Here is a 56,062-nt window from a genome sequence, read left to right as displayed (position 1 = left end):
CTGACGAAGTCAGTAACCATACATACGGCAAGGCGACGCTGACGTGGTTTGAAGAGATTTTCGAAGAGACTTAGCCTTCCATATAGTCTTTCAAAGCCTGTCCTTTTAGTCCGGCATTGAGGGCAATGAGGAGTTTCAAGCGGGCTTTTTGGGCGTTAAGTTCTTTAACAAAGAAAACGCCTGATTTTTGCAACTGCACGCCCCCACCTTGGTAGGCATAAACAGGCTCAGCGATACCGTTAAAGCATCGTGAAACCAGGGCGACTGGGATTCCTTTTTGCAGAAGGCTTTCTAATTTTTGAGCCGTTTCTTTGGGAATATTACCAGCTCCGAAGGCTTGGATAATCAAACCGTCCAATTGTTCCAAATCCAGCATATCAATCAGCTCATCTGTCATACCAGCATAAGCAGAGATGATAGGGACTAAGCCTTGTATGTGATCAAGGTCAAAGCGGACACGAGGCTCAGCTGTTTTAAAGTAGAGGATTTCGTGTTTCATGATCAGACCAAGTGGTCCGTGTGTTGGAGTCTGGAAGGTGTTGACGTTGGTTGTATGCGTTTTGGTAACATACTTGGCAGCGTGGATTTCATCGTTCATAACGACCAAAACTCCTTTATCAGCAGCCCTGTCATCGCTAGCCACCCTTAAAGCACTCAGATAATTATAAACACCATCACTGCCGAGTTCATTGGAGCTGCGCATTGCCCCTGTTAGAACGATAGGCATATGGGGAACTTCCATGGTATCAAGGAAATAGGCTGTTTCCTCTAAAGTATCGGTTCCGTGTGTGATCACCACTCCATCGTAGTTATCTGCTTCCTCTTTAATTTTCTGGTAGAGAGCCAGCATATGCTTGGGTTTGATATGGGGGCTTGGCAGGTTAAAAAAGTCTAAGGCGTGGACTTGGATTCCTTCAAGTGGGTTGGACACATGATTCATGGGATTATCTGAACTCGTCACAACAGCGCCAGAAGCATCGGCCTGCATGGAAATAGTCCCACCTGTATGTAAAACAAGGATTTTCTTAGGCATGATTTACTCACTCTTTCTGAAATGTGGTATAATCATTGTATCACAAAAGGGGAGATTGGGATAGGATGGAAGTCAAAGCTGTTTTTTTTGATATCGATGGAACCTTGGTCAACGATCGCAAGAGTGTTTTGAAATCCACTAAGGACGCGATTAAGATTGTCAAAGAGCAAGGGGTACTAGTTGGCGTAGCGACAGGGCGAGGACCTTTTTTTGTTAAGGAATTGATGGACGATTTGGATCTGGACTTTGCGGTAACCTATAATGGCCAGTATATCTTTACTAAAGACAGAGTCTTGTTCACGAGCCCTATTTCCAAGTTACATTTGCGCCATCTAATTAGCTATGCTAAAAAAGAGAGCAAGGAGATTGCCTTAGGGACTAAGGATGCCATGTTAGGTTCCAAAATCATGTCTTTTGGTCTGGGAACTTTTTCCCAACGAATCAGTCGCTTCGTTCCTTCTGTTTTAACTCGGACAGTGAGTCAGTCTTTTAATCGAATGGTCAGCAAGGTTGTTCCCCAAAAGGAAGAAGACATGCTTCATCTGATGAATCAGCCTATCTACCAAGTTTTGATGCTGATGACGCCAGAAGAATCTGAGAAGGCGGCAGCTGATTTTGAAGACTTGAAATTGACACGTAGCAATCCATTTGCAGCGGATGTCATCAATCAAGGAAACTCTAAATTGGAAGGCATACGCCGAGTCGGAAAAGAATACGGCTTTGACCTCAACCAAGTCATGGCCTTTGGTGACTCAGATAACGACCTAGAAATGCTGGCAGGTGTCGGTATGTCGGTCGCTATGGGAAATGGTAGTAGCAGTGTCAAGGAAGTTGCCAAGCACATCACCACTAGCAATCAGCAAGACGGAATCCACAAGGCCTTGGAACATTTTGGTGTTCTGGCCTCAGAAAAAGTCTTTGTCAGCCGTGACTATCATTTCAATAAGGTCAAGACCTTCCACCACATGATGGATGAACGAACCCAAGAAGAACCTCGAGCTTGGGATTTAGAAGGTGCAACCCACAGGGCTGGCTTTAAAATAGAAGAATTGGTGGAGTTTGTTCGAGCTGCCAGCCCTTCTGAAGAGGACTTTGGTCAAGCTCTATCGCAACTTCATCAAGCTCTTGATAAGGCGGCAGATAAGGTAGCCAAGAAGACGCCTGCCCAGCAAGATTTGATAGGGCAGGTGGATGCCTTGATTGACACACTTTACTTCACCTATGGCAGTTTTGTCTTGATGGGAGTGGACCCAGAACGTATTTTTGATATTGTTCATCAGGCCAATATGGGGAAAATTTTTCCAGATGGCAAGGCTCATTTTGATCCAGTGACCCACAAAATCTTAAAACCAGATGATTGGGAAGAAAAATATGCTCCAGAACCTGCTATTAAAAAGGAACTGCAGCGCCAGCTTAAGGCTTATGAACGTCATAAAGAGAGAAATAATACTCAATGAAAATCAAAGAGCAAACTAGGAAACTAGCTGCAGGTTGCTCAAAGCACTTGTTTTGAGGTTGCAGATGAAACTGACGAAGTCAGTAACATACCTACGGCAAGGCGACGTTGACGTGGTTTGAAGAGATTTTCGAAGAGTATAAATAGTAAACAAAAAGGAGCGCTGAGCTCCTTTTCTTTGTAATTATAAGGTTTTTTCTTGTTCTCTCACAACCAGCAAATCGACCTTAGCATGGCGGAGAATGTATTCAGATGAAGAGCCGACCAAGAGGCGTTCAAAGGCGTTGAGACCAGTTGCGCCAACTAGAATGAGGTCCACTTCCTCAGCATCTGGAATAGTACGTGCTAGTAGGGTCTTTGGATTTCCCATTTCAATGACGATATGAACATCTGCCACACCAGCATCTTTAGCACGTTTTTCGTACTCTTTCATCAGACTTTCAGCGTCAACTTGGAGTTGTTCGTAAACTTCAGCATCAAAGGTGGATACGCTTTGGAGAGCGCGTGTGTCAATGACATGGGCGATGGTGAGTTTAGCGTCGTTTCGTAGAGCAGAATGAACTCCTTTGATAAAAGCCAAGTCCGCTTCCTTAGAACCATCGATTGCGACCATAATATTTTGGTAACGTTGTGCCATAATGAAACCTCCTGAAATTTTCTTACTATCATTGTAAACCTTTTCACTATAGAAGTAAAGCAAAAAAAGTATTTTTCAAAAGAATGTTAGTGCTTAAAATCTATATAAATATATGATAAAATAAAAGAAAGGATAGCAGGAAAGAAGTGAAGGGAGGGAGAATGATGAAAAACTCTTTTCAAACATCAAATTTCCTTTATTATGGAATCATCCTAGTTTCAGTCTTGGTAGAAGTTGTCATGATCTGGCAATTAGAGAGTCTGGTACCGTTTCTTTATCCAGGGTTTATCGGATTTTTAGTCTTTCATGTACTCTACCATCTAATCTTATTCCTGGTTGCAAAACGAAGTGGGCGTTGGGATTACTTGATGATATGGGGGCTTTTCCTCATGTTCAATCTTCTCTATGACTCCTTTTTAGGCTTACTTTTTCTAGGTTTATCTTTTGGTATGTGATATGTCTTTCGCAAAATACCTGCTATCTCCCCTGTCTTGACCTCGCTTTTAGCGAGGCTTTTCTTCTGTAGGATTTTAGTAACACATTTCAGCAAACTTGTCGCATTGTCTTTCTAGTGGTATAATGTTACTATCTCGATGAATTGAGGAAACAAGATGAAAGAATATAACAAGTCTAGTAAGTTAGAGCATGTTGCTTATGATATCCGTGGCCCTGTTTTGGAAGAAGCCATGCGGATGCGAGCAAATGGAGAAAAGATTTTACGTCTGAATACAGGAAATCCAGCAGAATTTGGCTTTACAGCGCCAGATGAGGTCATTCATGACTTGATTATGAATGCGCGTGATAGTGAAGGATATTCTGACTCCAAAGGGATTTTTTCAGCCCGTAAGGCCATCATGCAGTATTGCCAATTGAAGAAATTCCCAAACGTAGATATTGATGATATCTACCTTGGAAATGGTGTCAGTGAGCTGATTGTCATGTCCATGCAGGGGCTTTTGGACAATGGAGACGAGGTCTTGGTGCCAATGCCAGATTATCCTCTCTGGACAGCAGCTGTCAGCCTAGCTGGAGGAAATGCCGTTCACTATATCTGTGATGAAGCTGCAGAATGGTATCCAGATATTGACGATATCAAGTCAAAAATCACTTCCAATACCAAGGCGATCGTCCTTATCAATCCAAATAATCCAACTGGAGCCCTTTATCCTAAGGAACTCTTGTTGGAGATTATTGAGATTGCCCGTCAAAACGATTTGATTATCTTTGCGGATGAAATTTATGACCGTATGGTAATGGATGGACATGTGCATACGCCTGTGGCTAGCTTGGCACCAGATGTCTTCTGTGTCAGCATGAATGGTCTATCAAAATCCCATCGTATCGCTGGTTTCCGTGTGGGTTGGATGGTCTTGTCTGGACCTAAGACTCATGTCAAGGGCTATATCGAAGGGCTCAATATGCTATCCAATATGCGCCTTTGCTCTAACGTTTTGGCCCAACAAGTCGTACAAACTTCCTTGGGTGGTCACCAGTCGGTCGATGAATTGCTCCTTCCTGGTGGACGAATTTATGAGCAAAGAAATTTCATTTACAATGCCATTCAAGAGATTCCAGGTTTGTCTGCGGTTAAACCCAAGGCTGGGCTCTATATCTTCCCTAAAATCGACCGCAATATGTACCGTATCGATGATGATGAGCAGTTTGTTCTTGATTTCTTGAAGCAGGAAAAGGTTCTCTTGGTGCATGGTCGTGGCTTTAACTGGAAAGAACCAGACCACTTCCGTATCGTTTACCTTCCTCGTGTTGATGAGTTAGCCCAAATCCAAGAAAAGATGACTCGTTTCTTGAAACAGTATCGTAGATAGGACTTACATTCGAAAAAGCTGGAAACATTTGCCTAGAGCTATTGACAAAAGTGAAAGAATCAGATAGAATAGTAAAGTATGTTTAGTAACTGATCACTTTATAGCCGGCTAAACGAATACAAAATCTATGAGGAGGTATTCATCGTGAAACGTACTTATCAACCAAGTAAACTTCGTCGTGCGCGCAAACACGGATTCCGTAACCGTATGTCAACTAAAAACGGTCGTCGCGTATTGGCAGCTCGTCGTCGTAAAGGACGCAAAGTTTTGGCTGCATAATCCAAACGAACCATAACAAAAATCAGTAGGAACTCGAGTCTACTGATTTTTATTTTTGTAAAAAAGTTCAAAAAGGCTTTATATTTTCCCTCAAATGGTGTATAATATTTCACATACTGTAAAAAATGGAGAATAATCATGAAGAAATCAAAAGTTATGCTTTTTGGAGCTATGGCTTTGACAGCAGGTCTAGCTTTAGCAGCGTGTGGGTCTTCCCAATCTAGTAATGCTGAGAAAATCTACTCTTATGTATTTACTAGTAATCCTGATACCTTGGACTACATTACGTCAACACGTGGTTCCACTTCTAGTATCACGACTAACCTGATTGATGGCTTGTTAGAAAATGATAAGTATGGTAATCTCATTCCATCTATGGCTGAGTCATGGACGGTGTCAAAAGATGGTTTGACCTACACTTATAAGATCCGTCAGGGGGCGAAATGGTACACTTCAGAGGGCGAAGAGTATGCGGATGTAACGGCTCATGACTTTGTGACAGGTCTCAAGTATGCAGCTGATAAAAAGGCTGAAAACTTGTACTTGGTCCAAGACTCTATCAAGGGCCTCGCAGACTACGTTGAGGGGGAAACATCTGACTTTGAAACTGTTGGTGTTAAGGCAGTGGATGACTATACTCTTCAATATACTTTGAATAAGCCGGAATCTTACTGGAATTCTAAGACTACTGGGGGCATTTTGAGTCCTGTAAATGAAGCTTTTTTGAAATCTAAGGGAGATGATTTTGGAAGTGTAACACCATCCAGTATCTTGTCAAATGGTCCTTACTTGTTTAAATCTTTCTCATCAAAATCTTTGATTGAATTTGATAAAAACCCTAATTACTGGGATAAGGACAATGTGAAAATTGAGAAAGTGAAGCTCTCTTTCTTTGACGGTTCTGACCAAGATAGTTTGGCGAGAGGATTTTTGGAAGGGAACTACTCGGACGGTCGTATCTTCCCGACAAGCTCAGTGTTTGATCAGTTGAAAAAAGGGAATGAGGACAAGATTACCTATACACCGCAGAACTCAGTTACCTTCTATTATCTCTTTAATGTTAATCGTCAAAGTTACAAGCAGACCATGAAACAGTCTGATAAAGAAAAGACAGATTCACTTGCGGCCATGCAAAATAAGGATTTTCGTCAGGCTGTCAACTTTGCCTTTGACCGTCATGCTTATGCAGCGCAGACAAATGGTGAAGATGGAGCAGACCGTATCTTGCGTAACACGCTTATCCCAAGTGATTTTGTCCAAATCGGTGGTAAAAACTTTGGAGATGTTGTCAATGAAAAGATCATTAACTATGGTACAGAGTGGTCGAATATCAATTTGAATGATGCGCAACCTGCCTTTTTGAATGCTGAAAAAGCCAAGGCAGCATTTGCTAAAGCTAAAGAAACCTTGCAAGCAGAAGGCGTGACTTTCCCAATCCATTTGGATATGCCGGTTGACCAGACGGCCAAGTTAGATGTGCAACAAGCAAGTTCCTTTAAGCAGACAGTGGAAGAAACCCTTGGGGCGGACAACGTTGTGATTGACGTGATTCAACTTTCTCCAGACGAGAAGGATCAAGCTACATTCTTTGCAGATACAGCTGAACAAAAGGACTATGACATTGATATTTCAGGTTGGAGCGGAGATTACTCAGATCCGAAAACTTATCTTGATCTCTTGGATCCAGAGTCAGGTTCTCAGCTTAACAATATTGGTTTGACTGCTGGAAAAGATAATGAAGTAAAAGAAAAAATTGGACTTTCTGCTTACAAAAAGTTACTAGATGAAGCAGATAGCGAAGTTGAAAATACTCAGGCTCGTTATGAAAAATTTGCTGAAGTACAAGCTTGGTTGACTGACAGTGCCCTCTTCCTACCAGTTCAAAGTGGCGGAGCCAACCCAATCTTCCGTAAGACTGTACCGTTCACAGGAGCCTTCTCGTTCGTTGGTCATAAGGGAGATGCTGATAACTACAAATATGTTGAACTGCAAAAAGAGCCGGTAACTGCTAAACAGTACCAGGAACTCTATGATAAATGGCTGAAAGAAAAAGCTGAGTCAAATAAAAAAGCTCAGGAAGATTTGGCTAACCATATTCAATAATATTGCTAGTCATGCTTTTTAGTTAAGTATAGTGACTATATTCAGAGAAAAACCTTACCAGACGCTTTTGATTCTGGTAGGGTTTTTGCTTTATTTTTTATTTTTGATGAAGTAAGTGGAGGGGATAGGGCTTCAGATACCTAGAATGACTTATTTTATGTTTTTGAATGAGAATCGATTAAAATTTATAAATCTGTATAAGGTATTAGTGACAAAACGATAGCAAATAGGGTAAATTTCTATATATTTTAATTAAAGTAAAAATGAGGCTAAAAGTGGACGGGGGGGGGGGACTTTATGATATAATGTACGTGTATTCTTATTGCCTAAAGTAGATATATTATAATAAAATTGTATTATAGTGTATTAGTTTTTGAATAAGAAGAAATAAAAATAAAAAATGGAGATCAAAGAATGAAGTATAAGAGAACGCAGAAACGCTCCAAGCAAATGTGGCAGCGTGTGGAAAAGTTTTCGATTAGAAAGTTTAGCTTTGGAGCGGCGTCGTGTTTGATAGGGGCATCTTTAGTTGGGGTGGCTATGAACCCAAATATCGTAGATGCGGCCTTGTATTATTCAAGAGATACACAAGATGGAAACGTCACGACTTTATATACAAATGTAGGAGATACTCCTTTTGAAGCGACTGGAAGTGGAGTTCATGAAACTGTCAATGTAGATAAAGAAATTGATATAAATGTGGATTGGTCACAATATAGCAAAACAAATCCTTATGTAACAGTAACTTATAAATATAACGGTGGTTTTGAAGGTGTTAACAACCACGATGTACACTACGGAGGAGGCCGTCCTGATTTTTGGTTTACAACGCCAATTGGTTTGAGTGAGCCAGTAGAGATTCAATTAAAAACGACTAGTACAAATAGGGTCATGACTAGTTGGAAACAAGATTCTCCTTGGGTTTCTGTTTCTAATAAGGTAGCATCTCGTTATCAAAATAAGCAAGATGCCCAAAGCATGGGAGCTGGACAGACTGATAAATGGGAACGATATAATGATGTCACTGGAGAGGAGGATAGTTCAGGTGTCATTTATCGCGATACTTTTGATAGTATGTTTGAGCATAGAGTAGGGACACCTGTAGAAGGAACACCGACCGATCAGGGGATTTTTGATGCTTTCAAACGAAATACAAAGAGTATTTATTCTGACTGGGAAAGAGCGACTAATCAGTTTGCTACGATGGTTGTAAAGTATCGAGTGATAGACCCTACTTTGAAAAATGATCGATATACATTAGATTTTGGAGCTGGGGTTAGAATTGGACACTTAGGTTCAGAACGTCAACGTTTTAAAGTATTGACAGTGACAGTTCCAGTACTATATCAAGACAAAGAATTATTTGAACCTAAACTTCCTAAACGTATAGGGGTAGAGAACGAAAAGAAATTATCAGATAAAGAAAAAGCTGAACTGAAAAATAAAATTTGGGAAGCAAACCAAGACACTAAAAGTGAGGCTATTCCAGAGAACTCTCATAATAAATTCATAGAAAATGTAAAGAAAGATGAAGGAGGTAATGCAACGGAGGATAGCAGTATTAGTATTTCTGATAACGGTACAGCAACAATTACATACCTAGACGGCTCACAAGATACTATTCCAGGGACATCACTTGTGTATGAGAAATCAGATCCAAGTACAACAGGGGTAGCGGGACCGGAAGATTATAAATATCAGTATAAGCCATATGAGGTGGATAATTATAATAGATTGACGGATGAAGATATTGCAGGAGCAAAAAAACGTTTTTACGATACGAACGGTATGACTCATGTTGAAGAAGAGGGAGAATGGAAAATTACGGATGTAGGAGAGGAAAAGACCTCAAAAGACTTCATAGGTAAAAATATTCAAATTAGTAAACAAGATGGTAAAGGATATTTATATCAAGGGGAACAACCAAATGGTTTTGCAATTCCCAAAGATCATTTATTCAAACAAAAACCAGCAACACCTGTAAAAGTTTTCAATCCAGATGAAGCGATTGCAAAAGGAAAACAAGCAATTGAAAATCTGTCATATTTATCAACAAAAGAAAAAGAATATTTCAAAAATCAATTGGACGGGAAAACAACTCAAGAAGCTATTAATAGTGTTGTAGATGTGGCTATTGCTAGAAATTCAGATAATGAAGCTGGATTTGAAGCTAAAAAACGTGAAATAAAAGAAAAAATTAATGGACTAAAATATCTAACGAAAGAACAAAAAGAAGGTTTTGTTAAACAAGTTAATGATCAAAAAATTACAGATCCAGAAGACGGTAATGATGGGACAGGAACTAAAGCGTTAGAATACACCAAAGGTTTATTAGATAAAATTTTAACAACGGCTTCAGGAGATAACTTAACGGAAGCTAAGAAAACAGCAAGCTCTCAAATTGAAAAGATTAAAGATAGTTTAAAAAAACCAACAGCTGATGACTATAAAAAGCGAATTGAAGATGCTAAAACTATTAAGGATATAGAAAAGATTCTAGAAGAGGCCGAGAAACAAAAGGCTACCAATGAATCCCAAAAAGCTAAAGATGTAGCTGATAAATTAAAAGACGAATATAAGAAAAAAATAGATCAAATTCCTGGTTTGTCAGATGCTGATAGAGAGAAATATAAAACAGCGATTGATAGTGCAACTTCAAAAGGTCAATTGGACAATATTATCAAAGATGCAGAATCGAAAGCAAAAGTCCAGGCAATTCGTGATGAAGCGATTAAATCGATTGATGAATTAACTCATTTGAATAAAATACAAAAAACAAACTTTGTAGACTTAGTCAAAGAAGCAACTGAAAAAGAGTTGATTGAAGATATCGTAGCAAGAGCTAAAGATTTAGATAAACGTATGGAGATTTTACAAGGATTAGTGGATAAAGCTAATGAAGTTGAGAAATCTGATAAATATACTGGAGCTAATGTAGATGTCGTTAAGAAAAAAGCTTTTGACCAAGTGAAAAAGGCTGCTGAGAGAGTAGCCGATAAAAATGCTGAAAAAGATGAAGCAGCAGCTGATGTGCCAGAAGTAACACGATTGATTGATGAGTTAAGAAAGGCAATCGAAGGGTTAGGAGAAAAAGCACCTGAAACAGTGACTAAAGATGCTTTGAAAGTAGAAATCAATAAAGCTGATGACGTTAAAAAATCACCAGCTTATGCTAAAGAAACAGATGTCGTTAAGAAAAAAGCTTATGATGATGCTTTAGCAAAAGCTAAAGAGGTGTATGACAAACAAGATGCTACTCAACCAGAGGTGGATGATGTTCTTGATAAATTACAACAAGCACGTTTAGCTTTATCAGGTAAAGCGGAAGACTTTACTTTAGCGGTGAAAGATGGAGCAGCAAAAATATCTGTTGTACCTAAAGCTGGAGACTCATTACCTGAAAAAGATCAGCCGACTGTTAAAGCGAAACTAACTGCAAACGGTAAAACGTTAGACAATACTTATGTTGTAGAATATGGAGCTATTGCGGATGAGAACGGTAAGAAAGTAGTACCAGTAACAGTAATTCATGATGGTATTACAAGAACAGTTAATGTCCCAGTAGAAGGCAATACAGCAGCGACAACAACACCAACAGCAGACACAGCGAAACTAAGCGAAACACCTGTCAAAGATTCGCAAGTAACAAAAGACGAAGATGTACAAAAAGTTAAAGATGCTGTAAAAGTACCAGAAGGAACTAAAGTAACAGAAAAAACATTACTTGACGGTGGAAAAGTAGTAGCAGATGAAACTGGCAAATTAGTAGTCAAAGTAGAAGTAAAATATGAAGACGGAAGCAAAGACGTAGTTAATGTCCCAGTAGAAGGGACTGATGCTGCAAAAGCAACTCCAAATGTAAAAGATTCAGTAACTGAAGCAGGAGGAGTTCCAGTAAGTGTAGACCCATCTAATGCTCCTAAAGTAGCAGAAGCAGATAAAAAAGCTATTACAGATGCTGTAGAAGTACCAAAAGACCAACCACAACCGACAGACAAACAAGTCAAAAATGACGGAGAAATTGTGGAAGGAACAGGTGCAAATGAAGGTAAGAAAGTAGTTGTAGTAGAAGTTACTTATGGTGACGGATCAAAAGACGAAATCGAAGTACCTGTAAGAAAAGCAACTGACAAGGACAAAGCAAAAGCCGACCTAACAAAAGCAGCAGATGCTGAAAAGGCAGAAATTGATGAAGACAATGCATTATCTAAAAAAGAAAAAGAAGCATTGAAGAAACAAGTTGATGACCTTAAAGCAACACACGAAGAAAACATCAACAATGCAACTTCACCAGAAGATATAGCATCAGCAACAGAAAAAGGTAGACAAGAAATTGCTGCTGTTCATACTCCACAAGATATTACAGAAACAGCTAAGAGAAAGTTAACTCCACCAAAAGAAAAGGTTAAGGTTACAGATATCAATCATTTAACAGATGAAGAGAAAGAAGCTGTTAAAAAAGCGATTGTGGCGACTAACCCTTCATTAGAAGAATCTGAAGTCTATGTGAGTGATAAGGGAGATGTAGCTTCTCCTAAAGGTTACTTGGAAGCAGAAAAAGTTGTTGTTCAAGCATTAAACAAACCAGCGACACCAGTCGTAGTAGCTGATCCAAATCATTTAACAAATGATGAAAAGGAAAAAGTGAAAGAAGCTGTAGCCAACGCAAATCCTGGTCTAAACAAAGATGATATTACAGTCGATGACAAAGGTAATGTAACAACTAAGAATGGCGATAAATTACTTGCAAAAGATGTTGTAACTCCAGCCTTGAAGAAACCAGCAACACCAGTTGTAGTTGGAAATCCTAATGACTTAACAACTAAAGAAAAAGAAGACATTAAGGATGCTGTCGTAGCAGCAAATCCAGGCTTAAACAAAGGTGATGTTACAGTAGATAACCAAGGAAATGTTAAAACTCCAAAAGGAAATCTACCAAAAGAAGATGTTGTCACAACAGTTTTAAATAAACCAAATAAACTTGTTGAAGTAGAAAATCCAAATAGCCTAACAGTTAAAGAAAAAGAAGCGGTTAAGAAAGCTATTGTAGAGGCAAATCCAGGTTTAACTGAGGATAAAGTCAAAGTCGATGATCAAGGAAATGTCACAACACCACAAGGTAACTTACCAGCAAAAGATGTTGTAACTTCTACCTTGAAGAAACCAACAACCCCAGTTGAAGTTGTCAACCCATCTAAACTGACAGAACCAGAGAAATCTAAGATTGTAGAAGAGATTATTAAAAATAATCCAGGTTTAACAGATAAAGATATCAAAGTCGATGACCAAGGAAATGTTGAAACACCAAAAGGCAACTTACCAGCAGAGGATGTAGTGACACCAGCCTTGAAGAAACCGACAAAACTTGTCCCTGTTAAAGATGTCCATAGCTTAACAGAAGCAGAAAAAGACGCTGTTAAGGATGCTGTTGTAGCTGCAAATCCAGGCTTAAACAAGGACGATGTCAAGGTTGATGATCAAGGCAATGTTGAAACGCCAAGAGGTAATTTACTAGCAGGAGAAGTTGTAACACCAGCCTTGAAGAAACCTGTTACACCTGTAGAAGTTAAAGATCCTAAAAACTTAACAGAAGCAGAAAAAGACGCTGTTAAGGATGCTATCGTGGCTGCAAATCCAGGCTTAAACAAGGATGATGTTAAGGTTGATGGTCAAGGTAATGTTGAAACACCACAAGGTAATTTACCAGCAAAAGATGTAGTAACATCAGCTTTGAAGAAACCTGTCACACCTGTAGGAGTTAAAGATTCGAATAACTTAACAGACAAAGAAAAAGAAGATGTTAAGAAAGCTATTGTTGAAGCAAATCCAGGCTTAAACAAGGACGATGTCAAGGTTGATGATCAAGGAAATGTTGAGACTCCAAACGGAAATCTACCAAAAGAAGATGTAGTAGTACAAACTGCCAAAGGGCAATCAACAAGTATCTTTAAGCCAGAGTTAGACCTACAAACTGCTTTAGTATCCGGAAAAGTAACTGTAGAAAAAGGTAAAGACTTAACTGACGAAGAAATCCTAAAACAATTAGCACTAGCTGATGGACTAACAGCGAAAATCACTTTTAAACCAACTACAACAGAATCGGGAACTAAAGAAGCAGAAGTGGAAGTAACCCTAGCTGATGGTACTAAAGTAACTGTAAAAGTACCGGTTGAAGTAGTTGATTCCTTAGGCACAGCTGATAAAGATAATGATCTTGCTAAGGCGAAAGAAGATGCTAAAAAACAAGTAGAAGATGCTGCTAAGAAAAAACTTGATGAAATCAAGAAGGAAACAGGCTTAACTGAAGAGCAAAAACAAAAAGCTGAAGAAGCAATCAAGAAAGTTAAAGAAGATGCTAACAAAGCTATTGACGGAGCATCATCAGCAGGAACAGCTAAACAAATCGCAGATCAAGCTAAAGAAAATATTGAAAAATATAATCCAAAAGCTGATGCAGAAGTTAAGAAACCAGATGTGACAAATCTTGATGAAGAAAAAGCGAAAGCAAAAGCTGAAATACTAGAAGAAGCTCAAAAACGCATTAACGAAATCAAGAACAATAAAGATTTATCAGACGAAGCGAAACAAAAAGCTATCGAAGAAATCAATAAGGCCAAAGACAAAGCGATTGAAGACATCAACAAAGCTCAATCTAAAGATGAAATCAACGCGGCGAAAGAAGCTGGTATTCATAAGATAAATGAAGTTCAACCTGATGGCTCTATTGCATCTAAATTCGATCCGAAAGTTCCTGAAAACAAAGTGGAAGTGGAAAATCCAGCAAAACTTTCAGATGAAGAAAGAGAACAAGTTCGTCAAAACATCGAAGGTGCTAATGCATTCCCAGACGAAACTAGGGTAGAAGTAAAACCAGATGGAACAGCTGTTATCACATATAAAGATGGTTCAAGCGATACGATTTCTAAAGATAAATTAGTAACTCCAGCTAATAAAGAAACAGGAACAATCGCGTCAAGAACTGAGCCAGTTATCCCAGGAAAAACACAAGTAGGAAATACTACTAAGTTAACACCGGCAGAACAAGCTACGGTTAAAAAAGCGGTGGAAGAAGCGAACAACTTCCCAGCAGGAACAACAGTAGAAGTAAGACCTGATGGAACAGTAGTCATCACCTATCCAGATAAATCTGTAGACACAATAACAGGGGATAAACTTGTTGAAAAAGGAAGTAAACAAGAAACTCCAAAAGTTCAGACAGATGCAGAGAAGAACCCGGCGCAAGTTCCAGGAAACTTTGTACCTGTTGAAAATACTCACAACTTGACACAGGCAGAGCAAGATACTGTAGCAGCTAAGGTTCAAGAAGCAAATCCAGCGGCGACAGATGTTAAGGTATCTAAAGATGGAACAGCAACGCTAACATATGGAGATGGTTCAGTAAACACAATTCCAGGAACCAGTCTAGTAGTAGCCAAAGATACTGACAATGAAGTTGCAACACAAGCTGCGCAAAACCCAGCTGTGGTGCCAGTAACTACAGAAGTTGGAAATGCTCATAGCTTAACACCTGAGGAACAAGCTGCAGTAACAGCTAAAGTACAAGCAGCCAACCCAGCGGCGACAGATGTTAAGGTATCTAAAGATGGCACAGCGACATTGACATACTCAGATGGTTCAGTCAATACAATTCCAGGAACCAGTCTAGTAGTTCAAAAAGAGGAAACTTCAACACAAGAGCAACCAACAATCGCAGAGAAGACAAAAGTAATCATTCCAGCTACCCCTACAAAAGTAGCAGAAGCTACAAGATTAACAGATGCAGAAAAAGAAGCTGTTAAAAAAGCTGTAGTAGATGCAAATGGATTCGGAAGCGATGTTAAAGTTGAAGTAGCTGGAGATGGCACAGCGACAATCGTCTTTAAAGATGGTTCAGCTATTACAATTCCAGGAAATCAATTGGTAGCACAAGATCCAAAAGCACAAGATAGCACTAAACCGACTGCTGAAAAATCAACTGTTAAAGCGCCTGCTCAAAGAGTAGATGTAAAAGATATAACTCATTTAACAGATGGAGAAAAAGAAAAAGTTAAGGTTGCTATTTTACAAGCAAATGGTTCAGCATTAGACGGAGCGACAATCACTGTAGCTGGAGATGGTACAGCAACAATCACATTCCCAGATGGTTCAGTAGTGACAATTCTAGGAAAAGATACAGTTCAACAATCTGCCAAAGGTGAATCTGTAACTCAAGAAGCTACACCAGAGTATAAGCCAGAAACTACACCAGGTGGAGATAATGGAGGCAATACTGGAAGCTCAGATGCGAATGCAGGCGGTGGTAGCCAGGCAGGCGGACAAGCTCACACAGGTTCACAAAACCCAGCTCAATCACAAGCTTCTAAGCAATTAGCTACTGAAAAAGAATCAGCTAAAAATGCCATTGAGAAAGCTGCCAAGGACAAGCAGGATGAAATCAAAGGCGCACCGCTTTCTGATAAAGAAAAAGCAGAACTTTTAGCAAGAGTGGAAGCAGAAAAACAAGCAGCTCTCAAAGAGATTGAAAATGCGAAAACTGTGGAAGATGTGAAGGAAGCAGAAACGATTGGAGTGCAAGCCATTGCCATGGTTACAGTTCCTAAGAGACCAGTGGCTCCTAATGCTGCTCCTCAGGCAACAAGTGCACCGCAAGCAACTGCAGGAACAATGCAAGATGTTACCTACCAGTCACCTGCTGGTAAACAATTACCTAACACAGGTTCAGCATCAAGTGCAGCACTTGCTAGTCTTGGTCTAGTGGCGGCAACCAGTGGTTTTGCTTTGCTAGGAAGAAAGGCTAGACGTAGAAAATAGGACAGCTAGAAAATTCTATTCTCTACTTAAAGTTAGATTATAAGGGGGATTTTGAGAAATCATCAATCCTAGTGATGGGTGAGAGAAGTGAGAACCCAAGATAATCACACACTTTAGCTGAAAAGGGATATCCTATCAATATAACCAGTCTCTTTCGTCTCTAACTGTGGGACAGGAGATGGGCAATATCTAGTAGAAAAGCTAGCAGAATAGCTCTCTATTAAAGAGAGGAGGGAAACCGAAAAATTGGGGGTCCCTCCTCTTTTTTGGTATAATAGAAGATAGAAAACGAGGTTAGAAGAGATGATTTTTGATACACATACACACTTGAATGTAGAAGAATTTGCAGGTCGTGAGGCAGAAGAAATTGCCTTGGCTGCTGAGATGGGTGTGACACAGATGAATATTGTGGGTTTTGATAAACCGACGATTGAGCGTGCCTTGGAGTTGGTAGATGAGTATGACCAACTCTATGCGACAATCGGTTGGCATCCGACAGAAGCTGGAACCTACACAGAGGAGGTTGAAGCCTACTTGCTTGACAAGCTCAAGCACCCAAAGGTAGTTGCCTTGGGTGAGATTGGCTTAGACTACCACTGGATGACAGCGCCAAAAGAGGTGCAGGAACAGGTTTTTCGCAGTCAGATCCAGCTATCTAAGGACTTGAATTTACCTTTTGTTGTCCATACCCGTGATGCGCTGGAAGATACCTATGAGATTATCAAAAGTGAGGGCGTTGGTCCTTGTGGTGGTATCATGCATTCATTTTCAGGGACGCTTGAGTGGGCAGAGAAGTTTGTGGACCTTGGTATGACCATTTCCTTCTCAGGAGTGGTGACTTTCAAGAAAGCAACTGACATCCAAGAAGCAGCTAAAGAGTTACCTTTGGACAAGATGTTGGTGGAAACGGATGCACCTTACTTAGCACCTGTACCCAAGCGTGGTCGTGAAAACAAAACAGCCTATACTCGCTATGTAGTGGACTTTATCGCTGACTTGCGTGGGATGACGACAGAAGAGCTGGCGGTAGCAACGACTGCAAATGCAGAACGAATTTTTGGATTGGACAGCAAGTAATGAAAGAAAAAATTTCTCAAGTCATCGTGGTTGAAGGTCGCGATGATACAGCCAATCTCAAACGTTACTTCGATGTAGAGACCTATGAGACACGAGGTTCTGCCATCAATGAGCAAGATATTGCACGTATTCAGCGTCTACATGAGCTTCATGGAGTCATTGTCTTTACAGACCCAGATTTTAATGGGGAGCGGATTCGCCGCATGATTATGACGGCCATCCCAACAGTTCAGCATGCCTTCCTCAAACGAGATGAAGCTATTCCTAAGTCCAAAACCAAGAGCCGTTCCCTGGGAATTGAGCATGCCAGTTATGAAGACCTGAAAATGGCTCTAGCTCAGGTGACAGAACAATTTGAACATGAGAGTCAGTTTGACATTAGTCGTAGCGACTTGATTCGCCTTGGTTTTCTAGCAGGGGCAGACAGCCGTAAGCGTAGAGAATATCTGGGAGAGGCTCTCCGAATCGGCTATTCTAACGGCAAGCAACTCCTCAAGCGCTTAGAGTTGTTTGGGGTCACCTTGGCAGAAGTGGAAGAAGCTATGAAATCTTATGAGTAGGAAAGATGTGACTGTTACAATTTTTTAAGTTCACAGTATTTTTCGAAGCAGGTAGAAGAGGAGGCGTCTGATGTTAATTGGTCAAAAAATTAAAGAGATTCGGATAGAAAAAGGAATTAGTCGTCCAGATTTTTGTGGAGATGAGCAAGAACTGACGGTTCGTCAACTGTCGCGAATTGAAAGTGGAGCTTCGCAACCAAGTTTGCCCAAGTTAGACTATATTGCTCGCCGGCTAGGAGTTCCAGCTTATAGCCTTATGCCGGATTTTTCTGCTCTTCCTCCTGCTTATTTGGAATTGAAATACCAGATTTTACGTGAACCAATCTATGGTAAAGAAGAGGAGTACGATAAGAAAGAAGCGTGTTTGGAAGAGATTTATAAAACATACTTTGATAATCTTCCTAAAGAAGAACAATTAGCATGTGAAGTATTGCAGGCGTGTTTAGATACTTCTAGAACTAGAAGGCCTGAATATGCAGAGTTAATACTTGAGGAACATATGCCTCAGATTATAGAAAAAGAAGCTTATTCAATAAATGATATGTTGTTGATTCGTTTGTTTTTTTATCAAATGCTTATTAGAAAAGATCTTGCCAAATTTATAAATCAAATCGAAAAGCTAATGCTCTTTCTTTTGGAACAGAAGAAGGTAACTCAAATAGAGAATTACTTTATAATTAGAGATACTCTTATTTCAGGAATGTGTTGTCTTGAAAAGGTAGGAGTAACTGATTGTTTTAATGATTATCTATCGTGTTTACAAGAAATTATGGATAAAACTCAAGATTATCAAAAGAAACCTCTTGTATTTATGTTTTTGTGGAAGCAAGCATTAAGAGAAGAAAGAGATTTTAGTTTAGCTGAATCATTTTATCAGTCTTCTAAAACATTTGCGCAGCTAATTGGAGATGGATTTCTAGTAAAGAAATTGACAGAGGAATGGCAAGAAGATTTAAAAAAATATTTATAAACATAGTGAATCAGTGACAAAAATGTCCTTGTTCTAGTATTGAAATAGTTCTAAAGTTCGTCTTTAGGACTGTTTTTTAGATATGAGCCAAAAATAATATGGAATAGTTAGATTTTAAGGACATTGACGTCCTTGATAGTTCTTGAAAAAACGGATATAATATATTTGAAGATGTTGCTAGTAGAAAGAACTTAATAAACTTCTTAACATCGCAGTGACTGTGGTCACCTTCTCACTAAGTGACCAAGTAACTTTTTGGAGGAAATGATGAAACGTTTATTTATTTTGATTTCAATGGTATTGGTATCGCTTTATATGGTGATAACTTCCGTTGACCATCGAGAAGAGATTTTATTTGGTAACTATCCCTCTGTTGATGTGACAGGAATGGTGATAAATCAACCAGTAGCTGGTCGCGAAGAGGTGACAGAGGCTTTGAGTCACTTGGCGGTAGAGCAAAATAGTCTCATCGCCCGTCGGATCGTTGAGCCAAATGAAGCTGGAGAAACACGCTTTACCTATGCCACTTATGGTCAGGGAAAGCTTCCAGCAGGTCTGACCATTTCCTCCAAGGAGAGTGCAGAAACGAGTGATTTATTAGGGTCTTACTTGATTGTGTCAGGAAGTTTGGATGGAGTGAGTTTACAGACCACCTTGAAAGAACTTGGTTATCAAGGCTTTGTTTCGAATGGAGAAGATCCATTTTCGATAGTCTTATTATTGGCGGCTACCCCAATGGGACTACTGAGTCTAGCTATTTTTCTGCTGACCTTTATGAGTCTGACCCTGATTTATCGGATCAAGTCCCTTCGTCAAGCAGGGATTCGCTTAATAGCTGGTGAGAGCTTGTTTGGGGTTGCTCTCAGACCGGTGTTAGAAGATGTGAGACAACTTATTTTCTCGGTACTGGTATCCAGTCTTTTGGGCTTGGGGATTCTCTGGTATCAAGGTGCCTTGTTTATGGCAACGGTGCAACTTGTCATCATTGCTCTTCTACTTTATGGATTGATCCTGGCCGGGATTTCTACCTTACTAAGTGTCGTCTATCTACTTGGTTTACAAGAAAATAGTCTGGTGGATCTATTGAAAGGGAAACTCCCTCTCAAACGTATGATGACATTGATGATGGTGGGGCAACTCTTAGCCGTACTGGTGGTCGGCTCGAGTGCAACTACTCTCCTACCTCACTACCGTGAAATGCAGGAGATGGAGAAGGCAAGCGATAAATGGAGCCAGTCCTCAGACCGTTACCGTCTATCCTTTGGTTGGTCTAGTGCATTTGCCGATGAAGAAGGAATGCGTAAGGATAATCGTGAGTGGCAGACATTTACTGAAGAACGGTTAGCCAATACAGACTCTTTTTATATTATGAGCAATGTTGACAATTTCTCAGATGGAGCAGAAGTGGACCTAGATGGCAATCGTCTCAGTGACTACACACCGTCAGGGAATGTTATCTATGTCTCACCGCGCTATCTGATAGAAGAAAAGATTACCGTTTCTTCAGAGTTTATGGATAAGATGCAAAACTTGTCTGAGGGAGAGTTTGGGCTGATTTTGCCTGAGAGCTTGCGAGAGCAGTCTGCCTACTATCAAAGATTATTTACAGATTACCTGCAAAGATTTTCATCTGAAAGTGTAGAAGTGACGAGTCAGAAACACTACCTTCCACAGTTAAGGCTAGCTTTTACAGAAACAGGACAGGAACGTTTCCTCTATAATGATGGGTACAAGACAACACGTCAGTACCTAAAAGATCCGATTATTGTAGTTCTAACGCCGCAAGCGACTGGAACAAGACCTGTTGCAGGGATGTTGTGGGGAACTACGGCTAATAGTGCCTTGAAACTAGATCGATATGGAGACAGCATCACAGCTCTAAAAGAGCAAGGTCTGTATCACAAGGTCTCTTACTTGGTAAAAAGTCAGCTATTTTTTGCCAAGGTACTAAATGACAAACGGGTGGAGTTTTACTCTCTCCTTATTGGGACTGTTTTGACTCTGTCTACGGCTATTTTGTTATTTGATTCCATGAATCTTCTCTATTTTGAGCAGTTCAGACGGGAGCTTATGATTAAACGTCTTGCTGGCATGACAATCTATGAGCTTCATGGCAAGTACTTACTGGCGCAAGGAGGAGTTCTCTTGCTTGGCCTAGTCCTATCTAGTATTTTGACAGGAGATAGCTTGATTAGCGCACTAGTTGTAGCTTTGTTTACGCTTAACGCCCTCTTGATTTTAGTAAGGCAGGATAAAAAAGAAGAAGCTGGTAGCATGGCAGTATTGAAAGGAAAATAAGATGATTGATATTCAAGGATTGGAAAAGAAGTTTAATGATCGTGCGATTTTCTCTGGTTTAAATCTCAAGCTGGAGAAGGGTAAGGTTTATGCCTTAATCGGAAAGAGTGGAAGCGGAAAGACGACTCTGCTGAATATCTTAGGAAAGCTAGAAAAGATAGATGGTGGAAGGGTTTTCTATCAGGGGAAAGATTTAAAAACCATACCCACTCGTGAGTATTTTCGAGACCAGATGGGTTATCTCTTTCAAAATTTTGGCCTTTTAGAAAACCAATCAATCAAAGAGAATTTGGATTTGGGCTTTGTCGGTCAAAAAATTTCAAAAGTCGAACGTTTGGAAAGGCAAGTGGAGGCTTTAGAAAAAGTTAATCTAGGGTATTTGGATTTAGAACAAAAAATTTATACTTTATCTGGGGGAGAGGCTCAACGAGTTGCCCTTGCGAAGACTATTTTGAAAAATCCACCCTTGATTTTGGCAGATGAACCAACAGCAGCTCTTGATCCTGAAAATTCAGAGGAGGTTATGAATTTCTTGGTGGGCTTGAAAGATGAAAATCGAATGATCATCATTGCGACCCATAATCCCCTAGTCTGGAATAAGGCCGATAAAATCATTGATATGAGGGAGCTTGCTCATGTGTGAAAAAATCCGTATTCGCAGGGTATCTGATTATCCGAGTGCCAGAGGTGGTTTAGAAGATATTCTCATCATGGAAAATATGACCAATCATCTCCTTTTGGTTCAAATCCGAGTAAATGGCTATTTGCTTGATTTTGCTAGCATTGAAGGGCAAAGGCAAAAGCATTATCGTTTGAAAAATTTACCTCAAATGGTTGAATTGACAGTGGACGATGTGGAGGAGGATGTAGATTTGACCCTACCTGAAAATCGAAGTTATCAAGAAGCTGATTTTTTCGAACGGATGTTTCGAGAGAAGCGCTAATTCCCCCTTTAAAGATTTCCAAGAGAGTCTGGGACAAAAAGATTTTAATTTTAGGAATTCTTTATTATAAATTTTAAAAATCGATAGATTAGACAAAAAAGCGAACAAGACAGAATTCTGAGTGTCAGATAACTCGTTTTGTTCGCTTTTTATATTTAAGACTAGACTTTTGTCCCAGCCTCTTTTTTGGTATGATTTTCACCCCCAAAATACAAGGGGAATGTGTTACAATAGTAGTAACAGATAATAGAAAAGAGAATAGATGAGAATTGCAGATTATAGCGTGACCAAGGCAGTGCTGGAGCGTCACGGTTTTACCTTTAAAAAGTCCTTTGGGCAAAATTTCTTGACGGATACCAATATCCTACAAAAAATCGTGGATACGGCTGAGATTGATGACCAGGTCAATGTCATTGAAATCGGGCCAGGTATTGGTGCCTTGACCGAGTTTTTGGCTGAGCGTGCAGCTCAAGTCATGGCCTTTGAGATCGACCACCGTTTAGTGCCAATTTTGGCAAATACCCTACGTGATTTTGACAATGTGACAGTGGTTAACGAGGACATTCTCAAGGTCGATTTGGCGCAACATATCCAGAATTTTAAAAATCCTGACCTGCCAATCAAGGTAGTGGCTAATTTGCCTTACTACATCACAACGCCTATTCTCATGCACTTGATTGAGAGTGGGATTCCTTTTAGTGAGTTTGTGGTCATGATGCAAAAGGAAGTGGCAGACCGTATCTCGGCTCAACCAAATACCAAGGCATATGGTAGTTTGTCAATCGCCGTGCAGTATTACATGACTGCCAAGGTTGCCTTTATCGTACCTCGTACGGTCTTTGTGCCAGCGCCAAATGTGGATTCAGCCATTTTGAAAATGGTGCGTCGTCCAGAGCCAGCTGTAGCAGTGGGAGACGAGAACTTCTTCTTTAAGGTTTCCAAGGCAAGTTTCACTCATCGCCGTAAAACCTTATGGAATAACTTGACAGGTTACTTTGGCAAGACTGAAGAAGTCAAGGACAAGCTGACCAAGGCTTTGGACCAAGCAGGCTTGTCACCAAGTGTGCGTGGGGAAGCTCTCAGCTTGGCAGAGTTTGCCAGCCTAGCAGATGCACTTAAAGGGCAAGGACTCTAAGATGCAGGGACAAATCATTAAAGCTTTGGCTGGGTTCTACTATGTAGAGAGTGAGGGTCAGGTTTATCAAACACGGGCGCGTGGAAATTTCCGTAAAAAAGGGCATACTCCCTACGTTGGGGATTTGGTAGATTTCTCTGCGGAGGAGAACTCTGAGGGATATATCCTTAAGATTCATGAACGAAAAAATAGTCTGGTTCGTCCGCCCATTGTCAACATCGACCAAGCTGTAGTAATCATGTCCGTCAAGGAACCTGATTTTAACAGCAATTTGCTGGATCGGTTCTTGGTTCTTTTGGAACACAAGGGCATCCATCCCATCGTCTATATTTCCAAAATGGATTTGTTGGAAGATAGGTCAGAATTGGATTTTTACCAACAAACCTATGGTGACATCGGCTATGACTTTGTGACCAGTAAAGAGGAACTTCTGCCCTTGTTAACAGGCAAGGTTACAGTCTTTATGGGGCAGACAGGTGTTGGGAAGTCAACTCTTCTCAATAAAATCGCACCAGATCTCAATCTTGAAACAGGAGAAATTTCAGACAGTCTGGGTCGCGGGCGCCACACTACTCGAGCTGTTAGTTTTTACAATCTCAATGGGGGTAAAATCGCGGACACACCAGGTTTTTCATCACTGGATTATGAAGTATCAACGGTGGAAGACCTCAATCAGGCCTTCCCAGAGATTGCTAGTGTCAGTCGAGACTGCAAATTCCGCACTTGTACCCATACCCATGAGCCGTCTTGTGCAGTCAAGCCAGCTGTTGAAGAGGGTACCATTGCAACCTTCCGTTTTGACAACTACCTGCAATTTCTCAGCGAAATTGAAAATCGCAGAGAAACCTATAAAAAGGTCAGCAAAAAAATTCCAAAATAAGGAGAAACCTATGTCTCAATACAAGATTGCTCCGTCAATTCTGGCAGCAGATTATGCCAACTTTGAACGTGAAATCAAACGCCTAGAAGCAACTGGGGCAGAATATGCCCATATCGATATTATGGACGGTCACTTTGTACCACAAATCAGTTTTGGTGCAGGTGTGGTCGAGAGTCTTCGACCTCATAGCAAGATGGTTTTCGATTGCCACTTGATGGTGTCAAATCCTGAGCATCATTTAGAAGACTTTGCGCGTGCGGGAGCAGATATCATCAGTATCCATGTAGAAGCAACGCCTCATATTCATGGCGCCCTCCAAAAAATTCGCTCACTCGGAGTTAAACCTTCAGTCGTTATCAATCCTGGCACGCCTGTTGAAGCCATCAAGCACGTCCTTCACCTAGTTGACCAAGTTTTAGTCATGACAGTTAACCCAGGCTTTGGTGGGCAAGCCTTTCTACCTGAAACCATGGATAAGGTCCGTGAGTTGGTTGCCCTTCGTAAGGAAAAAGGTTTGAACTTTGAGATTGAAGTGGATGGCGGGATTGATGATCAAACTATTGCCCAAGCTAAAGAAGCTGGTGCGACCGTTTTTGTAGCAGGTTCCTATGTCTTTAAGGGAGATGTCAATGAGCGAGTACAAACTCTCAGAAAACAACTGGACTAGGGTTGCCGTTTTTGCAGGCGGAGACCGCGGACATTATCGGACGGATTTTGATGCTTTTGTCGGTGTGGATCGAGGATCGCTCTGGGTCTTGGAGGAAGACTTGCCTCTCGCTCTAGCGGTTGGAGATTTTGATTCTGTGACGGAAGAAGAGCGACAGGTGATTCAAAAACGTGCCCAGTATTTTGTCCAAGCCCGACCAGAAAAGGATGATACAGATCTGGAATTGGCTCTCTTAACCATCTTTGAGAAAAATCCTCAGGCTGAGGTCACTATTTTCGGTGCTTTGGGTGGACGTATTGACCATATGTTGGCGAATGTCTTTCTGCCTAGCAATCCTAAGTTGGCACCCTATATGCGTCAAATAGAAATTGAGGATGGGCAAAACTTGATTGCCTATTGTCCAGAAGGGACCAGTCAGCTAGAACCTCGCTCGGACTATGACTATCTAGCCTTTATGCCAGTTCGGGATAGCCAGCTGACTATTCTTGGTGCCAAGTATGAGTTGACAGAGGACAATTTTTTCTTTAAAAAAATGTACGCTTCTAACGAATATATAGATAGGGAAGTGTCGGTGACTTGCCCAGATGGCTATGTAGTTGTCTTGCATAGCAAGGACAGGAGGTAGGATGGAAAGTTTACTTGTTCTATTATTGATTGCCAACCTAGTTGGACTTTTTCTGATTTGGCAAAGGCAGGATAAGCAGGAAAAACATCTAGCCAAGAGCTTGGAGGATCAGGCAGATCAATTGTCAGACCAGTTGGATTACCGTTTTGAACAAGCCAGACAAGCCAGTCAGTTGGATCAAAAAGACCTGGAAGTGGCTGTCAGCGACCGTTTGCAAGAAGTGCGAATGGAATTGCACCAAGGCTTGACTCAAGTTAGACAGGAGATGAACGAGAATCTCCTTCAAACCAGAGATAAGACCGACCAACGTCTCCAAGCCTTGCAGGAATCAAATGAGCAACGTTTGGAACAAATGCGCCAAACAGTCGAGGAAAAACTAGAAAAGACCTTGCAGACGCGCTTGCAGGCTTCCTTTGAGACAGTTTCCAAACAACTGGAGTCGGTCAATCGTGGCCTTGGAGAAATGCAGACAGTTGCCCGCGATGTCGGAACCCTCAACAAGGTTCTCTCTGGAACCAAGACGCGAGGGATTCTTGGAGAATTGCAACTGGGGCAAATCATCGAAGACATCATGACACCTGCCCAGTACGAACGAGAATATGCAACGGTTGAAAACTCCAGTGAACGAGTGGAGTATGCCATCAAGCTGCCTGGACAGGGTGACCTGGAATATGTCTACTTACCGATTGACTCCAAGTTTCCACTGGCAGATTATTACCGCTTGGAAGAAGCCTATGAAGCTGGTGACAAGGACGAGATCGAACGCTGTCGTAAATCGCTTTTAGCAAGCGTCAAGCGCTTTGCCAAGGATATCAGGAACAAGTACATAGCACCACCTCGGACGACCAATTTTGGAGTCTTGTTTGTTCCGACAGAAGGTCTCTACTCAGAAATCGTCCGCAATCCTGTCTTCTTTGATGATTTGAGACGGGAGGAGCAGATTATTGTCGCAGGGCCAAGTACCCTGTCAGCTCTCCTCAATTCCCTATCAGTTGGATTCAAAACTCTCAATATCCAAAAGAGTGCCGATCATATCAGTAAGACTCTTGCCAGCGTCAAGACCGAGTTTGGCAAGTTTGGTGGCATTCTGGTCAAGGCACAAAAACATCTTCAACATGCCTCTGGCAATATTGATGAATTATTAAACCGTCGTACCACAGCTATCGAGCGGACGCTCCGTCACATTGAGTTATCAGAAGGTGAGCCTGCGCTTGATCTACTCCATTTTCAAGAAAATGAGGAAGAATATGAAGATTAGTCACATGAAAAAAGATGAGCTATTTGAAGGCTTTTACCTAATCAAATCAGCTGACCTGAGACAAACTCGCGCTGGGAAAAATTACCTAGCTTTTACCTTCCAAGATGATAGTGGCGAGATTGATGGAAAGCTCTGGGATGCTCAACCTCATAACGTTGAGGCCTTTACTGCAGGTAAGGTTGTCCACATGAAAGGTCGCCGAGAAGTTTATAACAACACCCCTCAAGTCAATCAAATTACCCTCCGCTTGCCTCAACCTGGCGAACCCAATGATCCAGCTGATTTTAAGGTCAAGTCACCAGTTGATGTCAAGGAAATCCGTGACTACATGTCGCAAATGATTTTCAAAATTGAAAATCCTGTTTGGCAACGGATTGTCCGAAAGCTCTACACCAAGTATGATAAGGAATTTTACTCCTATCCAGCTGCCAAGACTAACCACCATGCCTTTGAAACGGGTTTGGCCTATCATACGGCAACCATGGTGCGCTTGGCAGATGCCATTAGCGAAGTCTATCCACAGCTCAATAAGAGCCTGCTCTATGCGGGGATTATGCTGCATGACTTGGCTAAGGTCATCGAGTTGACTGGACCAGACCAGACTGAGTATACAGTACGAGGTAATCTCCTTGGGCATATTGCTCTAATTGATAGCGAAATTACTAAGATAGTGATGGAACTCGGTATCGATGATACCAAGGAAGAAGTCGTTCTGCTTCGTCATGTCATCCTCAGTCACCACGGCTTACTTGAGTATGGAAGCCCAGTCCGTCCACGCATTATGGAAGCAGAGATTATCCATATGATTGACAATCTGGATGCAAGCATGATGATGATGTCAACAGCTCTTGCTTTGGTGGATAAAGGAGAGATGACCAATAAAATCTTCGCTATGGATAATCGTTCCTTCTATAAACCAGATTTAGATTAATAATTTAAGAAAAATGAGCATTTTTTAGGATAAGAATGTTCGTTTTTTTATGTGAATATGGTATAATAAGTAAAAGACAAAAATGAATACTCTTCAAAAATCTCTTCAAACTAGGGTAGCATCGCCTTGTCGTATGTATATATGTAGTTATATTACAGACCTTGTCAGTTCTATCGACAATCTCAAAACAGTGTTTTGAACCACCAGCGACCAGCTTTCTAGTTTGCTTTTTGATTTTTTGAATAAAAATGGAATAGGAAATAGAAATGAAATTAAGAAGAAGTGATCGGATGGTTGTCATTTCCAACTATTTGATTAATCATCCTTATAAACTAACTAGTCTCAATACTTTTGCTGAAAAGTACGAATCTGCTAAATCATCTATCTCAGAGGATATCGTCATTATCAAACGCGCCTTTGAGGAAATCGAAATTGGTCATATCCAGACAGTAACTGGTGCTGGTGGTGGTGTCATTTTCACACCATCAATCTCAAACCATGATGCCAAGGAAATGGTTGAGGACTTGCGTGCTAAGTTGTCAGAAAGTGACCGTATCTTGCCAGGTGGCTATATCTACCTGTCTGATTTGCTTAGCACACCAGCTATCTTGAAAAATATTGGCCGCATTATTGCCAAGAGCTTTATGGATCAAAAAATTGACGCGGTTATGACAGTAGCGACCAAGGGTGTTCCACTTGCAAATGCAGTTGCCAATGTCCTCAATGTTCCTTTTGTTATTGTGCGCCGTGACTTGAAAATTACCGAAGGTTCAACTGTCAGTGTCAACTATGTATCCGGTTCAAGTGGTGACCGCATTGAGAAAATGTTCCTTTCAAAACGCAGTCTTAAGGCAGGCAGCCGTGTCTTGATTGTAGATGACTTCTTGAAAGGTGGCGGAACTGTCAACGGGATGATTAGTCTCTTGCGTGAGTTTGATTCAGAATTGGCTGGTGTCGCAGTCTTTGCGGACAATGCCCAAGAAGAACGTGAAAAGCAGTTTGACTATAAGTCACTCTTGAAGGTTACCAATATTGATGTCAAGAACCAAGCCATCGATGTTGAGGTTGGCAATATCTTTGACGAAGATAAATAAGAGATAGAACTAAAGGTTGGAACGATTGTCCCAGCCTTTCTTTGCAAATAGAATAGAAGGAAGCTTATGAAAACACCATTTATCAATAGAGAAGAGTTAGAAGTGATTGTTGCCGAGTTCCCGACTCCCTTTCACTTGTATGATGAGAAGGGGATTCGTGAGAAGGCAAGAGCCGTCAACCAAGCATTTTCGTGGAACAAGGGCTTTAAGGAATATTTTGCAGTTAAGGCTACTCCAACCCCAGCTATCTTGAAAATTCTTCAAGAGGAAAGTTGTGGAGTGGATTGCTCTAGTTATGTAGAACTTTTGATGAGTCATAAACTGAATTTCCCTGGTTCTGAGATTATGTTCTCTTCAAACAACACGCCAGACAAGGAATACGCCTATGCGCGTGAATTGGGTGCGACCATTAACTTGGATGCCTTTGAAGATATTGAACATCTGGAGCGAGCAGCAGGCATTCCAGAAATTATCTCTTGTCGTTACAATCCTGGAGGCGTTTTTGAACTGGGGACAGACATCATGGACAATCCTGGAGAAGCCAAGTTTGGCATGACCAAGGACCAGCTCTTTGAAGCTTTTGCTATCTTGAAGCAAAAAGGAGCTAAGACTTTTGGGATTCACTCCTTTCTAGCGTCCAATACCGTGACCCATCTCTATTATCCAGAGTTGGCGCGTCAGCTCTTTGAATTGGCTGTTGAAATCAAGGAAAAGTTGGGCATTTCGCTAGACTTTATCAATCTTTCTGGCGGTATTGGTGTCAACTATCGTCCAGACCAGGAGCCGAATGATATTGCCTTGATTGGTGAGGGAGTTCATAAGGTTTATGAAGAGGTTCTTACGCCAGCAGGTCTTGGTGAGGTAAAGATTTTTACCGAATTGGGTCGCTTTATGTTAGCTCCTCATGGGGCACTAGTCACAAGAGTCACTCATAAGAAGGAAACCTACCGTACCTATCTGGGTGTGGATGCATCAGCAGTCAATCTCATGCGTCCAGCTATGTACGGAGCTTATCATCATATTACTAACGTGACCCATCCAGATGGACCAGCTGAAGTGGTAGATGTGGTTGGTTCACTCTGTGAAAACAATGATAAATTTGCAGTCAATCGCGAACTGCCTCATACAGAAATCGGTGATTTGCTGGTCATTCATGATACAGGTGCTCACGGTTTTTCAATGGGTTACCAGTACAACGCCAAACTTCGTTCTGCAGAAATCCTCTATACCGAAGAAGGCAAAGCTCGTCAAATCCGCCGTGCAGAGCGCCCTGAGGACTACTTTGCAACCTTGTATGGTTTTGATTTTGAAGAAGAATCTGAGAATAGATTGAAAATGAAATTGAAAAACAGCTTGCTTTCTAAAAAATAGGCAAAAACCTTGTTTTTCCTTCAAGTCGTGATATAATAAAACTATAAAACGTTTTCAAGGAAGGTAACGATATGTCTGAAGAAACAATTGATTATGGACAAGTGACAGGAATGGTGCATTCGACAGAAAGCTTTGGGTCAGTAGATGGGCCTGGTATTCGCTTTATTGTCTTTTTGCAGGGCTGTCACATGCGTTGCCAGTATTGCCACAACCCTGACACTTGGGCTATGGAGTCCAATAAGTCACGTGAACGGACGGTAGATGATGTCTTGACAGAAGCCTTGCGCTACCGCGGTTTCTGGGGAAATAAGGGTGGGATTACAGTCAGTGGAGGAGAAGCCCTCTTGCAGATTGATTTCCTGATTGCCCTCTTTACCAAGGCCAAGGAACAAGGAATCCACTGTACCTTGGACACCTGTGCCCTTCCTTTCCGTAATAAACCACGTTACCTTGAGAAGTTTGATAAACTCATGGCTGTCACTGACTTGGTCCTCTTGGATATCAAGGAAATCAACGAAGAACAGCACAAGATTGTAACTAGCCAAACCAATAAAAACATCCTGGCTTGTGCCCAGTATCTATCAGATATTGGAAAACCTGTCTGGATTCGCCATGTGCTAGTTCCAGGATTGACAGACAGAGATGATGACTTGATTGAACTTGGTAAGTTCGTCAAGACCCTCAAAAATGTGGATAAGTTTGAAATTCTACCATATCATACCATGGGTGAGTTTAAATGGCGTGAATTGGGAATTCCATATTCCCTCGAAGGAGTCAAACCACCAACAGCAGACCGCGTCAAGAATGCTAAACAACTCATGGATACCGAAAGTTATCAAGATTATATGAAACGTGTACATGGATAAAAAAGATGCCTGATGGAAACATCGGGCTTTTGATACTCAATGAAAATCAAAGAGCAAACTAGGAAGCTAGCCGTAGGCTGCTCAAAACACTGTTTTGAGGTTGTGGATAGAACTGACGAAGTCAGCTCAAAACACTGTTTTGAGGTTGTGGATAGAACTGACGAAGTCAGTAACCATACATACGGCAAGGCGAAGCTGACGTGGTTTGAAGAGATTTTTGAAGAGTATGACTTGCAAAAAGACTTAGCAAATCAGCTAAGCCTTTTTCTTCTTATCTCGAACGTTGTTTTCCAGCGTTGCGATTTTTGTGTTTTTTCTTGCTTGTGATAGCAGTTGGTTGTTCAGGGGTAACGTCTTTTCGTCCACTTGGTGTAGAGAAAGCATTTGCTTTTGGTGGGTTCTTTGCCAGTTCTTCACGGACTTTTTTGCGAAGTTTTGGACGAACGATATAGTTGACGATAAACTGTTGGAGAATCATCATGAAACCACCGACAACCCAATAAAGTGTGACACTAGCTGGTGAGATGAGGGAGAAGCCGGCAATCATGACTGGGCTCACGTAAGCCATTTTCTTGATTTGATCTCTTTGCGTTTGATCCTCTACTCCGTGAAGTGAAAGGAGTGATTGAAGATAGTAAAGGACACCAGCGCAGGCAGCCAAAATCATACTTGGAGAGCCTAGAGGGATGCCTAGGTAGCTTGCTTGAGCAACACCTTCAGTATGTTGGGCAGTAAAGTAGATAGCGGAGAAGAAAGGCATTTGAAGGAGGAGAGGGAAACATCCTACACCACCAAACATACTGATGCCATGCTCTTTTTGAGCAGCAAAGAGAGCTTGTTGGGCTTCGAGTTTTTCTTCTTGAGTAGTTGCTTCCTTGAGACGCGTTTGGTGTGGCTCAAGGACGTGCTTGAGGGCGTTCATCTTTTCAGAGTGAAGCGTTGCCTTCCATGATTGGTAGATACCAAGTGGCAAGATAATCAAGCGCACGATAATGGTTACGATAATGATAGCGACACCAAAGCCTAGACCTTTATCATTGGCGAAGTACTTGATAGCTTCAGCCATAGGCGCTCCGAAAGTATTCCAAATGACTCCTGTTGGCTGGCCTGTGGTTTTATCGACATTGACACAGCCAGTTAAGACTAGCAACATAGCCACTCCCATAGCCGAGAGTGCAAAACGTTTAATAGATTTCACTGTTTTTATTCCTTCTTTAAAAATTATACCTTTCTATTCTACTGTTTTTTTACAAAATATACAATAGTTCTGGAGACCTAATTTGCGATTTTAAAGTCAGAGTAGGGAGGAAAGTTGCTCAGTTTGACATCTAAGTAGCTGACTTTTGAAAAAGGTGTTGGTCCTTTGCGGATTTCTTGGATAAATTTTGCCATGATAGCAGATGAGTCTGCTTGGGCTAAGATTTCCACTGTGCCATCGTCGTTATTCCATACCCGACCTGTGATACCACCAATTTCAAGTGCCAAGCTGTAAACACCCCAACGAAAGCCGACTCCCTGCACCCTACCTTGGGCAATCATTCTAACCTTTTGCATACCAAACCCCTTTGATTGTGTTATAATATTTCTATGACTATTATAACCTCAAAAGCCAATTCTGTGGTAAAAAATGCCAAGAAATTACACCAAAAAAAATACCGCAAGTCTGCTTATTTGATTGAAGGCTGGCACTTGTTTGAAGAAGCTGTCCAAGCTGGAGTGACGATTGAGAAAATCTTTGCCCTAGAAAGTTACCGAAATCAGTTAGCTACTTTTCCGCAAACTGTCTGGGTTTCAGAGGATATTTTGCTAGATTTGGCGGATTCTCAGACTCCACAGGGCATTGTTGCGGTGGTTCAAAAAGAAGAAGTAGGACAAGTTGATTTTAGTCAGGGCAAGTTCTTGTTTTTGGAAGATGTGCAAGATCCTGGTAATGTGGGAACTATCATTCGGACTGCGGATGCAGCAGGTTTTACTGGAGTGATTGTTTCAGATAAGTCAGCAGACATCTACAGTCTCAAGACCTTACGTTCTATGCAAGGCAGTCATTTTCATTTGCCTATTTACCGGATGTCTAGTCAAAGGCTTCTCGAGGAAGCAAAAGAGGCAGCTATCCCAGTGCTAGCCACAACCCTATCTAAAGATTCTGTTGATTACAGAGAACTGCCTTCTATAGAAAATTTTGTACTAGTTATGGGAAATGAAGGTCAAGGAATTAGTCCCCTTATGGCTGAAAGTGCAGACCAGTTGGTCCACATTAGTATGAAGGGGCAGGCAGAGAGTTTGAATGTTGCCGTTGCGGCCGGTATTTTAATCTTCCATTTAAGCTAATTTTAACTTTTTTTGTTATAATCAAGGAAAGATGTTCATAGAAAAGGAGAAAAGGATGAATCACACTATTATACATGACCGTGCAGGTCTCAATCAATTTTACGCTAAGGTTTATGCCTTTGTTGGTCTGGGGATCGGATTATCCGCTTTAGTATCAGGTCTTATGTTGACGGTCTTTCAGTCTCAGTTAGTTTACTTTTTGATGCAGGGGCGTCTCTGGTTGACCATTGCTACTTTTGCGGAGTTGGCCTTGGTTTTCGTTGCCAGTAGTATGGCTTCAAGGAATAGTCCAGCGGCTCTTCCAGTATTTTTACTTTACTCAGTATTAAACGGCTTTACCCTTAGTTTTGTGGTAGCTTTCTATACTCCGGGTACAGTTTTATCTGCCTTTGTATCGAGCGCCCTTCTCTTCTTTGTCATGGCGGCAGTTGGTATCTTCACCAAGAAAGATTTGAGTGGCCTTGGTCGAGCGATGATGGCGGCTCTTATCGGTTTGCTGATTGCTATGGTAGTCAATATTTTCTTGGCTAGTGGCTTCTTTGATTATATGATTAGCGTAGCCATGGTTTTGGTTTTCTCAGGGTTGATTGCTTGGGATAACCAAAAGATTCGCCTTGCTTATGAGCAATCACAAGGTCGTGTAGCGACAGGTTGGGTTGTGTCAATGGCTCTCAGTATCTATCTTGATTTTATCAATCTCTTCCTAAGTATTTTACGTATCTTCGGTCGTAATGACTAAAGGGTCTATGAAATCAGTGTTTTGAGTGACACTGATTTTTTTAAATTTTCTCTTTTCTTTTCTTGGAAAAAGGTGTATAATGCTTTTAACTAATTTTTGAGGAGTAGTTTATGAAGAAAAGTTTTATCCATCAACAAGAAGAAATTTCCTTTGTCAAAAACACTTTTACCCAGTATTTGAAAGATAAGTTAGAAGTTGTCGAAGTTCAAGGTCCTATCTTGAGCAGGGTCGGTGACGGGATGCAGGACAACTTATCAGGTGTGGAGAATGCCGTATCGGTCAAGGTTCTCCAAATCCCTGATGCTACTTATGAAGTGGTGCACTCCCTTGCCAAATGGAAACGCCATACCTTGGCTCGCTTTGGTTTCGGTGAAGGGGAAGGTCTTTTCGTCCACATGAAGGCTCTTCGTCCAGACGAAGATTCGCTTGATGCGACTCACTCTGTTTATGTTGACCAGTGGGACTGGGAGAAGGTTATCCCAAATGGTAAACGCAACATTGCTTATCTAAAAGAAACAGTTGAGAAGATTTACAAGGCCATTCGTTTGACAGAACTAGCTGTTGAAGCTCGCTATGACATCGAGTCAATCTTGCCAAAACAAATCACTTTTATCCACACAGAAGAGTTGGTAGAACGCTACCCAGACTTGACACCGAAAGAACGTGAAAATGCTATCTGTAAAGAATTTGGAGCCGTCTTTTTGATCGGTATCGGTGGCGAGTTGCCAGACGGTAAACCGCATGATGGACGTGCACCAGACTACGATGACTGGACAAGTGAGTCTGAAAATGGCTACAAGGGTCTAAATGGTGATATTCTTGTCTGGAATGAATCTCTAGGTGGAGCCTTTGAGCTGTCTTCTATGGGAATCCGTGTAGATGAAGAAACCCTTCGCCGTCAGGTAGAAATTACAGGTGATGAAGACCGCTTGGAATTGGAATGGCACAAGGCTTTGTTGAATGGTCTATTCCCATTGACAATCGGTGGAGGAATTGGACAATCTCGGATGGCCATGTTCTTACTTCGCAAGAAACATATCGGAGAAGTGCAAACAAGTGTTTGGCCTCAAGAAGTCCGTGATACTTACGAAAATATTTTATAGAGAATCGAACCGCAAGGTTCGGTTTTCTTTCTCTTTTCGCTCATAATTTGGTATAATAAACGGTATGAAAATCGTATCAGGAATCTATGGGGGACGTCCCCTCAAGACACTAGAAGGTAAGACGACAAGACCAACTTCGGATAAGGTTAGGGGAGCTATTTTTAACATGATTGGTCCCTACTTTGAAGGGGGACGAGTCTTGGACCTTTATGCAGGTAGTGGTGGTTTATCTATCGAGGCAGTATCGCGTGGCATGTCCAGCGCTGTTTTGGTGGAACGAGACCGTAAGGCTCAGGCTATCGTAGCTGAAAATATTCAGATGACCAAGGAAGTTGGAAAATTTCAACTCCTCAAGATGGATGCAGAAAGGGCATTGGAACAGGTATCTGGGGAATTTGACCTCATTTTCTTAGATCCTCCTTATGCCAAGGAACAAATCGTAGCAGATATTGAAAAAATGGCTGAGAGAGAACTTTTTTCTGAAGATGTCATGGTCGTGTGTGAGACGGATAAGGCCGTTGAGCTTCCAGAAGAAATTGCCTGCCTGGGCATCTGGAAGGAAAAAATTTATGGAATTAGTAAGGTGACAGTCTATGTCAGATAAGATTGGCTTATTCACAGGCTCATTTGATCCGATGACAAATGGGCATCTGGATATGATTGAACGGGCGAGCAGACTTTTTGATAAGCTCTATGTGGGTATTTTTTTTAATCCCCACAAACAAGGATTTCTCCCTATCGAAAATCGTAAACGAGGGCTAGAAAAGGCTTTGAAACATTTGGAAAATGTTGAAGTCGTGTCTTCTCATGATGAATTGGTGGTCGATGTCGCAAAAAGACTGGGGGCTACTTGTCTAGTGCGGGGTTTGAGAAATGCAGCGGATTTGCAATATGAAGCCAGTTTTGATTACTACAACCATCAGCTGTCTCCTAATATAGAGACCATTTATTTACATAGCAGACCTGAACATCTCTATATCAGTTCATCTGGTGTTCGAGAGCTTTTGAAGTTTGGTCAGGATGTTGCCTGCTATGTTCCTGAGAGTATTTTGGAGGAAATTAAGAAATGAAAAAAAAGATTAGATGGCCCTTATATGTCATTGCGGCCTTGATAGTGACTTTCTTGGCGTTTGTAGTGCCCTTGCCTTATTATATAGAGGTTCCAGGTGGTTCGGAAGATATTCGCCAAGTCCTCAAGGTCAATGATACAGAAGATAAGGAAGCTGGGGCCTATCACTTTGTTACGGTTGGTGTTCAGCATGCTACTTTAGCCCATATGATTTATGCTTGGTTGACGCCTTTTACAGATATTCGTAGTGCCCAGGAGACTACAGGTGGCTCTTCAGATGTTGAATTTATGCGTATCAATCAATTCTACATGCAGACATCACAAAATATGGCCAAGTATCAAGGTCTAAAAACAGCTGGTAAGGATATCGAACTTAAATACCTTGGGGTTTATGTCTTGACTGTGACGGATAATTCGACCTTTAAAGGGATTCTCAACATCTCTGATACAGTCACAGCAGTCAATGATCAGACATTTGACAGTTCCAAAGATTTGATTGATTACGTCAATTCTCAAAAACTAGGGGACTCCGTTAAGGTCACCTATGAAGAAGATGGGCAAACCAAGTCTGCAGAAGGTAAGATTATCACCTTGGAAAACGGAAAAAATGGGATTGGAATCGGTTTGATTGACCGTACAGAAGTGACCAGTGATGTCCCAATTCGCTTTTCAACAGCCGGTATCGGCGGTCCAAGTGCTGGTCTCATGTTTAGTCTGGCCATCTATACTCAAATAGCTGACCCAGGCCTTCGTAACGGCCGTATCGTTGCTGGTACAGGAACCATTGACCGCGATGGCAATGTGGGGGACATTGGAGGTATTGATAAGAAAGTTGTAGCTTCGGCTAGAGAAGGTGCTGCGATTTTCTTTGCTCCTGATAACCCTGTTGGCGAAGAAGAACAAAAGGCGCATCCGGACGCGAAAAACAACTACCAAACAGCCCTAGAAGCAGCCAAAACAATCAAGACAGATATGAAAATCGTGCCTGTTAAAACCCTACAAGATGCAATTGATTACTTGAAAAACAATCCCTAGATTTTGAGGGGAATTTCCAAACTAGCGCGCAAACAGAGAAGATGGTATAATAGTCAAATGGTTCAATTATTATTCACTCTAAGCAGTCACATGCTCTTTATCTATGTGAGTTTTTACCTTTTAAAGGATCTTGTTAGATGGGAAAAGGTTTTAAAAGTGACAGATGAGAATACAAGAAAAGTTCGTTTATTAGTAGCCTTTTTTAGCATTGTCATGGGCTACATCCTGAGTTCTTTCTTTATCAGCCTATATCAGTTGTGGCAAGAAGCGCTTAGAGGACTATTATAAAATCAAGAGTAAAGGAAACGAGTATGGACAAAATTGTGGTTCAAGGTGGCGATAATCGTCTGGTAGGAAGTGTAACCATCGAAGGAGCAAAGAATGCAGTCTTGCCCTTGTTGGCAGCGACTATTCTAGCAAGTGAAGGAAAGACAGTCTTACAGAATGTACCGATCTTGTCGGATGTCTTTATTATGAATCAGGTAGTTGGTGGTTTGAATGCCAAGGTAGATTTTGATGAGGAAGCCCATCTTGTTGAGGTGGATGCTACTGGCGACATCACTGAGGAAGCCCCTTATAAGTATGTCAGCAAGATGCGCGCCTCCATTGTTGTATTAGGGCCAATCCTTGCCCGTGTGGGTCATGCCAAGGTATCCATGCCAGGTGGTTGTACGATTGGTAGTCGCCCTATTGATCTTCATTTGAAAGGTCTAGAAGCTATGGGGGCTAAGATTAGTCAGACAGCTGGTTATATCGAAGCCAAGGCTGATCGCTTACATGGTGCCCATATCTATATGGACTTTCCAAGTGTTGGTGCTACGCAGAACTTGATGATGGCAGCGACTCTAGCTGATGGGGTGACAGTGATTGAAAATGCAGCGCGTGAGCCTGAGATTGTTGACCTAGCCATTCTCCTTAATGAAATGGGAGCCAAGGTCAAAGGTGCTGGTACAGAGACTATTACTATTACCGGTGTTGAGAAACTTCATGGTACGACTCACAATGTAGTCCAAGACCGTATCGAAGCCGGAACCTTTATGGTAGCTGCTGCCATGACTGGTGGTGATGTCTTGATTCGAGACGCTGTTTGGGAGCACAACCGTCCCTTGATTGCCAAATTGCTTGAAATGGGAGTGGAAGTGACGGAGGAAACTGAAGGCATTCGCGTTCGCTCTCAACTAGAAAATCTAAAAGCTGTCCATGTGAAAACCTTGCCCCACCCAGGATTTCCAACAGATATGCAGGCTCAATTTACAGCCTTGATGACCGTCGCAAAAGGGGAATCAACTATGGTGGAGACAGTTTTCGAAAATCGTTTCCAACACCTAGAAGAGATGCGCCGCATGGGCTTGCATTCTGAGATTATCCGTGATACAGCTCGTATTGTTGGTGGTCAACCTTTGCAGGGGGCAGAAGTTCTTTCTACTGACCTTCGTGCCAGCGCAGCCTTGATTTTGACAGGTTTGGTAGCGCAAGGAGAAACCGTTGTCGGTAAATTGGTTCACTTGGATAGAGGTTATTACCGTTTCCATGAGAAGTTGGCGCAGCTAGGTGCTAAGATTCAGCGGATTGAGGCAAATGATGAAGATGAATAAGAAATCAAGTTATGTAATCAAGCGTTTACTTCTAGTCATTTTGGTACTGGTTTTAGGTGCTCTGGCTCTAGGAATCGGTCTAATGGTCGGTTATGGAATCTTGGGCAAGGGTCAAGATCCATGGGCTATCCTGTCTCCAGCAAAATGGCAGGAATTGATTCATAAATTTACAGGAAATTAGGCTGGGAGACCAGCCTTTTTCTAAAGATAAGGAGAAATATGAACAAAAAAACAAGACAGACACTGATTGGTTTGCTAGTGTTATTGCTCTTATCTGCGGGGAGCTATTATATTAAGCAGACTGAACTAGGCAATCAGGCTGCTAAGACAAAAATGAGTCAGAAAAGTCAATCACCAGACGCGCCTGGTCAAGAATTGGCAGAAAGTGTCTTAACAGATGCAGTCAAGAGTCAAATAAAAGGGAGTCTGGAGTGGAATGGATCGGGTGCTTTTATCGTCAATGGTAATAAAACAAATCTAAATGCTAAGATTTCAAGTAAGCCCTACGCTGATAATAAAACAAAGACAGTGGGCAAGGAAACAGTGCCAATCGTAGCTAATGCCCTCTTGTCTAAGGCCACTCGTCAGTACAAGAATCGTGAAGAAACTGGGAATGGTTCAACTTCTTGGACTCCTCCAGGCTGGCATCAGGTTAAGAATCTAAAGGGTACTTATACCCATGCGGTCGATAGAGGTCACTTGTTAGGCTATGCCTTAATCGGTGGTTTGGATGGTTTTGATGCCTCAACAAGCAATCCCAAAAATATTGCTGTTCAGACAGCATGGGCAAATCAGGCACAAGCCGAGGATTCGACTGGTCAAAACTACTATGAAAGTAAGGTGCGTAAAGCCTTAGACCAAAACAAGCGTGTCCGTTACCGTGTAACCCTTTACTACGCTTCGAACGAGGATTTAGTTCCTTCAGCTTCACAGATTGAAGCCAAGTCTTCAGACGGAGAATTGGAATTCAATGTTCTAGTTCCCAATGTTCAAAAGGGGCTTCAACTGGATTACCGAACTGGAGAAGTCACTGTTACTCAGTAAAATACAAAATAAACTCCTATGTCACTTGTGGATGTAGGGGTTCTTTTTTGGACAATTTAAGTAGAACTAGAATAGACACTGAGAAAAAATAATATGTACTGAGCTAATTTTTGTGATATAATAAGTGACAAGATACTATTTTAGGAGAAGAACTATGGAAGACCCAAGTAGTCAGAATTTGTTGCTACAATTTGTTTTATTGTTTATCTTGACGGTATTAAATGCCTTTTTCTCAGCCACAGAAATGGCCATGGTTTCTCTTAATCGTGCCCGAGTTGAACAAAAGGCGGAAGAAGGAGACAGACGCTACATCCGCCTGCTGAAGGTACTAGAAAATCCTAACCACTTTTTATCAACCATTCAGGTAGGAATCACCCTAATTACAATCTTATCAGGGGCGAGTTTAGCTGATACTCTAGGACGTGTGATTGCCTCTTGGCTTGGGAATGGCGAAACAGCACAAGCCGTGGCAACTTTTCTATCCTTGGCATTTTTGACCTATATTTCCATCGTTTTTGGGGAATTATATCCTAAGAGAATCGCTCTTAATCTAAAGGATGCCTTGGCCATTCGTACAGCGCCGGTTATCATTGGGATCGGAAAACTAGTCAGTCCTTTTGTTTGGCTTTTAGCTGCTTCGACCAATTTCTTGAGTCGTTTGACTCCTATGTCATTCGATGATGCGGATGAAAAGATGACCCGTGATGAAATTGCCTATATGTTGACAAATAGTGAAGAAACATTGGATGCTGATGAGATTGAGATGCTACAAGGTGTCTTTTCGCTCGATGAACTGATGGCACGAGAGGTTATGGTTCCTCGAACGGATGCCTTTATGGTGGATATTCAGGATGATAGTCAAGCCATTATCCAAAGTATTTTAAAACAAAATTATTCTCGTATCCCGGTTTATGATGGGGATAAGGATAACGTGATTGGCATCATTCACACCAAGAGTCTCCTTAAGGCTGGTTTTGTGGACGGTTTTGATAATATTGTTTGGAAGAAAATCTTACAAGATCCACTTTTTGTACCTGAAACTATTTTTGTGGATGACTTGCTAAAAGAATTGCGAAATACCCAAAGACAAATGGCAATCTTGCTGGATGAATACGGTGGGATGGCTGGTTTGGTGACTTTGGAAGACCTCTTAGAGGAAATTGTTGGTGAAATTGATGATGAAACGGACAAAGCAGCAATAGATGTTCATCAGATTGGTGAGGATACCTACATTGTTCAAGGAACTATGACCCTCAATGATTTCAATAATTACTTTGATGTTGAACTGGAAAGTGATGACGTTGATACCATCGCTGGTTATTATTTGACAGGAATTGGAACCATTCCAACGACTGAGAAACTCAGCTATGAATTGGTCAGCCAAAACAAACAACTTATCTTAACCAATGATAAAGTGAAAAATGGACGTGTTACCAAGGTAAAAGTCCAGATCACAGAAGTCGAAATAGAAGAAGAAACAGAGTAAACTAGAGGCTTTTGTCACCATACGTGACGAAGCTTTTTTCAGTTGATTTCATGAGGGAATTATGTCATGGAAAGAACTTTGCCCCAAAAGTTTTTTAAAATTATCCGTATTTATCCGAAGAAAAAAATAAAAAAGCCCTGCAAATTGGGCTTTCTGTTCATTTGAAACCTGATAAATCAGGTTATAGAAGGCGGTAGACGGATTTGAACCGACGATCAAGCTTTTGCAGAGCCGTGCCTTACCACTTGGCTATACCGCCTTAACGTTTCTTATTATACCTTGAAAATGATTTTCAGTCAATAGCTTTTTCAGTTTTTTGTACCATAGTGTGATTCGAATGTGATGCCAAGTTTTCTATGGAAAAAAATTACCAAAAACCTACTGAATCCCCTTGAAAAATCTAGCTAAATAGGGTATAATATGAGTAATCATTTGTCGTAGGTTTTGTCTGAAATATTGTCCAGACAAGGCTCACAGCAGTTAAATCTTCTGAAAAAGTCAGATTTAGCTGCTCTTTTTGTGCTTTTTTTCAGGATTTTGAGTGCTTGTAACAAAGACTTAAAGATTCTGAAAATTTATCAAAGGGACACGGTGATAGGGGTTTTTAAAACCATATGACGATTAGAAAAGCCTGATTGACAAGGCTTGGAACTTATTTACAAAGGAGAATCATCTTGGCAGGACATGACGTTCAATACGGGAAACATCGTACCCGTCGTAGTTTTTCAAGAATCAAAGAAGTTCTTGACTTACCAAATTTGATTGAAATTCAAACTGACTCATTCAAAGATTTCCTAGACCATGGTCTTAAGGAAGTGTTTGAAGATGTATTGCCAATTTCAAACTTCACAGACACAATGGAGTTGGAATTTGTTGGATATGAAATCAAGGAACCAAAATACACGCTAGAAGAAGCTCGTATCCACGATGCTAGCTATTCAGCACCAATTTTTGTAACCTTCCGCTTAATCAATAAAGAAACAGGCGAAATCAAGACCCAAGAAGTTTTCTTTGGTGATTTCCCAATCATGACAGAAATGGGTACTTTCATCATCAATGGTGGTGAGCGTATCATCGTATCTCAGTTGGTCCGTTCACCAGGTGTTTACTTTAACGATAAAGTTGATAAGAACGGTAAAGTGGGCTACGGTTCAACGGTTATCCCTAACCGTGGAGCTTGGTTGGAACTTGAAAGCGACTCAAAAGATATCGCCTACACTCGTATCGATCGTACTCGTAAGATTCCATTTACAACCTTGGTTCGTGCGCTTGGTTTTTCAGGAGATGATGAAATCTTTGATATCTTTGGTGACAGCGAATTGGTTCGCAACACTGTTGAAAAAGATATTCATAAGAACCCAATGGACTCTCGTACAGACGAAGCTTTGAAAGAAATCTACGAACGCCTTCGTCCAGGTGAGCCTAAGACTGCTGAAAGCTCACGTAGCTTACTTGTAGCTCGTTTCTTTGACCCACGTCGCTATGACTTAGCAGCAGTTGGTCGTTACAAGATCAATAAAAAACTCAATGTTAAAACACGTTTGCTTAATCAAACCATTGCAGAGCCATTGGTAGACCCTGAAACTGGAGAAATCTTGGTAGAAGCTGGTACAATCATGACTCGTAGTGTGATTGAAAGCATTGAAAGCCATTTGGATGGCGACTTGAACAAGATTGTCTACATTCCAAATGATGCAGCGGTTGTGACTGAGCCAGTTGTTCTTCAAAAGTTCAAGGTTGTTGCACCAACGGATCCAGACCGTGTCGTAACAATCATCGGTAATGCCAATCCAGATGACAAGGTTCGTACGGTGACTCCTGCAGATATCCTTGCTGAGATGAGCTACTTCCTCAACTTGGCTGAAGGACTTGGCCGTGTAGATGATATCGACCACCTTGGAAACCGTCGTATTCGTGCGGTTGGGGAATTGCTTGCCAACCAAGTACGCCTTGGACTTTCTCGTATGGAACGTAATGTCCGTGAACGTATGTCTGTTCAGGATAATGAAGTCTTGACACCACAACAAATTATCAATATCCGTCCTGTAACAGCTGCGGTTAAAGAATTCTTTGGTTCATCACAGTTGTCACAGTTCATGGACCAACACAACCCACTTTCTGAGTTGTCTCACAAACGCCGTTTGTCAGCCTTAGGACCTGGTGGTTTGACACGTGACCGTGCTGGATATGAAGTACGTGACGTGCACTACACTCACTACGGCCGTATGTGTCCAATCGAGACACCTGAAGGACCTAACATCGGTTTGATTAACAACTTGTCATCTTACGGACATTTGAACAAGTATGGTTTTGTTCAAACACCATACCGTAAGGTTGACCGTGAAACAGGCGTTGTTACGAACGAAATCGTTTGGTTGACAGCCGATGAAGAAGATGAATATACTGTGGCTCAGGCTAATTCTCGTCTGAATGAAGATGGAACCTTCGCTGAGAAAGTTGTCATGGGACGTCACCAAGGGGTCAACCAAGAGTATCCAGCTAATGTTGTTGACTATATGGACGTATCACCAAAACAGGTAGTTGCCGTTGCGACGGCATGTATTCCTTTCTTGGAAAACGATGACTCCAACCGTGCCCTCATGGGAGCCAACATGCAACGTCAGGCTGTGCCATTGATCAATCCTCAAGCACCTTACGTTGGTACTGGTATGGAATACCAAGCAGCCCACGACTCTGGAGCGGCTGTGATTGCTCAGTATGATGGTAAAGTTACTTACGCAGATGCTGACAAGGTAGAAGTTCGTCGTGAAGATGGTTCATTGGACGTTTACCACATCCAAAAATTCCGTCGTTCAAACTCAGGTACTGCCTACAACCAACGTACTCTTGTAAAAGTTGGCGATGTCGTTGAAAAAGGCGATTTCATTGCTGACGGACCTTCTATGGAAAATGGAGAAATGGCGCTTGGACAAAACCCAATCGTTGCCTACATGACTTGGGAAGGTTACAACTTCGAGGATGCTGTTATCATGAGCGAACGCTTGGTGAAAGACGATGTCTACACATCTGTCCACCTTGAAGAATACGAATCAGAAACACGCGATACAAAGCTTGGACCTGAAGAAATTACTCGTGAAATTCCAAATGTTGGGGAAGACGCTCTTAAAGACCTTGACGAAATGGGTATTATCCGTATCGGTGCTGAGGTTAAAGAAGGTGATATCCTTGTAGGTAAAGTAACACCTAAGGGTGAGAAAGACCTTTCAGCTGAAGAACGTCTCTTGCACGCTATTTTCGGAGACAAGTCTCGTGAAGTGCGCGACACTTCTCTTCGTGTACCACACGGTGCCGATGGTGTCGTTCGTGATGTTAAAATCTTTACACGTGCAAATGGAGATGAGTTGCAATCAGGTGTCAACATGCTGGTTCGCGTCTACATTGCTCAAAAACGTAAGATCAAGGTCGGAGATAAGATGGCCGGACGTCACGGAAATAAAGGGGTTGTCTCTCGTATCGTTCCTGTAGAAGACATGCCTTACCTTCCAGACGGAACTCCAGTCGATATCATGTTGAACCCCCTTGGGGTGCCATCACGTATGAATATCGGTCAGGTTATGGAGCTCCACCTTGGTATGGCGGCTCGTACTCTTGGTATCCACATTGCAACACCAGTCTTTGACGGAGCAAGTTCTGAAGACCTTTGGTCAACTGTTAAAGAAGCTGGTATGGATAGCGATGCCAAAACAATCCTTTACGATGGACGTACTGGGGAACCGTTTGATAACCGTGTTTCTGTCGGAGTCATGTACATGATCAAACTCCACCACATGGTTGATGATAAATTGCACGCACGTTCAGTCGGACCTTACTCAACTGTTACCCAACAACCACTCGGAGGTAAAGCTCAGTTTGGTGGACAACGTTTCGGTGAGATGGAGGTTTGGGCTCTTGAAGCTTACGGTGCGTCAAATGTCCTTCAAGAAATCTTGACTTACAAGTCTGACGATATTAACGGACGTTTGAAAGCTTATGAAGCTATTACAAAAGGAAAACCAATTCCAAAACCAGGTGTTCCAGAATCCTTCCGAGTTCTTGTCAAAGAATTGCAATCTCTTGGTCTTGACATGCGTGTCCTAGACGAAGATGACCAAGAAGTGGAACTTCGTGACTTGGATGAAGGAATGGACGAAGATGTCATCCACGTAGATGACCTTGAAAAAGCCCGCGAAAAAGCAGCACAAGAGGCTAAAGCAGCCTTTGAAGCTGAAGAAGCTGAGAAAGCAACAAAAGCGGAAGCAACAGAAGAAGCTGCTGAACAAGAATAAGCAGTTCACTTAGAATAGAAAGGGAAGAAATAGTGGTTGATGTAAATCGTTTTAAAAGTATGCAAATCACCCTAGCTTCTCCAAGCAAAGTCCGTTCATGGTCTTATGGAGAAGTCAAAAAACCTGAAACAATCAATTACCGTACCTTGAAACCAGAACGTGAAGGACTCTTTGATGAAGTTATCTTTGGTCCTACAAAAGACTGGGAATGTGCTTGTGGTAAGTACAAACGCATTCGTTACAGAGGGATTGTTTGTGACCGTTGTGGGGTTGAAGTAACGCGTACGAAAGTTCGTCGTGAGCGTATGGGGCACATCGAGTTGAAAGCTCCTGTATCTCATATCTGGTACTTCAAGGGGATTCCAAGCCGTATGGGCTTGACCCTTGATATGAGCCCTCGTGCCCTCGAGGAAGTTATCTACTTTGCGGCTTATGTGGTGATTGATCCCAAGGATACACCACTTGAACACAAGTCTATCATGACAGAACGCGAATACCGTGAGCGTTTGCGTGAGTATGGTTATGGATCATTCGTTGCCAAGATGGGTGCCGAAGCCATCCAAGACCTTTTAAAACAAGTAGATCTTGAAAAAGAAATTGCTGAACTCAAAGAAGAATTGAAAACAGCTACTGGACAAAAACGTGTCAAAGCCATCCGTCGTTTGGATGTTTTGGATGCCTTTTACAAGTCTGGAAACAAACCTGAATGGATGATTCTCAACATCCTTCCAGTTATTCCACCAGATCTTCGTCCAATGTTGCAGTTGGATGGTGGCCGTTTTGCCTCATCTGACTTGAATGACCTTTACCGCCGTGTTATCAACCGTAACAACCGTTTGGCTCGTTTACTTGAGTTGAATGCGCCTGGTATCATCGTTCAAAATGAGAAGCGTATGCTTCAAGAAGCGGTTGACGCTTTGATTGACAATGGTCGTCGTGGTCGTCCAATCACAGGACCAGGTAGCCGTCCACTGAAATCATTGAGCCACATGCTTAAAGGTAAACAAGGACGCTTCCGTCAAAACTTGCTCGGTAAACGTGTTGACTTCTCAGGACGTTCCGTTATCGCCGTTGGTCCAACTCTTAAGATGTACCAATGTGGTGTGCCACGTGAAATGGCGATCGAGCTCTTTAAACCATTCGTGATGCGTGAAATCGTTGCCCGTGATATCGTGCAAAACGTCAAAGCGGCTAAACGCTTGGTAGAACGCGGAGATGAGCGTATCTGGGATATCCTTGAAGAAGTGATCAAAGAACACCCAGTACTTTTGAACCGCGCACCGACCCTTCACCGTTTGGGGATCCAAGCCTTCGAGCCAGTCTTGATTGATGGTAAGGCCCTTCGCTTGCACCCGCTTGTCTGTGAAGCCTACAATGCCGACTTTGACGGGGACCAAATGGCCATCCACGTACCGCTTTCAGAAGAAGCTCAAGCAGAAGCTCGTATCTTGATGCTCGCTGCTGAGCATATCTTGAACCCGAAAGATGGTAAACCAGTTGTTACTCCATCTCAGGACATGGTTTTGGGTAACTACTATTTGACCATGGAAGAAGCTGGTCGTGAAGGCGAAGGAATGGTCTTCAAAGACCGTGACGAAGCGGTTATGGCTTACCGTAATGGTTATGTTCACCTTCACTCACGTGTTGGTATCGCAACAGATAGCCTCAACAAACCTTGGACAGAAGAGCAAAAACACAAGGTCTTGCTTACAACAGTTGGTAAAATCCTCTTCAACGACATCATGCCAGAGGGTCTACCATACTTGCAAGAACCAAACAATGCCAACTTGACAGAAGGCGTTCCAGCTAAATACTTCTTGCCACTTGGTGGAGATATCAAGGAAGCTATCAGCAATCTTGAACTTAACCCTCCATTCAAAAAGAAAAATCTTGGAAATATCATCGCTGAAATCTTCAAACGTTTCCGTACGACAGAAACTTCTGCCCTACTTGACCGCATGAAGAACCTCGGTTACCACCACTCAACTCTTGCAGGATTGACAGTGGGTATTGCCGATATCCCAGTCGTTGACGACAAGGCTGAAATCATTGAAGAATCACACAAACGTGTAGAACAAATCACCAAACAATTCCGTCGTGGTATGATCACAGACGACGAGCGTTACAATGCTGTTACAGCTGAATGGCGTGCTGCCCGTGAAAAACTTGAGAAACGCTTGATTGCCAACCAAGATCCTAAGAACCCAATCGTTATGATGATGGACTCTGGAGCCCGCGGTAATATCTCAAACTTCTCACAGCTTGCCGGTATGCGTGGTCTGATGGCTGCTCCGAACGGACGCATCATGGAATTACCAATCCTTTCAAACTTCCGTGAAGGTTTGTCAGTACTCGAAATGTTCTTCTCAACTCACGGTGCCCGTAAAGGTATGACCGATACGGCCCTTAAGACAGCCGACTCAGGTTACTTGACTCGTCGTTTGGTTGACGTTGCCCAAGACGTTATCATCCGTGAGGACGACTGTGGAACAGATCGTGGTCTCTTGATCCGCTCTATCGCAGAAGGAAAAGAAATGATCGAGTCACTCGAAGAGCGTCTCAATGGTCGTTACACTAAGAAAACTGTTAAACATCCAGAAACTGGTGCAGTGATTATCGGTCCAAATGAGTTGATTACAGAAGACAAGGCGCGTGAAATTGTCAATGCTGGTGTAGAAGAAGTAACTATCCGTTCCGTATTTACATGTAACACTCGTCACGGTGTCTGCCGTCACTGTTACGGTATCAACTTGGCGACTGGTGATGCGGTTGAAGTTGGTGAAGCAGTTGGTACAATCGCTGCCCAATCTATCGGGGAACCTGGTACACAGCTTACAATGCGTACCTTCCACACGGGTGGGGTTGCCTCAAATACCGACATCACTCAGGGTCTTCCTCGTGTCCAAGAAATCTTTGAAGCTCGCAATCCTAAAGGGGAAGCGGTTATCACAGAGGTTAAAGGACAGGTTACAGCTATCGAAGAAGATGCATCAACTCGTACTAAGAAAGTCTTTGTTAAGGGTGAAACTGGCGAAGGTGAATACGTCGTTCCATTTACAGCTCGTATGCGTGTTGAAGTTGGAGACCAAGTAGCGCGTGGTGCTGCTCTTACAGAAGGTTCTATCCAACCCAAACGTCTCCTTGCAGTTCGCGATGTCTTGTCAGTTGAAACTTACCTTCTCGGTGAAGTACAAAAAGTTTACCGTAGCCAAGGGGTAGAAATCGGTGACAAACACATCGAGGTAATGGTTCGTCAAATGATCCGTAAAGTCCGTGTCATGGATCCAGGTGACACAGATCTTCTCATGGGTACCCTCATGGATATCAATGACTTTACAGATGCCAACAAAGATGTCCTTATCGCAGGTGGAGTTCCAGCGACAGGTCGCCCAGTTCTTATGGGAATTACCAAAGCATCACTTGAAACCAACAGTTTCTTGTCAGCGGCTTCCTTTCAGGAAACAACTCGTGTCCTTACTGACGCAGCTATCCGCGGTAAGAAAGACCATCTCCTTGGACTTAAAGAAAATGTTATCATCGGTAAGATCATCCCAGCAGGTACTGGTATGGCCCGTTACCGTAACCTTGAACCACATGCTATCAACGAAGAAGAATACCTTAACCCTCCAGTAGAGGAAGAAGGAAATGAAGAAACAACAGAAGTAGTTGTGGATGCTGCCGTTGAAACTGTGGAAGAAACAGTAGAATAAAAGAGAATGAGAGAGCCTTCGGGTTCTCTTTCTCTTTTCTGAAAACTTTCTCCATTTTTCCATGAAATGTGGTAAAATAGTACTCAATGAAAATCAAAGAGCAAACTAGGAAACTAGCCGCAGGTTGCTCAAAGCACTGCTTTGAGGTTGCAGATAGAGTTGACGTAGTTTGAAGAGATTTTCGAAGAGTATAAAAGAAAGAAGCTGACAAAGGAGACAGGTATGGAACAAACATTTTTTATCATCAAACCAGACGGTGTAAAAAGAGGGCTAGTTGGTGAAGTGTTGAAACGCATCGAACAACGTGGATTTACAATCTAAAAATTGGAGTTGCGTACAAAGGTTTCAGAAGAGTTGATTGACCAGCACTATCAGGACTTGGTTGGTCAAAGTTTTTACCCACCGATTCGTGAATTTATGACTTCAGGACCGGTTCTTGTGGGCATCATTTCTGGTCCCAAAGTAATTGAAACGTGGCGGACTATGATGGGGGCGACTCGTCCAGAAGAAGCTTTACCAGGAACGATTCGAGGTGATTTTGCAAAAGCTGCTGGAGAAAATGAGGTTATCCAAAATGTTGTACATGGTTCAGATTCAGAAGAGTCAGCTAAGCGAGAAATTGCTCTTTGGTTTTAAGAGTGGATTGGCTCAATCAATTGGTTAAAAGCTCATTTGAATAGAAAGTATAGTCAATTAGTTTAAGACATGACGCATAATATCAAATTTTTTAGTTTTTGATATGGTGCGTTTTTTGATTAAGTGACTATTAGTTCGTCTCGCTCCGTTAGGTGCGAGACAAAAAAACACCCGCTATGCGGGTGCGCGTCGAAGGTTATACCCAAAAAACTCCAAACGCGATACAATAAAGGTGTTCAAGTCAATTGTAAAGCGAAAGGAGAAAAATATGGCACAAAAGGTTCTTTTGTCCTGTTCTTGTTTCAATTGACTATATTTCTATACTTTTTCTTCCTTTCTCTGTGAAAATCGCAAGTTTTTCCCACCTTTTCTCAATACTGAAACAACATCTTTCCAGAACTTCAATAATTTCTTTTTGTGTTAAATCATTATTTAACTAAATCTTTGGAGGCAATACGTTTTCAAAGCTACTTTTTTACCATAGGTTTTGAGCCTTCAACACAGATTACTAAGCCAAAAATGCTCTAAATTTTTGAAATTCTAACAAATCCCACTCAACTTTATCATCATCTTTGACTTTCACAATATCTTCCTCAAAATAACATGGAATAAAGATAGTTTTCTTTTGAAACGGTTGTAGGAGGAAAATCTCTCCTACACTATTATTGATTCTGAGAGAAAATTGCAAAATATCATCTACCAAACTTTCAATTATTAAGATTTTTGCAGTTTATCTGAATTAGAATCGCAAGGCTTCTCAATAATATAATTGTCGAATTTTTTCATTCTAACTTCCTCTCCACTATTTCTTCCTTTATCAAGAAAAAGTTACCTCAATATTAATAAAGTACAATTCTAAATTAACTCCAATTATTGATTCATGATAATATTTCAGTAACTCATCGTGCAATTAAAAACAAGGATTTTTATTTCAGACGATCCATCGTGAACACTTCATCAGCCATCTCCCAAATTGCCGGATTATGTGTTGCGATAATGATTAGCCTATTATCATCTCGAAGAGATAGCAAAATCTCCATAATCAACTGAGAGGTTGCTGGATCTATTGAAGCTGTTGGCTCATCTGCCAGAATAAAGGGTGGATTCTTTAAGATAACTTTTGCCAAGGCAACCCGTTGCGATTCTCCGCCCGATAACTCAAAGATGCGCTTATCTAGGTCAAGATAATCCAGGCCGACCTGTTCTAAAGCCTGCTTCTGCCTCAACCGCCGTTCCGCCCGACTCAACTTTTGACCAATGAGACCTAGCTTAAGGTTTTCTTCAATACTTTGGTTTTCAATTAAGCCAAAGTTCTGGAAGAGGTAGCCCAATTCGTGACGGAAAAAATCACTCGATTTATAATTGGCCAAGTCTTTACCTCGGTAAAAAATCGTCCCATCATAAGATTCTAATTTCCCAATCATGTTCATCAAGGTTGTTTTTCCGCTACCACTTGAACCAATTAAGGCATAGACTTTTCCAGCCTCAAATGTCATTGAAAGATTCGAAAATAACTCTCGTTCTCCAAAAGATTTACTCACCTGTTTAAGTTCAATCATATTAACCTCCCTTCAAAACAAGCATGGACATCTTGTTTTCTTTCCGCATTTGGACATGTAACTGTAAAAGAGATAGACCAGTAAAGAGTAACGAGACTAAGAAAGCAACTACTATCTCTACCATAAGAAATACACTCGCAACAAATCCCAGTAAAAACACACCCAGTTGAGCAAAGAGATAAGTGCGATGGATTTCTAAGAACCTGAGACCTGCAATGCGTTTGATAAAAATGGCACGTCTAAATTCTTCAAAGTAGAGCCTATTCATAGTGTTAAACAACAAGATTGAAGTTGCAATCCCAAGCACAGCTCCTGCTAGCATTACCCAACGTTCCCTCTGGATATTATCCAATAATGTGATGTAGTTGTGGTAACCTGTTTGCATTTCTGAGACCCAATTTTCAATGCCTTGTCTCTGGATAAGCTCCTGGGCATCAGACAATTGATTAAAGAGAACGTAGTTCTGTACTGCGTCTACCCAAAACAAAATGGACTGTGGACCAGTTGATTGGGGTGTTATAACAATGATGATTGGATCTTTCAAAAACTGCTGGTAAGAAATAGGGGTCGTATTATACACAAAACGATCCTGACCTGATTCCAAATAACCTACCGTAGCAGTCATTTGCTGTCGTTCATCTCGACTAGACATGCGACTGGTTAAGTCGTCTTCAAAAACAGATTTATAATGTTCTTCCTCTGAACGGAGGTGTTCAGGCAGCAATAAGACAAACTCCCCTACATCAAGGTGATTCATCTTTTGCTCAATAGTTGTATCTACAGGAATGTTTTGACGCTCCAAGTATTGCGGTGTGACGATAAGGACATTGCCATTCGGGCTGTAATCGTGCCATTCTGTAGAGGTTGTCAAGTTTTTGGAGGAAGCCATGCCATTTTGCAAAGAACGGTCAATTAACTGGTGTCTAGATAAGAAAGCCTTTTTTTCTGAAACAGCCAAATCCATCAATTGATACCAAGTTCTGAGTTTCCTTTGAGCTTGTTCATCAAAACCAGGACCCGCTCCTTCACGGCTGAATGATAGGGTAATCAGTTGCCTTTCCTGGCTCCAAGCCTCTTGTCCAATCCGATGCTGTTGCCAGGCTTGGGAATACTTTAAGCTACTCCCTATTCCCAGCGTTACAATAATAATCGCTAATAGTTGACCAATTAAAATCAAACTAATGATTCCTCTGACAGGCACTTGCCCTTTTATAATCTGCATCAGGTGTATCTTTTTTATTCCAACTGCGAAGAGTTGAGCGAAAAACAGGGAGATCGACAACAAGATGAGATTATAACTGAGCAAGCCTTCTCCTATGGTCATTAGGGATTGCGTTGGAAGCGACAGAATTTTTTGCATAAGAATGGCGAGCACGCCAGCTAAACTGAAACCAACAGCTATCCCTTTCAAATCCTCACCAACTGGTCTAAGGAAAATGGACCACCGTTTCTCTCCTGAAATGAGGCGAATGCCCGACGACCGTAATTGGCTAATTTGACTAATTAAAGTCAGTGCTCCAAAGGTTAAGATGAAAATTAATAAACCGATTAACTGAAATCCGTTACTAAAGATAGCCATTAACGTAGATAGTTTAGATGGAATTATCAGGTGCATGTTAGTCAAGCCAAGTTGACTTAGCTCCTCCCTTAGCAAGTGAATATCTAGGTTTCCATCGAATACAAAATAGTTTGTTTCAACACTACTACTTTGAGCATCTTCTAGATTTTTTTCCTGTAGCCCATCAGGCAACTTTCCGTTCCCAAAGGTCGTATAAGAAAACACTGGAGTACCTTCTGAGTTAATATCCTGGTGTTGAATCGCAATAAAGCTATCCGTTTCTTCTGCTAGTTTTTCCAAGCGTGTAGCAACATGCTGAAAAGTTGTTTCAGGGGAAGAATCACGTACAACAACGTTGGGGTAATAATAGGAGACATATGTATCAGTCCAAATGGTAAATACCCAAACAAAGAACAAACTAGCAAGGAGGTTGGATATGAGTATAAATAATTTTTTCATAGTGCATTCCTTATTCTAAAACGGAGGGCAGAAATACCCCTGACCTCTATAAACTAACAAGCTTACTAAACTATTGATAAAAGAATCTTCTTCAATTATTCTTTACCATCCCGCATCAAAATTTTAACATATTATTCCTCCTCTGAATGAAATATTATGAAAATGAGCGAAATGCAACTACATATTTTAATTAGAAATCTCAGTCTGAATTATAGTATCCTATTTTTTCCTCCTTTCTAACTGCACGTTCCTTTCTACAGACAGAGACCTAATTTTATAAACCAATCTTAAATACTTTAGATTTTGTAACTCATAATTTTCAACAGTTGGTTAGCTATGAAAGCATTTTATCAAACATCTCCATTCTTATATCTATCTGGTATTGTTACAAGCTCTCATCAGAATACCTTTCTCTAAATAGTTGAATTTTAAAGTAATACGAAATCAATCAGTCTTCCCAACATCAAGACCATTGGACTTCTTTTGTGATTGGACTCGAATCTCCAATCGTTTATCCTTCTGAATAACTGTTGGTAAGGAATTGTGTTACTAAACGTAAAAACACCTAGTAATGCTAATATAGCTAATTTTTGAATTCCACGATTTTTTCATTCGTGAAACCCTTTTCTTTTTCGTTATCCTTATTTTAACAGATATATTTTATTTAGCCAAGTGTTTTTATTGCATTTTGAATTTTTTTTCTTATTATTACCGTAGAGAATTATTTATTTCTTTAACTTGCTATTTTGAACTAAAAATTTTATAATGAAATTAAGCAAATAGGAAGGTTTATTATCTTTAATGAATACACTCGCAGAGAAATTCAGATTGAAAAGAAAAGAGTTGAGACTCTCCCAACAAACTCTTGCAGAAGGAATTTGTGAACAAAGCCAGATTAGTAAAATTGAGAGAGGGCATTTCATTCCCTCCGCAGACCTTTTGTTCAAACTCTCACAACGACTTGAAGTGCCATTAGATTATTTTTTTAATGAACAAATTGAAATTAAATCTAATCTCTCTAATTTCAAGCAATTATCTGCTCGACTATTAGATGACAGAAATTATGACAATTTGGAATATATTTACAGAATAGAGATTGAACGAAGTACTTTTCTAACACTAGAAGACCGAACTTACCTTGAATGGATTAAAGCTATTATTGACTTCTATCAATATGACAGTAAGTGTGAGGCTATTTCTTCATTGGAAAATATATTATTAAAAGTCTCCTCAAATACTCTGATTTATTTAAAGGCGTTGAATACTCTATCTAATTTCTATTCCTTAGTGGGTCGTGAACAAGAATATGAGGCAAACTACTCTCATTTGATGGAGTTATATCAGACAAAAAATTTTGAGCATCAAGAGTTTTTATTTGGCTACATCAGAGTTCGTTACAACTACGCTCACTACCTAGTATCAAAGGAAAAATATAATGAAGCCATCCAAGAAGCTCTTGAGACGATTGAACTCTGTAAACAAAGACAGACAAGCTACCAACTGGCTCCTCTACTTATTCTTGTAGGAAATGCTGGAGCCAAATTTCTAGACAAAGAACAAGTCAAAAATTATTATATAGAAGCAAGAGAGTTATGTAAGATTTATAACAATCCTTTAATGTTGATGAAGATAGAAAATTATTTGAAGGAATTAGGTACTGTTTAGTTAATCTTGACATTATAGTTTTTCTGAAACGTTAAATAACCTGTAAGGCTGATAGTGAAATGAATACTATCAGCCTTATTTCAAGTTTATATTCTTCCAAAATCTCTTCAAACCACGTCAGCTCTACCTGCAACCTCAAAACAGTGTTTTGAGCAACCTGTGGCTAGCTTCCTAGTTTGCTCTTTGATTTTCATTGAGTATTAGTCTCTGGTGTTTGTTTAGCGTCTTAAAAAGACATTTGAGAAGATTAGAAACAGTTCTCTCTTTTCTCCTAGTATAATGATTGGTAGGAAGGGAGAGAAAAGATGAAATCAATGAGAATCTTATTTTTGTTAGCTTTAATTCAAATCAGTTTGAGTAGCTGTTTCCTATGGAAGGAATGCATCTTGTCCTTTAAACAAAGTACAGCTTTTTTCATCGGAAGTATGGTCTTTGTTTCAGGAATCTGTGCTGGAGTAAATTATCTTTATACCCGTAAGCAAGAGGTCCATAGTGTCCTAGCCAGTAAGCAGTCAGTGAAGCTTTTTTACAGTATCTTGCTCTTAATTAATTTGTTAGGAGCTGTTCTTGTCTTGTCAGATAACTTGTTCATTAAAAATACGCTGCAGCAAGAATTAGTTGACTTTTTATTGCCATCCTTCTTTTTCCTATTTGGACTAGATTTGCTGATTTTTTTACCCTTGAAAAAATACATGCGCGATTTGCTTGCTATGCTAGATAGAAAAAAGACAGTGTTGGTGACTATTTTAGCAACACTTCTTTTCTTAAGAAATCCAATGACCATTGTCTCTCTTCTGATTTATATTGGACTGGGTTTGTTTTTTGCAGCCTATCTTGTCCCAAATTCTGTTAAAAAGGAAGTTTCCTTTTATGGTCATATTTTCCGAGATCTTGTATTGGTCATTGCTACGCTCATTTTCTTTTAGAGAAAGCCTGTTTTTATGGATGTTATGGTAAATTCCCAAACTA

General features: G+C 41.2%; 42 protein-coding genes, 1 tRNA gene and 4 pseudogenes. 38 read left to right on the top strand and 9 right to left on the bottom strand.

Annotation, left to right across the window (positions count from 1 at the left end):
• Positions 1-70 precede the first annotated feature (70 nt).
• Positions 71-1,033 carry an asparaginase gene (locus HT696_RS07100; protein ID WP_173282534.1) on the bottom strand — a complete coding sequence of 321 codons (963 nt, stop codon included), beginning with the start codon at positions 1,031-1,033 and terminating at the stop codon, positions 71-73.
• A 65-nt stretch (positions 1,034-1,098) separates the two neighbouring features.
• Between HT696_RS07100 and HT696_RS07095 the strand changes: the two genes are divergently transcribed.
• Positions 1,099-2,490 (top strand): Cof-type HAD-IIB family hydrolase, encoded by a 1,392-nt coding sequence (locus HT696_RS07095; RefSeq protein ID WP_173282535.1) that lies wholly within the window; start codon positions 1,099-1,101, stop codon positions 2,488-2,490.
• Positions 2,491-2,673: 183 nt separating this feature from the next.
• Here the strand turns inward: HT696_RS07095 and HT696_RS07090 are convergent, their stop codons facing one another.
• Complete coding sequence (locus HT696_RS07090) at positions 2,674-3,126, bottom strand: universal stress protein (RefSeq protein WP_031223038.1); 453 nt, start codon at positions 3,124-3,126, stop codon at positions 2,674-2,676.
• A 161-nt stretch (positions 3,127-3,287) separates the two neighbouring features.
• Between HT696_RS07090 and HT696_RS07085 the strand changes: the two genes are divergently transcribed.
• The 21 genes and pseudogenes from HT696_RS07085 to pflA all read left to right on the top strand — a co-directional run bounded on the left by HT696_RS07085 (position 3,288) and on the right by pflA (position 30,821).
• A complete protein-coding gene (locus tag HT696_RS07085; RefSeq protein ID WP_173254593.1) occupies positions 3,288-3,581 on the top strand; it encodes a hypothetical protein in 294 nt (97 codons plus the stop codon).
• Between the two features lie 156 nt (positions 3,582-3,737).
• Entirely contained in the window at positions 3,738-4,952 is a 1,215-nt protein-coding gene (locus HT696_RS07080; protein WP_000666459.1) for a pyridoxal phosphate-dependent aminotransferase, read from the top strand.
• A gap of 144 nt (positions 4,953-5,096) precedes the next feature.
• Positions 5,097-5,231, top strand: coding sequence for a 50S ribosomal protein L34 (rpmH, locus tag HT696_RS07075; protein WP_000831905.1), 135 nt, complete (start codon positions 5,097-5,099; stop codon positions 5,229-5,231).
• A 138-nt stretch (positions 5,232-5,369) separates the two neighbouring features.
• Positions 5,370-7,334, top strand: coding sequence for a peptide ABC transporter substrate-binding protein (locus tag HT696_RS07070; RefSeq protein WP_173282537.1), 1,965 nt, complete (start codon positions 5,370-5,372; stop codon positions 7,332-7,334).
• A gap of 414 nt (positions 7,335-7,748) precedes the next feature.
• Positions 7,749-14,999 (top strand): annotated as a pseudogene (locus tag HT696_RS07065) (DUF1542 domain-containing protein); the annotation flags it as partial.
• Positions 14,982-16,145 (top strand): DUF1542 domain-containing protein, encoded by a 1,164-nt coding sequence (locus HT696_RS10765; protein WP_345789489.1) that lies wholly within the window; start codon positions 14,982-14,984, stop codon positions 16,143-16,145. The pseudogene HT696_RS07065 and the gene HT696_RS10765, both read left to right, overlap by 18 nt.
• A 303-nt stretch (positions 16,146-16,448) precedes the next feature.
• On the top strand, positions 16,449-17,222 hold the full coding sequence (locus tag HT696_RS07060; protein WP_173282539.1) for a TatD family hydrolase: 774 nt from the start codon (positions 16,449-16,451) through the stop codon (positions 17,220-17,222).
• Positions 17,222-17,782 (top strand): ribonuclease M5, encoded by a 561-nt coding sequence (rnmV, locus tag HT696_RS07055; protein WP_173282541.1) that lies wholly within the window; start codon positions 17,222-17,224, stop codon positions 17,780-17,782. Before HT696_RS07060 ends, rnmV begins: the two co-directional genes overlap by 1 nt.
• 70 nt (positions 17,783-17,852) lie before the next feature.
• Positions 17,853-18,752, top strand: a complete 900-nt coding sequence (locus HT696_RS07050; protein WP_173282543.1) for an XRE family transcriptional regulator — start codon at positions 17,853-17,855, stop codon at positions 18,750-18,752.
• A gap of 267 nt (positions 18,753-19,019) precedes the next feature.
• A complete protein-coding gene (locus HT696_RS07045; protein WP_173282545.1) occupies positions 19,020-21,050 on the top strand; it encodes a bacteriocin-associated integral membrane family protein in 2,031 nt (676 codons plus the stop codon).
• Position 21,051: 1 nt separating this feature from the next.
• Entirely contained in the window at positions 21,052-21,693 is a 642-nt protein-coding gene (locus HT696_RS07040; protein ID WP_173282547.1) for an ABC transporter ATP-binding protein, read from the top strand.
• On the top strand, positions 21,686-21,994 hold the full coding sequence (locus HT696_RS07035; protein ID WP_172930844.1) for a hypothetical protein: 309 nt from the start codon (positions 21,686-21,688) through the stop codon (positions 21,992-21,994). The genes HT696_RS07040 and HT696_RS07035 overlap by 8 nt, the downstream gene beginning before the upstream one ends.
• Positions 21,995-22,256: 262 nt before the next feature.
• Positions 22,257-23,129, top strand: a complete 873-nt coding sequence (gene rsmA, locus HT696_RS07030; RefSeq protein WP_173282549.1) for a 16S rRNA (adenine(1518)-N(6)/adenine(1519)-N(6))-dimethyltransferase RsmA — start codon at positions 22,257-22,259, stop codon at positions 23,127-23,129.
• 1 nt (position 23,130) lies between these two features.
• The gene (rsgA, locus tag HT696_RS07025; protein ID WP_173276012.1) at positions 23,131-24,009 is read left to right on the top strand and encodes a ribosome small subunit-dependent GTPase A; all 879 of its coding nucleotides are present in this window, start codon (positions 23,131-23,133) and stop codon (positions 24,007-24,009) included.
• A gap of 10 nt (positions 24,010-24,019) precedes the next feature.
• Entirely contained in the window at positions 24,020-24,676 is a 657-nt protein-coding gene (gene rpe, locus HT696_RS07020) for a ribulose-phosphate 3-epimerase (RefSeq protein WP_173276009.1), read from the top strand.
• Positions 24,639-25,301 (top strand): thiamine diphosphokinase, encoded by a 663-nt coding sequence (locus HT696_RS07015; RefSeq protein ID WP_173276007.1) that lies wholly within the window; start codon positions 24,639-24,641, stop codon positions 25,299-25,301. Before rpe ends, HT696_RS07015 begins: the two co-directional genes overlap by 38 nt.
• 1 nt (position 25,302) lies before the next feature.
• The gene (locus tag HT696_RS07010; RefSeq protein WP_049512929.1) at positions 25,303-26,559 is read left to right on the top strand and encodes a DNA recombination protein RmuC; all 1,257 of its coding nucleotides are present in this window, start codon (positions 25,303-25,305) and stop codon (positions 26,557-26,559) included.
• Positions 26,549-27,490: a 3'-5' exoribonuclease YhaM family protein gene (locus HT696_RS07005; RefSeq protein WP_049512930.1), complete on the top strand. Its 942-nt coding sequence runs from the start codon at positions 26,549-26,551 to the stop codon at positions 27,488-27,490. The genes HT696_RS07010 and HT696_RS07005 overlap by 11 nt, the downstream gene beginning before the upstream one ends.
• A gap of 266 nt (positions 27,491-27,756) precedes the next feature.
• Positions 27,757-28,584, top strand: coding sequence for a pur operon repressor (purR, locus tag HT696_RS07000; RefSeq protein WP_049512932.1), 828 nt, complete (start codon positions 27,757-27,759; stop codon positions 28,582-28,584).
• A 66-nt stretch (positions 28,585-28,650) separates the two neighbouring features.
• Positions 28,651-29,955 (top strand): diaminopimelate decarboxylase, encoded by a 1,305-nt coding sequence (locus HT696_RS06995; protein WP_173283476.1) that lies wholly within the window; start codon positions 28,651-28,653, stop codon positions 29,953-29,955.
• Between the two features lie 71 nt (positions 29,956-30,026).
• On the top strand, positions 30,027-30,821 hold the full coding sequence (gene pflA, locus HT696_RS06990; RefSeq protein WP_001288289.1) for a pyruvate formate-lyase-activating protein: 795 nt from the start codon (positions 30,027-30,029) through the stop codon (positions 30,819-30,821).
• Positions 30,822-31,092: 271 nt separating this feature from the next.
• Here the strand turns inward: pflA and yidC are convergent, their stop codons facing one another.
• Both yidC and HT696_RS06980 read right to left on the bottom strand, forming a co-directional pair.
• Entirely contained in the window at positions 31,093-32,019 is a 927-nt protein-coding gene (gene yidC, locus HT696_RS06985) for a membrane protein insertase YidC (protein ID WP_173283475.1), read from the bottom strand.
• Between the two features lie 77 nt (positions 32,020-32,096).
• The gene (locus HT696_RS06980; RefSeq protein WP_001174613.1) at positions 32,097-32,375 is read right to left on the bottom strand and encodes an acylphosphatase; all 279 of its coding nucleotides are present in this window, start codon (positions 32,373-32,375) and stop codon (positions 32,097-32,099) included.
• A gap of 33 nt (positions 32,376-32,408) precedes the next feature.
• Between HT696_RS06980 and HT696_RS06975 the strand changes: the two genes are divergently transcribed.
• The 11 genes from HT696_RS06975 to HT696_RS06925 all read left to right on the top strand — a co-directional run bounded on the left by HT696_RS06975 (position 32,409) and on the right by HT696_RS06925 (position 41,220).
• On the top strand, positions 32,409-33,149 hold the full coding sequence (locus HT696_RS06975; RefSeq protein WP_173283474.1) for an RNA methyltransferase: 741 nt from the start codon (positions 32,409-32,411) through the stop codon (positions 33,147-33,149).
• A gap of 55 nt (positions 33,150-33,204) precedes the next feature.
• Positions 33,205-33,888 (top strand): Bax inhibitor-1/YccA family protein, encoded by a 684-nt coding sequence (locus HT696_RS06970; protein WP_001016914.1) that lies wholly within the window; start codon positions 33,205-33,207, stop codon positions 33,886-33,888.
• A gap of 110 nt (positions 33,889-33,998) precedes the next feature.
• Positions 33,999-34,991 carry an aspartate--ammonia ligase gene (gene asnA, locus HT696_RS06965; RefSeq protein ID WP_000748005.1) on the top strand — a complete coding sequence of 331 codons (993 nt, stop codon included), beginning with the start codon at positions 33,999-34,001 and terminating at the stop codon, positions 34,989-34,991.
• 64 nt (positions 34,992-35,055) lie between these two features.
• Positions 35,056-35,595 carry a 16S rRNA (guanine(966)-N(2))-methyltransferase RsmD gene (gene rsmD, locus HT696_RS06960; protein WP_000706954.1) on the top strand — a complete coding sequence of 180 codons (540 nt, stop codon included), beginning with the start codon at positions 35,056-35,058 and terminating at the stop codon, positions 35,593-35,595.
• A complete protein-coding gene (gene coaD, locus HT696_RS06955; RefSeq protein ID WP_173282553.1) occupies positions 35,585-36,061 on the top strand; it encodes a pantetheine-phosphate adenylyltransferase in 477 nt (158 codons plus the stop codon). Before rsmD ends, coaD begins: the two co-directional genes overlap by 11 nt.
• The gene (locus HT696_RS06950) at positions 36,058-37,095 is read left to right on the top strand and encodes a SepM family pheromone-processing serine protease (RefSeq protein ID WP_173282554.1); all 1,038 of its coding nucleotides are present in this window, start codon (positions 36,058-36,060) and stop codon (positions 37,093-37,095) included. Before coaD ends, HT696_RS06950 begins: the two co-directional genes overlap by 4 nt.
• Positions 37,096-37,152: 57 nt before the next feature.
• Positions 37,153-37,383, top strand: a complete 231-nt coding sequence (locus HT696_RS06945) for a DUF1146 family protein (RefSeq protein ID WP_014017351.1) — start codon at positions 37,153-37,155, stop codon at positions 37,381-37,383.
• A gap of 23 nt (positions 37,384-37,406) precedes the next feature.
• Positions 37,407-38,690: a UDP-N-acetylglucosamine 1-carboxyvinyltransferase gene (gene murA / locus HT696_RS06940; protein WP_173283473.1), complete on the top strand. Its 1,284-nt coding sequence runs from the start codon at positions 37,407-37,409 to the stop codon at positions 38,688-38,690.
• Positions 38,683-38,871, top strand: coding sequence for a DNA-directed RNA polymerase subunit beta (locus HT696_RS06935; RefSeq protein WP_166727520.1), 189 nt, complete (start codon positions 38,683-38,685; stop codon positions 38,869-38,871). The genes murA and HT696_RS06935 overlap by 8 nt, the downstream gene beginning before the upstream one ends.
• 38 nt (positions 38,872-38,909) lie before the next feature.
• On the top strand, positions 38,910-39,734 hold the full coding sequence (locus HT696_RS06930; RefSeq protein ID WP_173283472.1) for a DNA/RNA non-specific endonuclease: 825 nt from the start codon (positions 38,910-38,912) through the stop codon (positions 39,732-39,734).
• Positions 39,735-39,888: 154 nt separating this feature from the next.
• Entirely contained in the window at positions 39,889-41,220 is a 1,332-nt protein-coding gene (locus HT696_RS06925) for a hemolysin family protein (RefSeq protein ID WP_173283471.1), read from the top strand.
• Between the two features lie 188 nt (positions 41,221-41,408).
• Here the strand turns inward: HT696_RS06925 and HT696_RS06920 are convergent.
• Positions 41,409-41,479 (bottom strand) — tRNA-Cys (locus HT696_RS06920).
• A 415-nt stretch (positions 41,480-41,894) separates the two neighbouring features.
• Between HT696_RS06920 and rpoB the strand changes: the two genes are divergently transcribed.
• From rpoB to ndk, 3 genes and pseudogenes are all read left to right on the top strand, one after another.
• Complete coding sequence (rpoB, locus tag HT696_RS06915) at positions 41,895-45,506, top strand: DNA-directed RNA polymerase subunit beta (RefSeq protein ID WP_173282559.1); 3,612 nt, start codon at positions 41,895-41,897, stop codon at positions 45,504-45,506.
• A gap of 32 nt (positions 45,507-45,538) precedes the next feature.
• A complete protein-coding gene (gene rpoC, locus HT696_RS06910; protein ID WP_000228745.1) occupies positions 45,539-49,216 on the top strand; it encodes a DNA-directed RNA polymerase subunit beta' in 3,678 nt (1,225 codons plus the stop codon).
• Between the two features lie 222 nt (positions 49,217-49,438).
• Positions 49,439-49,852 (top strand): annotated as a pseudogene (gene ndk / locus HT696_RS06905) (nucleoside-diphosphate kinase).
• 628 nt (positions 49,853-50,480) lie between these two features.
• Here the strand turns inward: ndk and HT696_RS10760 are convergent.
• The 4 genes and pseudogenes from HT696_RS10760 to HT696_RS10855 form a co-directional block, all read right to left on the bottom strand.
• Positions 50,481-50,638, bottom strand: a pseudogene (locus HT696_RS10760) (competence protein ComA); the annotation flags it as partial.
• Between the two features lie 140 nt (positions 50,639-50,778).
• Positions 50,779-51,411, bottom strand: a complete 633-nt coding sequence (locus HT696_RS06895; protein WP_000571431.1) for an ABC transporter ATP-binding protein — start codon at positions 51,409-51,411, stop codon at positions 50,779-50,781.
• Between the two features lies 1 nt (position 51,412).
• On the bottom strand, positions 51,413-53,428 hold the full coding sequence (locus tag HT696_RS06890; RefSeq protein WP_173283470.1) for a DUF1430 domain-containing protein: 2,016 nt from the start codon (positions 53,426-53,428) through the stop codon (positions 51,413-51,415).
• A gap of 444 nt (positions 53,429-53,872) precedes the next feature.
• Positions 53,873-54,024, bottom strand: a pseudogene (locus HT696_RS10855) (PhrA family quorum-sensing system peptide).
• A gap of 205 nt (positions 54,025-54,229) precedes the next feature.
• On the opposite strand from HT696_RS10855, the gene HT696_RS06885 reads away from it, so the two are divergent.
• Together HT696_RS06885 and HT696_RS06880 are read left to right on the top strand one after the other, a co-directional pair.
• Positions 54,230-55,093 (top strand): helix-turn-helix transcriptional regulator, encoded by an 864-nt coding sequence (locus HT696_RS06885; protein WP_173283469.1) that lies wholly within the window; start codon positions 54,230-54,232, stop codon positions 55,091-55,093.
• A gap of 305 nt (positions 55,094-55,398) precedes the next feature.
• Complete coding sequence (locus HT696_RS06880; protein WP_049532500.1) at positions 55,399-56,019, top strand: hypothetical protein; 621 nt, start codon at positions 55,399-55,401, stop codon at positions 56,017-56,019.
• Positions 56,020-56,062: the final 43 nt, after the last annotated feature.

It is taken from the genome of Streptococcus sp. 9903, from assembly GCF_013276625.1.
Taxonomy (GTDB): domain Bacteria; phylum Bacillota; class Bacilli; order Lactobacillales; family Streptococcaceae; genus Streptococcus.
This window is presented reverse-complemented; position numbering and strand designations above follow the sequence as displayed.

What these genes read in the sequence shown, in the direction of transcription:
- HT696_RS07100 (WP_173282534.1), bottom strand. Translation starts at nt 1,033, where the DNA reads ATGCCTAAGAAAATCCTTGTTTTACATACAGGTGGGACTATTTCCATG.
- HT696_RS07095 (WP_173282535.1), top strand. Translation starts at nt 1,099, where the DNA reads ATGGAAGTCAAAGCTGTTTTTTTTGATATCGATGGAACCTTGGTCAAC.
- HT696_RS07090 (WP_031223038.1), bottom strand. Translation starts at nt 3,126, where the DNA reads ATGGCACAACGTTACCAAAATATTATGGTCGCAATCGATGGTTCTAAG.
- HT696_RS07085 (WP_173254593.1), top strand. Translation starts at nt 3,288, where the DNA reads ATGATGAAAAACTCTTTTCAAACATCAAATTTCCTTTATTATGGAATC.
- HT696_RS07080 (WP_000666459.1), top strand. Translation starts at nt 3,738, where the DNA reads ATGAAAGAATATAACAAGTCTAGTAAGTTAGAGCATGTTGCTTATGAT.
- HT696_RS07070 (WP_173282537.1), top strand. Translation starts at nt 5,370, where the DNA reads ATGAAGAAATCAAAAGTTATGCTTTTTGGAGCTATGGCTTTGACAGCA.
- HT696_RS07060 (WP_173282539.1), top strand. Translation starts at nt 16,449, where the DNA reads ATGATTTTTGATACACATACACACTTGAATGTAGAAGAATTTGCAGGT.
- rnmV (WP_173282541.1), top strand. Translation starts at nt 17,222, where the DNA reads ATGAAAGAAAAAATTTCTCAAGTCATCGTGGTTGAAGGTCGCGATGAT.
- HT696_RS07050 (WP_173282543.1), top strand. Translation starts at nt 17,853, where the DNA reads ATGTTAATTGGTCAAAAAATTAAAGAGATTCGGATAGAAAAAGGAATT.
- HT696_RS07045 (WP_173282545.1), top strand. Translation starts at nt 19,020, where the DNA reads ATGAAACGTTTATTTATTTTGATTTCAATGGTATTGGTATCGCTTTAT.
- HT696_RS07040 (WP_173282547.1), top strand. Translation starts at nt 21,052, where the DNA reads ATGATTGATATTCAAGGATTGGAAAAGAAGTTTAATGATCGTGCGATT.
- HT696_RS07035 (WP_172930844.1), top strand. Translation starts at nt 21,686, where the DNA reads ATGTGTGAAAAAATCCGTATTCGCAGGGTATCTGATTATCCGAGTGCC.
- rsmA (WP_173282549.1), top strand. Translation starts at nt 22,257, where the DNA reads ATGAGAATTGCAGATTATAGCGTGACCAAGGCAGTGCTGGAGCGTCAC.
- rsgA (WP_173276012.1), top strand. Translation starts at nt 23,131, where the DNA reads ATGCAGGGACAAATCATTAAAGCTTTGGCTGGGTTCTACTATGTAGAG.
- rpe (WP_173276009.1), top strand. Translation starts at nt 24,020, where the DNA reads ATGTCTCAATACAAGATTGCTCCGTCAATTCTGGCAGCAGATTATGCC.
- HT696_RS07015 (WP_173276007.1), top strand. Translation starts at nt 24,639, where the DNA reads ATGAGCGAGTACAAACTCTCAGAAAACAACTGGACTAGGGTTGCCGTT.
- HT696_RS07010 (WP_049512929.1), top strand. Translation starts at nt 25,303, where the DNA reads ATGGAAAGTTTACTTGTTCTATTATTGATTGCCAACCTAGTTGGACTT.
- HT696_RS07005 (WP_049512930.1), top strand. Translation starts at nt 26,549, where the DNA reads ATGAAGATTAGTCACATGAAAAAAGATGAGCTATTTGAAGGCTTTTAC.
- purR (WP_049512932.1), top strand. Translation starts at nt 27,757, where the DNA reads ATGAAATTAAGAAGAAGTGATCGGATGGTTGTCATTTCCAACTATTTG.
- HT696_RS06995 (WP_173283476.1), top strand. Translation starts at nt 28,651, where the DNA reads ATGAAAACACCATTTATCAATAGAGAAGAGTTAGAAGTGATTGTTGCC.
- pflA (WP_001288289.1), top strand. Translation starts at nt 30,027, where the DNA reads ATGTCTGAAGAAACAATTGATTATGGACAAGTGACAGGAATGGTGCAT.
- HT696_RS06980 (WP_001174613.1), bottom strand. Translation starts at nt 32,375, where the DNA reads ATGCAAAAGGTTAGAATGATTGCCCAAGGTAGGGTGCAGGGAGTCGGC.
- HT696_RS06975 (WP_173283474.1), top strand. Translation starts at nt 32,409, where the DNA reads ATGACTATTATAACCTCAAAAGCCAATTCTGTGGTAAAAAATGCCAAG.
- HT696_RS06970 (WP_001016914.1), top strand. Translation starts at nt 33,205, where the DNA reads ATGAATCACACTATTATACATGACCGTGCAGGTCTCAATCAATTTTAC.
- asnA (WP_000748005.1), top strand. Translation starts at nt 33,999, where the DNA reads ATGAAGAAAAGTTTTATCCATCAACAAGAAGAAATTTCCTTTGTCAAA.
- rsmD (WP_000706954.1), top strand. Translation starts at nt 35,056, where the DNA reads ATGAAAATCGTATCAGGAATCTATGGGGGACGTCCCCTCAAGACACTA.
- coaD (WP_173282553.1), top strand. Translation starts at nt 35,585, where the DNA reads ATGTCAGATAAGATTGGCTTATTCACAGGCTCATTTGATCCGATGACA.
- HT696_RS06950 (WP_173282554.1), top strand. Translation starts at nt 36,058, where the DNA reads ATGAAAAAAAAGATTAGATGGCCCTTATATGTCATTGCGGCCTTGATA.
- HT696_RS06945 (WP_014017351.1), top strand. Translation starts at nt 37,153, where the DNA reads ATGGTTCAATTATTATTCACTCTAAGCAGTCACATGCTCTTTATCTAT.
- murA (WP_173283473.1), top strand. Translation starts at nt 37,407, where the DNA reads ATGGACAAAATTGTGGTTCAAGGTGGCGATAATCGTCTGGTAGGAAGT.
- HT696_RS06935 (WP_166727520.1), top strand. Translation starts at nt 38,683, where the DNA reads ATGAATAAGAAATCAAGTTATGTAATCAAGCGTTTACTTCTAGTCATT.
- HT696_RS06930 (WP_173283472.1), top strand. Translation starts at nt 38,910, where the DNA reads ATGAACAAAAAAACAAGACAGACACTGATTGGTTTGCTAGTGTTATTG.
- HT696_RS06925 (WP_173283471.1), top strand. Translation starts at nt 39,889, where the DNA reads ATGGAAGACCCAAGTAGTCAGAATTTGTTGCTACAATTTGTTTTATTG.
- HT696_RS06895 (WP_000571431.1), bottom strand. Translation starts at nt 51,411, where the DNA reads ATGATTGAACTTAAACAGGTGAGTAAATCTTTTGGAGAACGAGAGTTA.
- HT696_RS06890 (WP_173283470.1), bottom strand. Translation starts at nt 53,428, where the DNA reads ATGAAAAAATTATTTATACTCATATCCAACCTCCTTGCTAGTTTGTTC.
- HT696_RS06885 (WP_173283469.1), top strand. Translation starts at nt 54,230, where the DNA reads ATGAATACACTCGCAGAGAAATTCAGATTGAAAAGAAAAGAGTTGAGA.
- HT696_RS06880 (WP_049532500.1), top strand. Translation starts at nt 55,399, where the DNA reads ATGAAATCAATGAGAATCTTATTTTTGTTAGCTTTAATTCAAATCAGT.